Source organism: Aeromonas sp. FDAARGOS 1403, from assembly GCF_019047325.1.
GTDB classification, from domain to species: Bacteria; Pseudomonadota; Gammaproteobacteria; order Enterobacterales; family Aeromonadaceae; genus Aeromonas; species Aeromonas dhakensis.
Genome location: NZ_CP077249.1, coordinates 920,001 through 976,115 on the forward strand (window position 1 = coordinate 920,001; position 56,115 = coordinate 976,115).

At 61.7% G+C, this 56,115-nt stretch carries 51 protein-coding genes, 1 tRNA gene and 2 rRNA genes (1 of these 54 cut by a window edge); 33 read left to right on the forward strand and 21 right to left on the reverse strand.

The genetic code is table 11. From position 1 onward, the window contains the following. The 3 genes from I6L33_RS04440 to I6L33_RS04450 all read left to right on the forward strand — a co-directional run. A 23S ribosomal RNA gene (locus I6L33_RS04440) occupies nucleotides 1-2,515 on the forward strand (it extends 374 nt beyond the left edge of the window). Between the two features lie 83 nt (nucleotides 2,516-2,598). Next, a 5S ribosomal RNA gene (gene rrf, locus I6L33_RS04445) occupies nucleotides 2,599-2,713 on the forward strand. A gap of 47 nt (nucleotides 2,714-2,760) precedes the next feature. Beyond that, a tRNA-Thr gene (locus I6L33_RS04450) sits at nucleotides 2,761-2,836 on the forward strand. 49 nt (nucleotides 2,837-2,885) lie between these two features. Here I6L33_RS04450 and I6L33_RS04455 read toward each other — a convergent pair. Next, on the reverse strand, nucleotides 2,886-3,140 hold the full coding sequence (locus I6L33_RS04455; protein ID WP_017784648.1) for a hypothetical protein: 255 nt from the start codon (nucleotides 3,138-3,140) through the stop codon (nucleotides 2,886-2,888). Between the two features lie 92 nt (nucleotides 3,141-3,232). Between I6L33_RS04455 and I6L33_RS04460 the strand changes: the two genes are divergently transcribed. From I6L33_RS04460 to I6L33_RS04515, 12 genes are all read left to right on the forward strand, one after another. After that, the gene (locus tag I6L33_RS04460) at nucleotides 3,233-4,498 is read left to right on the forward strand and encodes a cytosine deaminase (protein WP_216973620.1); all 1,266 of its coding nucleotides are present in this window, start codon (nucleotides 3,233-3,235) and stop codon (nucleotides 4,496-4,498) included. Nucleotides 4,499-4,583: 85 nt separating this feature from the next. Then, entirely contained in the window at nucleotides 4,584-4,961 is a 378-nt protein-coding gene (gene crcB, locus I6L33_RS04465) for a fluoride efflux transporter CrcB (protein WP_005307266.1), read from the forward strand. A 65-nt stretch (nucleotides 4,962-5,026) separates the two neighbouring features. Further along, complete coding sequence (gene ubiE / locus I6L33_RS04470) at nucleotides 5,027-5,779, forward strand: bifunctional demethylmenaquinone methyltransferase/2-methoxy-6-polyprenyl-1,4-benzoquinol methylase UbiE (RefSeq protein WP_010635575.1); 753 nt, start codon at nucleotides 5,027-5,029, stop codon at nucleotides 5,777-5,779. 8 nt (nucleotides 5,780-5,787) lie between these two features. Next, on the forward strand, nucleotides 5,788-6,396 hold the full coding sequence (locus tag I6L33_RS04475) for an SCP2 domain-containing protein (protein WP_005307271.1): 609 nt from the start codon (nucleotides 5,788-5,790) through the stop codon (nucleotides 6,394-6,396). After that, a complete protein-coding gene (gene ubiB / locus I6L33_RS04480) occupies nucleotides 6,396-8,036 on the forward strand; it encodes a ubiquinone biosynthesis regulatory protein kinase UbiB (RefSeq protein ID WP_005307274.1) in 1,641 nt (546 codons plus the stop codon). Before I6L33_RS04475 ends, ubiB begins: the two co-directional genes overlap by 1 nt. 41 nt (nucleotides 8,037-8,077) lie before the next feature. After that, the gene (gene tatA, locus I6L33_RS04485; protein WP_005307275.1) at nucleotides 8,078-8,329 is read left to right on the forward strand and encodes a Sec-independent protein translocase subunit TatA; all 252 of its coding nucleotides are present in this window, start codon (nucleotides 8,078-8,080) and stop codon (nucleotides 8,327-8,329) included. 3 nt (nucleotides 8,330-8,332) lie between these two features. Continuing rightward, entirely contained in the window at nucleotides 8,333-8,782 is a 450-nt protein-coding gene (gene tatB, locus I6L33_RS04490) for a Sec-independent protein translocase protein TatB (protein WP_139432696.1), read from the forward strand. After that, on the forward strand, nucleotides 8,779-9,534 hold the full coding sequence (gene tatC, locus I6L33_RS04495; protein WP_017788473.1) for a twin-arginine translocase subunit TatC: 756 nt from the start codon (nucleotides 8,779-8,781) through the stop codon (nucleotides 9,532-9,534). The genes tatB and tatC overlap by 4 nt, the downstream gene beginning before the upstream one ends. A gap of 111 nt (nucleotides 9,535-9,645) precedes the next feature. Continuing rightward, nucleotides 9,646-10,431, forward strand: coding sequence for a TatD family hydrolase (locus tag I6L33_RS04500; protein ID WP_065017810.1), 786 nt, complete (start codon nucleotides 9,646-9,648; stop codon nucleotides 10,429-10,431). Nucleotides 10,432-10,434: 3 nt separating this feature from the next. Beyond that, nucleotides 10,435-11,454 carry a porphobilinogen synthase gene (gene hemB / locus I6L33_RS04505; protein ID WP_042052090.1) on the forward strand — a complete coding sequence of 340 codons (1,020 nt, stop codon included), beginning with the start codon at nucleotides 10,435-10,437 and terminating at the stop codon, nucleotides 11,452-11,454. A 227-nt stretch (nucleotides 11,455-11,681) separates the two neighbouring features. Continuing rightward, nucleotides 11,682-13,724, forward strand: coding sequence for an oligopeptidase A (prlC, locus tag I6L33_RS04510; protein WP_042052092.1), 2,043 nt, complete (start codon nucleotides 11,682-11,684; stop codon nucleotides 13,722-13,724). Nucleotides 13,725-13,928: 204 nt separating this feature from the next. Then, a complete protein-coding gene (locus tag I6L33_RS04515) occupies nucleotides 13,929-16,472 on the forward strand; it encodes a bifunctional diguanylate cyclase/phosphodiesterase (RefSeq protein ID WP_017766324.1) in 2,544 nt (847 codons plus the stop codon). Nucleotides 16,473-16,475: 3 nt separating this feature from the next. Here I6L33_RS04515 and I6L33_RS04520 read toward each other — a convergent pair whose 3' ends face one another. Then, nucleotides 16,476-17,216, reverse strand: a complete 741-nt coding sequence (locus I6L33_RS04520; protein WP_216973621.1) for an ABC transporter substrate-binding protein — start codon at nucleotides 17,214-17,216, stop codon at nucleotides 16,476-16,478. Between the two features lie 76 nt (nucleotides 17,217-17,292). Here I6L33_RS04520 and I6L33_RS04525 point away from each other — a divergent pair, with 76 nt between their 5' ends. After that, nucleotides 17,293-18,039 carry a class I SAM-dependent methyltransferase gene (locus I6L33_RS04525; protein WP_017766326.1) on the forward strand — a complete coding sequence of 249 codons (747 nt, stop codon included), beginning with the start codon at nucleotides 17,293-17,295 and terminating at the stop codon, nucleotides 18,037-18,039. A 69-nt stretch (nucleotides 18,040-18,108) separates the two neighbouring features. Here I6L33_RS04525 and I6L33_RS04530 read toward each other — a convergent pair whose 3' ends face one another. The 4 genes from I6L33_RS04530 to rhlB all read right to left on the reverse strand — a co-directional run bounded on the left by I6L33_RS04530 (nucleotide 18,109) and on the right by rhlB (nucleotide 22,369). Then, complete coding sequence (locus I6L33_RS04530; RefSeq protein WP_017766327.1) at nucleotides 18,109-18,372, reverse strand: Rho-binding antiterminator; 264 nt, start codon at nucleotides 18,370-18,372, stop codon at nucleotides 18,109-18,111. A 26-nt stretch (nucleotides 18,373-18,398) separates the two neighbouring features. After that, the gene (locus tag I6L33_RS04535) at nucleotides 18,399-19,379 is read right to left on the reverse strand and encodes a DUF4382 domain-containing protein (protein WP_216973622.1); all 981 of its coding nucleotides are present in this window, start codon (nucleotides 19,377-19,379) and stop codon (nucleotides 18,399-18,401) included. A 196-nt stretch (nucleotides 19,380-19,575) separates the two neighbouring features. After that, nucleotides 19,576-21,066, reverse strand: a complete 1,491-nt coding sequence (gene gppA / locus I6L33_RS04540; protein WP_216973623.1) for a guanosine-5'-triphosphate,3'-diphosphate diphosphatase — start codon at nucleotides 21,064-21,066, stop codon at nucleotides 19,576-19,578. A 13-nt stretch (nucleotides 21,067-21,079) separates the two neighbouring features. Beyond that, a complete protein-coding gene (gene rhlB / locus I6L33_RS04545) occupies nucleotides 21,080-22,369 on the reverse strand; it encodes an ATP-dependent RNA helicase RhlB (RefSeq protein ID WP_216973624.1) in 1,290 nt (429 codons plus the stop codon). A 113-nt stretch (nucleotides 22,370-22,482) separates the two neighbouring features. Between rhlB and trxA the strand changes: the two genes are divergently transcribed. The 5 genes from trxA to fre all read left to right on the forward strand — a co-directional run bounded on the left by trxA (nucleotide 22,483) and on the right by fre (nucleotide 27,776). Continuing rightward, nucleotides 22,483-22,809 (forward strand): thioredoxin TrxA, encoded by a 327-nt coding sequence (gene trxA / locus I6L33_RS04550; RefSeq protein WP_005307306.1) that lies wholly within the window; start codon nucleotides 22,483-22,485, stop codon nucleotides 22,807-22,809. 207 nt (nucleotides 22,810-23,016) lie between these two features. After that, nucleotides 23,017-24,282: a transcription termination factor Rho gene (rho, locus tag I6L33_RS04555; RefSeq protein ID WP_005307308.1), complete on the forward strand. Its 1,266-nt coding sequence runs from the start codon at nucleotides 23,017-23,019 to the stop codon at nucleotides 24,280-24,282. A 107-nt stretch (nucleotides 24,283-24,389) separates the two neighbouring features. Beyond that, nucleotides 24,390-25,409, forward strand: a complete 1,020-nt coding sequence (locus I6L33_RS04560) for a hypothetical protein (protein ID WP_216973625.1) — start codon at nucleotides 24,390-24,392, stop codon at nucleotides 25,407-25,409. A 30-nt stretch (nucleotides 25,410-25,439) separates the two neighbouring features. Continuing rightward, entirely contained in the window at nucleotides 25,440-26,909 is a 1,470-nt protein-coding gene (ubiD, locus tag I6L33_RS04565) for a 4-hydroxy-3-polyprenylbenzoate decarboxylase (protein WP_017788481.1), read from the forward strand. Between the two features lie 168 nt (nucleotides 26,910-27,077). Continuing rightward, nucleotides 27,078-27,776 (forward strand): NAD(P)H-flavin reductase, encoded by a 699-nt coding sequence (gene fre / locus I6L33_RS04570; RefSeq protein ID WP_017780576.1) that lies wholly within the window; start codon nucleotides 27,078-27,080, stop codon nucleotides 27,774-27,776. 125 nt (nucleotides 27,777-27,901) lie between these two features. Here the strand turns inward: fre and I6L33_RS04575 are convergent, their stop codons facing one another. After that, the gene (locus I6L33_RS04575; protein ID WP_005307315.1) at nucleotides 27,902-28,159 is read right to left on the reverse strand and encodes an accessory factor UbiK family protein; all 258 of its coding nucleotides are present in this window, start codon (nucleotides 28,157-28,159) and stop codon (nucleotides 27,902-27,904) included. 301 nt (nucleotides 28,160-28,460) lie between these two features. Between I6L33_RS04575 and I6L33_RS04580 the strand changes: the two genes are divergently transcribed. Beyond that, a complete protein-coding gene (locus I6L33_RS04580; RefSeq protein WP_216973626.1) occupies nucleotides 28,461-30,878 on the forward strand; it encodes a VolA/Pla-1 family phospholipase in 2,418 nt (805 codons plus the stop codon). Nucleotides 30,879-31,016: 138 nt separating this feature from the next. On the opposite strand, the gene glpG is transcribed toward I6L33_RS04580, so the two are convergent. Next, nucleotides 31,017-31,850: a rhomboid family intramembrane serine protease GlpG gene (gene glpG / locus I6L33_RS04585; RefSeq protein ID WP_005307318.1), complete on the reverse strand. Its 834-nt coding sequence runs from the start codon at nucleotides 31,848-31,850 to the stop codon at nucleotides 31,017-31,019. After that, nucleotides 31,847-32,170 carry a thiosulfate sulfurtransferase GlpE gene (gene glpE / locus I6L33_RS04590; RefSeq protein WP_005307320.1) on the reverse strand — a complete coding sequence of 108 codons (324 nt, stop codon included), beginning with the start codon at nucleotides 32,168-32,170 and terminating at the stop codon, nucleotides 31,847-31,849. The genes glpG and glpE overlap by 4 nt, the downstream gene beginning before the upstream one ends. Before the next feature lie 163 nt (nucleotides 32,171-32,333). On the opposite strand from glpE, the gene I6L33_RS04595 reads away from it, so the two are divergent. After that, the gene (locus I6L33_RS04595) at nucleotides 32,334-32,927 is read left to right on the forward strand and encodes a LysE family translocator (protein ID WP_010672378.1); all 594 of its coding nucleotides are present in this window, start codon (nucleotides 32,334-32,336) and stop codon (nucleotides 32,925-32,927) included. Here the strand turns inward: I6L33_RS04595 and I6L33_RS04600 are convergent. The 6 genes from I6L33_RS04600 to I6L33_RS04625 form a co-directional block, all read right to left on the reverse strand. Next, complete coding sequence (locus I6L33_RS04600; protein ID WP_216973627.1) at nucleotides 32,906-33,751, reverse strand: AraC family transcriptional regulator; 846 nt, start codon at nucleotides 33,749-33,751, stop codon at nucleotides 32,906-32,908. The two genes, I6L33_RS04595 and I6L33_RS04600, sit on opposite strands and share 22 nt — an antisense overlap. An 82-nt stretch (nucleotides 33,752-33,833) precedes the next feature. Beyond that, complete coding sequence (locus I6L33_RS04605; RefSeq protein ID WP_005307325.1) at nucleotides 33,834-34,535, reverse strand: ABC transporter ATP-binding protein; 702 nt, start codon at nucleotides 34,533-34,535, stop codon at nucleotides 33,834-33,836. Nucleotides 34,536-34,545: 10 nt separating this feature from the next. Continuing rightward, nucleotides 34,546-35,319 carry a high-affinity branched-chain amino acid ABC transporter ATP-binding protein LivG gene (livG, locus tag I6L33_RS04610; RefSeq protein WP_005307326.1) on the reverse strand — a complete coding sequence of 258 codons (774 nt, stop codon included), beginning with the start codon at nucleotides 35,317-35,319 and terminating at the stop codon, nucleotides 34,546-34,548. 100 nt (nucleotides 35,320-35,419) lie between these two features. Then, a complete protein-coding gene (locus I6L33_RS04615; RefSeq protein ID WP_019841062.1) occupies nucleotides 35,420-36,688 on the reverse strand; it encodes a high-affinity branched-chain amino acid ABC transporter permease LivM in 1,269 nt (422 codons plus the stop codon). Further along, on the reverse strand, nucleotides 36,688-37,614 hold the full coding sequence (gene livH, locus I6L33_RS04620) for a high-affinity branched-chain amino acid ABC transporter permease LivH (protein ID WP_005307331.1): 927 nt from the start codon (nucleotides 37,612-37,614) through the stop codon (nucleotides 36,688-36,690). The genes I6L33_RS04615 and livH overlap by 1 nt, the downstream gene beginning before the upstream one ends. A 64-nt stretch (nucleotides 37,615-37,678) precedes the next feature. Next, nucleotides 37,679-38,800 (reverse strand): branched-chain amino acid ABC transporter substrate-binding protein, encoded by a 1,122-nt coding sequence (locus I6L33_RS04625; protein ID WP_005307334.1) that lies wholly within the window; start codon nucleotides 38,798-38,800, stop codon nucleotides 37,679-37,681. A 435-nt stretch (nucleotides 38,801-39,235) separates the two neighbouring features. On the opposite strand from I6L33_RS04625, the gene I6L33_RS04630 reads away from it, so the two are divergent. Next, nucleotides 39,236-40,240 carry a substrate-binding domain-containing protein gene (locus I6L33_RS04630; protein WP_216973628.1) on the forward strand — a complete coding sequence of 335 codons (1,005 nt, stop codon included), beginning with the start codon at nucleotides 39,236-39,238 and terminating at the stop codon, nucleotides 40,238-40,240. A 69-nt stretch (nucleotides 40,241-40,309) separates the two neighbouring features. Here the strand turns inward: I6L33_RS04630 and I6L33_RS04635 are convergent, their stop codons facing one another. Further along, nucleotides 40,310-41,629 (reverse strand): 6-phospho-alpha-glucosidase, encoded by a 1,320-nt coding sequence (locus tag I6L33_RS04635; protein WP_302054592.1) that lies wholly within the window; start codon nucleotides 41,627-41,629, stop codon nucleotides 40,310-40,312. 2 nt (nucleotides 41,630-41,631) lie between these two features. Continuing rightward, nucleotides 41,632-43,218 carry an alpha-glucoside-specific PTS transporter subunit IIBC gene (locus tag I6L33_RS04640; protein WP_208201391.1) on the reverse strand — a complete coding sequence of 529 codons (1,587 nt, stop codon included), beginning with the start codon at nucleotides 43,216-43,218 and terminating at the stop codon, nucleotides 41,632-41,634. Between the two features lie 284 nt (nucleotides 43,219-43,502). On the opposite strand from I6L33_RS04640, the gene I6L33_RS04645 reads away from it, so the two are divergent. Continuing rightward, nucleotides 43,503-44,210, forward strand: coding sequence for a GntR family transcriptional regulator (locus I6L33_RS04645; RefSeq protein ID WP_216973630.1), 708 nt, complete (start codon nucleotides 43,503-43,505; stop codon nucleotides 44,208-44,210). 78 nt (nucleotides 44,211-44,288) lie between these two features. On the opposite strand, the gene norR is transcribed toward I6L33_RS04645, so the two are convergent. Next, nucleotides 44,289-45,815, reverse strand: coding sequence for a nitric oxide reductase transcriptional regulator NorR (gene norR / locus I6L33_RS04650; RefSeq protein ID WP_254204957.1), 1,527 nt, complete (start codon nucleotides 45,813-45,815; stop codon nucleotides 44,289-44,291). A gap of 170 nt (nucleotides 45,816-45,985) precedes the next feature. On the opposite strand from norR, the gene norV reads away from it, so the two are divergent. The 6 genes from norV (at nucleotide 45,986) to I6L33_RS04680 (ending at nucleotide 52,350) form a co-directional block, all read left to right on the forward strand. Further along, on the forward strand, nucleotides 45,986-47,470 hold the full coding sequence (norV, locus tag I6L33_RS04655; protein WP_010635554.1) for an anaerobic nitric oxide reductase flavorubredoxin: 1,485 nt from the start codon (nucleotides 45,986-45,988) through the stop codon (nucleotides 47,468-47,470). Beyond that, nucleotides 47,467-48,633 carry an NADH:flavorubredoxin reductase NorW gene (gene norW / locus I6L33_RS04660; RefSeq protein WP_216973631.1) on the forward strand — a complete coding sequence of 389 codons (1,167 nt, stop codon included), beginning with the start codon at nucleotides 47,467-47,469 and terminating at the stop codon, nucleotides 48,631-48,633. Before norV ends, norW begins: the two co-directional genes overlap by 4 nt. A gap of 51 nt (nucleotides 48,634-48,684) precedes the next feature. Next, nucleotides 48,685-49,026 (forward strand): DUF1971 domain-containing protein, encoded by a 342-nt coding sequence (locus I6L33_RS04665; RefSeq protein WP_025202443.1) that lies wholly within the window; start codon nucleotides 48,685-48,687, stop codon nucleotides 49,024-49,026. Nucleotides 49,027-49,147: 121 nt separating this feature from the next. Continuing rightward, nucleotides 49,148-50,365, forward strand: coding sequence for a 4Fe-4S binding protein (locus tag I6L33_RS04670; protein WP_216973632.1), 1,218 nt, complete (start codon nucleotides 49,148-49,150; stop codon nucleotides 50,363-50,365). A gap of 287 nt (nucleotides 50,366-50,652) precedes the next feature. Continuing rightward, complete coding sequence (locus tag I6L33_RS04675; RefSeq protein ID WP_005307366.1) at nucleotides 50,653-51,873, forward strand: aromatic amino acid transporter; 1,221 nt, start codon at nucleotides 50,653-50,655, stop codon at nucleotides 51,871-51,873. A gap of 177 nt (nucleotides 51,874-52,050) precedes the next feature. Continuing rightward, nucleotides 52,051-52,350, forward strand: a complete 300-nt coding sequence (locus tag I6L33_RS04680; protein WP_005307369.1) for a hypothetical protein — start codon at nucleotides 52,051-52,053, stop codon at nucleotides 52,348-52,350. Nucleotides 52,351-52,421: 71 nt separating this feature from the next. Here I6L33_RS04680 and I6L33_RS04685 read toward each other — a convergent pair whose 3' ends face one another. The 3 genes from I6L33_RS04685 to I6L33_RS04695 form a co-directional block, all read right to left on the reverse strand. After that, on the reverse strand, nucleotides 52,422-52,898 hold the full coding sequence (locus I6L33_RS04685) for a DM13 domain-containing protein (RefSeq protein ID WP_201900380.1): 477 nt from the start codon (nucleotides 52,896-52,898) through the stop codon (nucleotides 52,422-52,424). A 112-nt stretch (nucleotides 52,899-53,010) separates the two neighbouring features. Beyond that, the gene (locus I6L33_RS04690) at nucleotides 53,011-53,418 is read right to left on the reverse strand and encodes a g-type lysozyme inhibitor (RefSeq protein WP_201900378.1); all 408 of its coding nucleotides are present in this window, start codon (nucleotides 53,416-53,418) and stop codon (nucleotides 53,011-53,013) included. Between the two features lie 272 nt (nucleotides 53,419-53,690). Beyond that, nucleotides 53,691-54,071, reverse strand: a complete 381-nt coding sequence (locus tag I6L33_RS04695; protein WP_201900376.1) for a hypothetical protein — start codon at nucleotides 54,069-54,071, stop codon at nucleotides 53,691-53,693. Nucleotides 54,072-54,636: 565 nt separating this feature from the next. On the opposite strand from I6L33_RS04695, the gene I6L33_RS04700 reads away from it, so the two are divergent. Together I6L33_RS04700 and I6L33_RS04705 are read left to right on the forward strand one after the other, a co-directional pair. After that, nucleotides 54,637-55,143 (forward strand): AAA family ATPase, encoded by a 507-nt coding sequence (locus I6L33_RS04700; protein ID WP_201900374.1) that lies wholly within the window; start codon nucleotides 54,637-54,639, stop codon nucleotides 55,141-55,143. Between the two features lie 206 nt (nucleotides 55,144-55,349). After that, nucleotides 55,350-56,033, forward strand: coding sequence for a hypothetical protein (locus tag I6L33_RS04705; protein ID WP_201900372.1), 684 nt, complete (start codon nucleotides 55,350-55,352; stop codon nucleotides 56,031-56,033). Nucleotides 56,034-56,115 lie beyond the last annotated feature (82 nt).

A 56,115-nucleotide genomic window follows, 5' to 3' on the forward strand; every position in this document is an offset into this window, starting at 1 on the left:
ACACGTGACATCCTGTCTGAATATGGGGGGACCATCCTCCAAGGCTAAATACTCCTGACTGACCGATAGTGAACCAGTACCGTGAGGGAAAGGCGAAAAGAACCCCTGTGAGGGGAGTGAAATAGAACCTGAAACCGTGTACGTACAAGCAGTGGGAGCCCTTCGGGGTGACTGCGTACCTTTTGTATAATGGGTCAGCGACTTACATTTTGTAGCGAGGTTAACCGTATAGGGGAGCCGTAGGGAAACCGAGTCTTAACTGGGCGTCTAGTTGCAAGGTGTAGACCCGAAACCGGGTGATCTAGCCATGGGCAGGTTGAAGGTTGAGTAACATCAACTGGAGGACCGAACCCACTAACGTTGCAAAGTTAGGGGATGACCTGTGGCTGGGGGTGAAAGGCCAATCAAACTCGGAGATAGCTGGTTCTCCCCGAAAGCTATTTAGGTAGCGCCTCGGACGAATACTACTGGGGGTAGAGCACTGTTTGGGCTAGGGGGTCATCCCGACTTACCAACCCCATGCAAACTCCGAATACCAGTAAGTAATATCCGGGAGACACACGGCGGGTGCTAACGTCCGTCGTGAAGAGGGAAACAACCCAGACCGCCGGCTAAGGTCCCAAAGTTCTGGTTAAGTGGGAAACGATGTGGGAAGGCTCAGACAGCTAGGATGTTGGCTTAGAAGCAGCCATCATTTAAAGAAAGCGTAATAGCTCACTAGTCGAGTCGGCCTGCGCGGAAGATGTAACGGGGCTCAAACCAGGCACCGAAGCCGCGGATTCACGCTAAGCGTGAGTGGTAGGGGAGCGTTCTGTAAGTCTGCGAAGGTGTGTCGAGAGGCATGCTGGAGATATCAGAAGTGCGAATGCTGACGTAAGTAACGATAAAGGGGGTGAAAAGCCTCCTCGCCGGAAGACCAAGGGTTCCTGTCCAACGTTAATCGGGGCAGGGTGAGTCGACCCCTAAGGTGAGGCCGAAAGGCGTAATCGATGGGAAGCAGGTTAATATTCCTGCACGACTTGTAATTGCGATGGGGGGACGGAGAAGGCTAGGTGGGCCAGGCGACGGTTGTCCTGGTGAAAGTGCGTGGGTGGTGTTTCTAGGCAAATCCGGAGACACAACACTGAGACACGAGACGAACGCACTACGGTGCGGAAGCCATTGATGCCCTGCTTCCAGGAAAAGCCTCTAAGCTTCAGATTACAAGTCATCGTACCCCAAACCGACACAGGTGGTCGGGTAGAGAATACCAAGGCGCTTGAGAGAACTCGGGTGAAGGAACTAGGCAAAATAGTACCGTAACTTCGGGAGAAGGTACGCTCTTGTTGGTGAAGTCCCTTGCGGATGGAGCTGACGGGAGTCGCAGTGACCAGATGGCTGGGACTGTTTATCAAAAACACAGCACTCTGCAAACACGAAAGTGGACGTATAGGGTGTGACACCTGCCCGGTGCCGGAAGGTTAATTGATGGGGTTAGCGCAAGCGAAGCTCTTGATCGAAGCCCCGGTAAACGGCGGCCGTAACTATAACGGTCCTAAGGTAGCGAAATTCCTTGTCGGGTAAGTTCCGACCTGCACGAATGGTGTAACCATGGCCATGCTGTCTCCACCCGAGACTCAGTGAAATCGAATTCGCCGTGAAGATGCGGTGTACCCGCGGCTAGACGGAAAGACCCCGTGAACCTTTACTACAGCTTGGCACTGAACATTGAACCTACATGTGTAGGATAGGTGGGAGGCTTTGAAGGCGTGACGCCAGTTGCGCTGGAGCCGTCCTTGAAATACCACCCTTGTATGTTTGATGTTCTAACGCAGGGCCCTGAATCGGGCTCGCGGACAGTGCCTGGTGGGTAGTTTGACTGGGGCGGTCTCCTCCCAAAGAGTAACGGAGGAGCACGAAGGTTGGCTAATCCTGGTCGGACATCAGGAGGTTAGTGCAATGGCATAAGCCAGCTTAACTGCGAGACGGACAGGTCGAGCAGGTACGAAAGTAGGTCATAGTGATCCGGTGGTTCTGAATGGAAGGGCCATCGCTCAACGGATAAAAGGTACTCCGGGGATAACAGGCTGATACCGCCCAAGAGTTCATATCGACGGCGGTGTTTGGCACCTCGATGTCGGCTCATCACATCCTGGGGCTGAAGTCGGTCCCAAGGGTATGGCTGTTCGCCATTTAAAGTGGTACGCGAGCTGGGTTCAGAACGTCGTGAGACAGTTCGGTCCCTATCTGCCGTGGGCGTTGGATGATTGAAGGGAGTTGCTCCTAGTACGAGAGGACCGGAGTGAACGAACCTCTGGTGTTCGGGTTGTCACGCCAGTGGCACTGCCCGGTAGCTAAGTTCGGAATCGATAACCGCTGAAAGCATCTAAGCGGGAAGCGAGCCCTGAGATGAGTCATCCCTGACCCCTTGAGGGTCCTAAAGGGCCGTTGGAGACCACAACGTTGATAGGTGGGGTGTGTAAGCGCGGCGACGTGTTGAGCTAACCCATACTAATTACCCGTGAGGCTTAACCATACAACACCCAAGAAGTGTTCGAAGACTTGTAGCAGATACCGAGAACGAATAACTAAATCAGCTTTTTCAGATTGAAGAATTTGCCTGGCGGCAATAGCGCAGTGGAACCACCTGACCCCATGCCGAACTCAGAAGTGAAACGCTGTAGCGCCGATGGTAGTGTGGCATTCGCCATGCGAGAGTAGGACACTGCCAGGCACCCAATTTTAGATTACGCGGTGAGCGTGGTCTTTACCGGTTAGTGTGCTGATATGGCTCAGTCGGTAGAGCGCATCCTTGGTAAGGATGAGGTCCCCAGTTCGATTCTGGGTATCAGCACCATTAAATATTAAAGCCTCCCAATCGGGAGGCTTTTTTGTTTCTGCCTTTTTCAATTCATCGATATCTGCCTGGCATCGAGATAGAAACGGGGCTGCCCCGACGCTTCTATCTGGATGGCAGCCACCAGTCGTTCATCGCGCTTGTATTCCCACTGCTTCTCTATCGAGGTCAACGGTGGCTTGCTGATGCCCAACGTCTGCAGATACTCGTGAAACAAGCCTGCGCTGCCGATCTCGGTCAATCCTGCTTTCATCCCAATCAACTCCCTTTTATTGTTGCTGTTTATCAATAGTAACAGTCTCATATGTATTCAATATGAACGCTTTTCTATCAAATTGATCCAAGCTAAGTTGTGGCTTGAAAAAGCAATTGGCGGCTGAAAAAAGGAAGAAAAACATGCTGATAAAGAACCTGCGCCTGGCCGGCAGGGAGGGGACCTGGCAGATCCTCTGCCAGGATGGCCTGATCCGTACCATCGAGCCCATGAGCACTCATCTGCTCTCCACTCATGAGCTGGATGGGGAGGAGGGGCTCGCCATTGCCCCCTTTATCGAACCGCACATCCATCTCGATACCACCCAGACGGCGGGCGAGCCGAGCTGGAACCTCTCCGGCACCCTGTTCGAGGGGATAGAACGCTGGGCCGAGCGCAAGGCAATGCTGACCCACGAGGATGTGAAACGGCGCGCCATCCAGACGCTGAAGTGGCAGATCGCCAACGGTATCCAGTTCGTCCGTACCCATGTCGATGTCTCCGATCCCAATCTGGTCGCTCTCAAGGCGATGCTGGAGGTGAGGGAAGAGATGCAGGAGTGGGTGGAGCTGCAGATCGTCGCCTTCCCGCAGGAGGGGATCCTCTCCTACCCGAACGGCAAGGCGTTGCTGGAAGAGGCCCTCAAGCTGGGTGCCGACGTGATCGGTGCCATCCCCCATTTCGAGTTTACCCGGGAATACGGGGTCGAAAGTCTGCACTATGTGTTCGATCTTGCCGAGAAGTATCAGGTTCTGGTGGATGTGCACTGTGACGAGATCGATGATGAGCAGTCCCGCTTCATCGAGACGCTGGCGACCCTGGCCTACGAGCGCGGCATGGGCCAGCGGGTGACCGCCAGCCACACCACCGCCATGCACTCCTACAACGGGGCTTATGCGTCGCGCCTGTTCCGGCTGTTGAAGCTGGCGGACCTCAACTTCGTCGCCAATCCGCTGGTGAATATCCACCTGCAGGGGCGGTTCGACAGCTATCCCAAGCGCCGCGGCATCACCCGGGTGAAGGAGATGCTGGCGGCGAACATCAACGTCTGCTTCGGTCACGACGACGTGTTCGACCCCTGGTATCCCATGGGGACGGCCAACATGCTGCAGGTGCTGCACATGGGGCTGCATGTCTGCCAGATCATGGGGTACGAAGAGATCAACGACAGCCTCAAGCTGATCGGCAGTCACAGCGCCCGCACCCTGAACGTGCAGGATCGTTATGGCATCGAGCTGGGCAAACCGGCCAATCTGCTGATCCTGCCTGCCGAAAACGGCTTCGATGCGGTGCGCCGCCAGGTGCCGGTGCGCTACTCCATTCGCCATGGCAAACTGATTGCCGACACCAGGCCGGCCCACACCACGCTGCACCTGGCACAGAGTGAACCGGTCGATTTTCGCCGTTGAGCCGAGGGCGTCGATTAATTGCCCTGCTGTCCCCCCGGGTCGACATTTTGCATAATGTCGACCTGATACTGTGGAGTCTGCTTCCATGCAAACCTGGTTATTTGTTGCCGCCGGTGGGGCCATCGGTGCCTGCCTGCGTTTTGGCATCGCCGAGCTGATGGCGCTGCTGCTGGGGCGCCACTTCCCCTACGGCACCCTGATGGTCAATCTGATCGGCTCCTTCATCATGGGGGTAGCCTACGCCCTCATCCTGCACGGCCACATAGCCGAACACCCGATGAAGCCGCTGTTGATGGTGGGGATCCTCGGTGCCCTCACCACCTTCTCCTCTTTTGCGCTGGACACGGTAGCGCTGGCCCAGCACGGCGCTTATCTCAAGGCGCTGCTCAACATCGGCCTCAACCTGTTTCTCTGTCTGGCCATGGTGGTGCTGGGGATGCAGTTGGTCGCCAGCCGGGTTTAAGGTGTCCGCACGCCATTGGCTCTGGTAAACTGGCGGCCATTCTTTGCTCTATGGGTGTTTAAGGGATGTCAGAACAGACTACGACAACGCATTTTGGCTTTAAAACCGTGGCCGCGACCGAGAAGGAAACCCTGGTCGCCGGCGTCTTCCATTCGGTGGCAGCCAAGTATGATCTGATGAACGATCTGATGTCGTTCGGCATCCACCGCCTGTGGAAGCGCTTCACCATCGACTGCTCCGGTGTGCGCAAGGGCCAGAAGGTGCTGGATCTGGCCGGTGGTACCGGCGATCTGACCGCCAAGTTCTCCCGCATCGTCGGTGAAACCGGTCAGGTGGTACTGGCCGACATCAACGACTCCATGCTCAAGGTGGGTCGCGACAAGCTGCGCAACCTGGGGGTGGCCAACAACGTCTCCTACGTTCAGGCCAACGCCGAGGCGCTCCCCTTCCCGGACAACCATTTCGACGTCATCACCATTGGCTTCGGCCTGCGCAACGTTACCGACAAGGACAAGGCGCTCGCCTCCATGTTCCGGGTACTGAAGCCGGGCGGCCGTCTGCTGGTGCTGGAGTTCTCCAAGCCGGTGAGCGAAGTGATCGCCAAGCTCTATGACCTCTACTCCTTCAAATTGCTGCCGAAAATGGGCGAAATCGTCGCGAACGACAGCGAAAGCTACAAATACCTGGCGGAATCCATCCGCATGCACCCGGATCAGCAGACCCTGGCCGGCATGATGGAAAATGTCGGTTTCGAACAGGTGGAGTTCTACAACCTGACCCAGGGCGTGGTCGCCCTGCACCGTGGTTACAAGTTTTAAGGTCGCCTATGCCGATGGATGCCATGGTCACCGCGGTGATCGAAACCAGTCTCAACCGGCTGCTGGAACTGGACAAGCAGAGCCCCGAGCGGCTGCGCAAGCTGGCGGGCAAGGTACTCAAACTGGAGCTGCGCGAGCTCAAGCCGCTCTGGTTTGTCTTCTCCGGGCGCCGGCTGGATGTGCTGGCCAAGTTTGAAGGGGAGGCCGATGCGGTGCTGAGCCTCTCCCTGACCGCTCTCGGCCTGCTCAAGGATCCCTCCTCTCTGACGCGTTACATCCGCGAGGAGAAGCTGGATCTGAGCGGCGACCCCCAGCTGGTGCAGGCGTTCAGCGTGCTGCTGGGTGAGCTCGACATTGACTGGGAAGAGGAGCTGTCCCGCTACACCGGCGACGTGTTGGCCCACACCCTGCTGCGTGGTGCTCGTCAGGCGCGTCGCTTGCTGGGCCGTGAACTGTGCCGCAGCCAGCGTCAGCTGGCCGAGTATCTGACCGAAGAGATCCGGCTTGCGCCGGGTCCGCTGGAAGTGGCCAGCTTCAACGACGATGTCGAGTTGCTGGCGCAACAGATGAAAGCGGTCGAGCTGCGGCTGGCCCGCTTCGAACAGCGGGTAGCCTGATGACACCGAAGGAGTTCAAGCGCCTCTATCGCATCATCAGCATCCTGCTGGAGCAGGGCATCGACGAGCTGGTGCCCGCCCGTTATCAGCCCTGGCCCGGCCGGCTGGCCCGCCGCAGCCTGTTCTGGCTCAAGAACAAACACCAGGAGCTGAGCCGTGGTGCCCGTATCCGGCTCGCCTTCGAGGCGCTCGGCCCCATCTTCATCAAGTTCGGCCAGATGCTCTCGACCCGGCGCGATCTGCTGCCGCCGGATATCGCCGAAGAGCTGGCTTTGCTGCAGGACAGGGTGCCCCCCTTCTGCGGTCAGGCCGCCCGTCGCCAGATCGAGGCGAGCCTGGGCTGCACCATCGAGACCCTGTTCGACGACTTCGACGAGACGCCGCTGGCGTCCGCCTCCATCGCCCAGGTGCACACCGCTCGACTGAAGGAAAACGGCCGCGAGATCGTCATCAAGGTGATCCGCCCCGATATCGAACCGGTCATCGAGGCCGACCTGCGGCTGATGCAGGCGCTGGCCCGTCTGGTGGCCCGTTTCGTGCCCCAGAGCGGACGACTGCGCCCCATCGAGGTGGTGGAGGAGTATCGCAAGACCATCCTCGACGAGCTCAACCTGATGCGGGAGGCGGCCAACGCCATCCAGCTGCGCCGCAACTTCACCGGCTCAGAGGCGCTCTACGTGCCCGAGGTGTTCACCGAGCACTGCCGCGAGCAGGTGCTGGTGATGGAGCGGATCTACGGCATTCCGGTCTCCGACATCGCAGCGCTGGAGGCCAACGGCACCAACATGAAGCTGCTGGCCGAGCGCGGGGTGGAGGTGTTCTTCACCCAGGTGTTCCGCGACAGCTTCTTCCACGCCGACATGCACCCGGGCAACATCTTCGTCTCCTATGAGCACCCCGAGAATCCGCTCTGGATCGGCATCGACTGCGGCATCGTCGGCACCCTCAACCGGGAAGACAAGCGCTACCTGGCGGAGAACTTCCTCGCCTTCTTCAACCGCGACTACCGCCGGGTGGCCGAGCTGCACGTGGAGTCCGGCTGGGTGCCGCCCGATACCAAGGTGGACGAGTTCGAGTTCGCCATCCGCACCGTGCTCGAGCCCATCTTCGAGAAGCCGCTCTCCGAGATCTCGTTCGGCCACGTGCTGCTCAACCTGTTCAACACCGCCCGTCGCTTCAACATGCAGGTGCAGCCGCAGCTGGTGCTGCTGCAGAAAACCCTGCTCTATGTGGAAGGGCTGGGTCGTCAACTCTATCCCCAGCTGGATCTGTGGCAGACCGCCAAACCCTATCTGGAAAACTGGATGTACCAGCAGGTGGGGCCCAAGGCGGTGTGGACTGCCATCAAGGAGAAGGCGCCATTCTGGGCGGAGAAGCTGCCGGAACTGCCGGAGCTGGTCTACGAGACCCTGCGCCAGACCCGCCATCAACAGCACCATTTCGACCAGATGTTCGCCGAGTTCCGCCGTCACAGTCGTCGGCAGGGACAGGCTCGCTACCTCTTAGGGGTTGGAGCCAGCCTGCTATTGGCCGGTGTATTCTTGCTGACCCAAAAACAACACATTGAGTGGGGACAAATCAGCCTCGCCGGCGCCGGGTTATGCTGGCTGCTGGGTTGGTTGCGGACCCGTTCTCATTAAATAAACCGCGCCAGCGGGCGCCTGTCCTGGAGATAAAAATCATGGGTGGTATCAGTATTTGGCAATTGTTGATCATCGCAGTCATCGTCGTGCTGCTGTTTGGTACCAAGAAGCTGCGTGGCATCGGTGGTGATCTGGGCGCCGCGGTCAAGGGTTTCAAGAAGGCACTCTCCGACGAGCCGAGCGATGCCAAGTCCGAGCAGAAGGATGCCGAGTTTCCGCCGAAGCAGCTGAACGAAGCGGCCGGCCAGCCTAGCGATGCCGCCAAGCAGAAAGATAAAGATCAGGCCTAAGCCATGTTCGATATCGGTTTCTGGGAGCTGGTTGTCATTGGTGTCGTCGCCCTGGTGGTGCTCGGTCCCGAGCGGCTGCCCGTGGCGATCCGTACCGCCAGCCACTGGATCAGACTGATCCGCAGCACCGCCAACTCGGTCAAGGCCGAGCTGGAGCAGGAGCTCAAGTTGCAGGATCTGCACAACGACCTGAAGAAGGCCGAACAGCTGCAGATGAACAACCTGAGCCCCGAGCTGCAGGAGTCTATCGAGCAGCTGAAAGCGGCCGCACAATCGGTGACCCGTCCATACGAACAGCAAAACACCATCCATCCTGCACCGGCATCGGCCGAGGTGAAGGAGGAATCTGTGCCGCCAGCCGCCGCGGCGGCCGTGCCGGAACAGACTGCGATCGTGGATGAGCGCTCCGGTGCCCAGCCACATACCGAACAAGGGGAGGTGAAGCAGCCATGAGTCAGGCCGAACAACCCCTGATCAGCCACCTGGTGGAGCTGAGAACGCGCCTGCTGCGTTCCATCACCGCCATCCTGCTGGTGTTCATCGCGCTGATCTACTTCTCCAACAACATCTACGACTTCGTGGCCCAGCCGCTGCTCAGCCAGCTGCCGGAAGGGACCAGCATGATAGCGACGGACGTGGCGACGCCCTTCCTGACGCCGATCAAGCTGACCCTGGTGGTCTCCTTCTTCGTGGCGATCCCCTATCTGCTCTACCAGGCCTGGGCCTTCATCGCCCCCGGTCTGTACCAGCATGAACGGCGTCTCATCATGCCGCTGGTCGCCTCCAGTGCCGTGTTGTTCTACGCCGGCATGGCGTTCGCCTACTACGTGGTGTTCCCGCTGGTGTTCGGTTTCTTCACCAGCACCGCGCCCGCCGGGGTAACGGTGGCGACCGACATCGCCAGCTATCTGGACTTCGTGCTGACCCTGTTCTTCGCGTTCGGGGTGGCGTTCGAAATTCCGGTAGCCACCATACTGCTGTGCTGGACCGGGGTGACCACCCCCAAGAGCCTGAAGGAGAAACGTCCCTACGTCATCGTCGGGGTGTTCGTGGTCGGCATGCTGTTGACGCCGCCCGATGTCTTTTCCCAGACCTTGCTCGCGATCCCCATGTGGGCTTTGTGGGAGATAGGTCTGTTCTTCGCCCGCTTCTACGTGAAGAAAGAAGACGAAGAGCAACAGGAATCAACGGAAGAGGGGAGCTGAGGCTCCCTTCCTCTTTTCATGCTCCCGTTCGAGGCGTATGGTAAGGCCCCATCGAGTAGATGGTTTTCAAATACCTGATATGTCTTCCTTTTGTTCGGACCCGCTGACCCCATGATCGACATAGGTGTAAACCTGACCAGCAGCCAGTTCGCCGATGAACAGGCCGATCTGGTGGCCCGCGCCCGCGCCGCCGGGGTGGAGGCGCTGATCCTGACCGGCACTGATCTGGTCGGCAGCCGCGAGAGCGCCACCCTGGCCGCCCGCTGGCCTGGCTACTGTTTCTCCACCGCCGGGGTCCATCCCCACGACGCCAAAAGCGTCGATGAGGCGACCCTGCCCGCCCTGCGCGAGCTGGCGGCGCTGCCGCAGGTGGTGGCCATCGGCGAGTGCGGTCTCGACTACAATCGCGACTTCTCGCCCCGTCCGGTGCAGGACGCGGTGTTCGACGCCCAGCTGGCGCTGGCCGTCGAGCTCGGGATGCCGGTGTTTCTCCATTGCCGCGATGCCCACGCCCGTTTCATCGAGATCCTGCGCCCCTGGCTGCCCAAACTGCCGGGTGCCGTGCTGCACTGCTTCACCGGCTCCGATGAGGAGCTGGACCAGTGTCTGGCGCTGGGGCTGCATATCGGGGTGACCGGCTGGCTCTGCGACGAGCGCCGCGGTCAGCAGCTGCGTGAACAGGTGGCCCGCATTCCGGCCGGCCGGCTGATGATAGAGACGGACGCCCCCTACCTGGTGCCGCGGGATCTGAAACCCAGACCCAAACGCAACGAACCCGCTTTTTTGCCGCACATCGCCCAGGTGGTGGCGGCCTGCCGTGGTGAAGCGCCCGAGGCCTTGCTGGCCCATACCCGGGCCACCTCCGCCGCGTTTTTCCAACTTCCTCTTTTGGAGTGACTCATGGCTACAACTCTTCCAGGCGCCTTTCCGGGCCGCCGCCTGCGCCGGGTGCGCAAACATGATTTCAGCCGTCGTCTGGTACGCGAGAACGTACTGACCGCCAATGATCTCATCTACCCCGTGTTCGTGCTGGAGGGGGAAAACCGCCGTGAAGCCGTCCCCTCCATGCCTGGGGTGGAGCGTCTCTCCATCGATCTGTTGCTGGAGGAGGCCGCCGAACTGGTGGCACTTGGCGTGCCGGCCATCGCCCTGTTCCCGGTCACTCCACTCGAGCAGAAGAGCCTGCTGGCGGAAGAGGCCTACAACCCGGACGGGCTGGCCCAGCGCACCGTGCGTGCCTTGAAGGCCCGCTTCCCGGAGCTGGGGGTCATCACCGACGTGGCGCTCGACCCGTTTACCACCCACGGTCAGGACGGCATCATCGATGATGAAGGCTATGTGCTGAACGACATCACCACCGAAATCCTGGTGAAACAGGCGCTCTCCCACGCCGCCGCCGGGGTCGATATCGTGGCGCCGTCAGACATGATGGATGGCCGTATCGGGGCCATTCGCGCGGCGCTGGAAGAGAACGGCTTCATCAACACCCAGATCATGGCCTACTCAGCCAAGTACGCTTCCTGCTACTACGGCCCGTTCCGCGACGCGGTCGGCTCGGCCGGCAACCTCGGCAAGAGCAACAAGGCCACCTATCAGATGGATCCGGCCAACAGCAACGAAGCCCTGCACGAGGTGGCGCTGGATATCCAGGAAGGGGCCGACAGCGTGATGGTCAAGCCGGGCATGCCCTATCTGGACGTGATCCGCCAGGTGAAGGATCAGTTCGGCGTGCCGACCTTTGCCTACCAGGTGAGCGGCGAGTACGCCATGCACATGGCGGCGATCCAGAACGGCTGGTTGAAGGAGAAGGAGAGCATCATGGAGTCCCTGCTCTGCTTCAAGCGAGCCGGGGCCGACGGCATCCTCACCTACTTCGCCAAGCGCGTGGCGCAGTGGCTGAAGGAAGATGCCCGGACCTGATGGCAGGACGCCTTCTATGTAATGCAGACAATGCCGGCCCCGGGGCCGGCATTGTCGTCTCTGGGGGGGTATCTGGTCGTTTTGTGCACACCTTTTGACCAAATGTGGGCCGCGGCCCTCGCTCTCGATGGCAAAGGCTTGATTAATGGGGTTTCTGCCTACATCTTAGGTAGTCCAAGCAAGCTTCTGGACGGCAGGGGCTGTAGAGAATTTAGAGGTATTGCCGGATGACTAACCCTTTGCTGACAATGGACTCGCTGCCCCCGTTCAGCCAGATCCAGCCCGACCAGGTACAGCCTGCCGTGACGCAGGCCATTGCCGATTGCAAACAGAAGATCAGCGATGTGCTGGCCCAGCGCGAGCCCCATACCTGGGACAGCCTGATCGCCCCGCTGGAAGAGGTAAATGACCGTCTGTCCCGGATCTGGTCGCCGGTCAGCCACCTCAACTCCGTGCTCAACAGCGAGGCGCTGCGCGAGGCCCACGACGCCTGCCTGCCGCTGCTGTCCGAATTCCAGACCTATGTCGGCCAGCACGAAGGGCTCTATCAAGCCTACCTGGCTCTCTCCGAGAGCGACGATTTCCCCCTGCTGAGTGCCGCCCAGCGCAAGGAGATCCAGAATACCCTGCGCGATTTTCGCCTGTCCGGCATCGGCCTGCCCGCCGAGGCACAGCAGCGCTACGGCGAGATCCAGGCCCGCCTCTCCGAGCTGGCCTCCCGTTTCAGCAACAACGTGCTGGACGCGACCCAGGGTTGGAGCAAGCTGGTGACCGACGAGGCCGAGCTGGCCGGGCTGCCTGCGAGTGCACAGGCCGCCGCTCGCCAGCTGGCCGAGCTGAAGGGCAAGGAAGGCTGGCTGTTCACTCTGGACATCCCCTCCTACCTGCCGGTGATGATGTATGCCGACAACCGCGCCCTGCGCGCCGAGCTGTACGAGGCCTTCACCACCCGCGCCTCCGACCAGGGCCCCAATGCCGGCAAGTGGGACAACTCCGCCATCATGACCGAGCTGCTCACCCTGCGCCGCGAGCTGGCCCAGCTGCTCGGCTTTGCCAACTACGCCGAGCTCTCCCTTGCCACCAAGATGGCGGACAAGCCGGAGCAGGTGGTGAACTTCCTCACCGATCTGGCGCGCCGCTCCCTGTCGCAGGGCAAGGCCGAGCTCGAAGAGATCCGCGCCTTCGCCAGCGAACAGCACGGCCAGAGCGAGCTGGCGGCCTGGGATATCCCCTATTACGCCGAGAAGCTCAAGCAGCACAAGTTCTCCATCTCCGACGAGCAGCTGCGCCCCTACTTCCCCGCCGGCAAGGTGGTGAAAGGGCTGTTCGAGGTGGTCAAGCGGGTGTTCGGCATGAAGGTGCGCGAGCGCCTCGGCATCGACACCTGGCACCCGGACGTGCGCTTCTACGACATCTTCGACGCCGAGGACGAGCTGCGCGGCAGCTTCTACCTCGACCTCTATGCCCGTGAGCACAAGCAGGGCGGCGCCTGGATGGATGTCTGCCTGGGTCGTCGCTACCGTCAGGACGGCTCGCTGCAAAAGCCGGTGGCCTACCTGACCTGCAACTTCAACGGCCCGGTGGATGGCAAACCGGCCCTGTTCACCCACAACGAAGTGGTCACCCTGTTCCACGAGTTCGGTCACGGCATTCACCACATGCTGACCCGGATCGACGTGGCCGGCGTGGCCGGCATCAACGGCGTGGCCTGGGACGCGGTAGAGCTGCCGAGTCAGTTCCTCGAGAACTGGTGCTGGGAGTCCGAGGCACTGGCCTTCATCTCCGGCCATCACGAGACCGGCGAGCCGCTGCCAGCCGATCTGCTGGAGAAGATGCTGACCGCCCGCAACTTCCAGGCGGCCATGCAGATGCTGCGCCAGCTGGAGTTCGCCCTGTTCGACTTCCGTCTGCACCAGGAGTTTGACCCGACCAATGCGGATCAGATCCCGGCGCTGCTGGACGAGGTGCGTCGCGAGGTGGCGGTGATGACGCCACCGGCGTTCAACCGCTTCCAGCACAGCTTCTCCCACATCTTCGCCGGCGGTTATGCGGCGGGCTACTACAGCTACAAGTGGGCGGAAGTGCTCTCCGCCGACGCCTTCTCCCGCTTCGAGGAGGAGGGGATCTTCAACCCGGTGACCGGCCACTCCTTCCTGAAGAACATCCTGGAGAAGGGCGGTTCCAAGGAGCCGATGGAGCTGTTCCGCGCCTTCCGTGGTCGTGAGCCTCAGGTGGATGCCTTGCTGCGCCACAGCGGGATTGCCGCATGAGGCTGCAGGCCCCGCCAGGCGTGAGCTTCAAGCAGGTACACCTCTGCCACAGAGTGCGATCACCGCGTGATTTTTGAGATAAAAAGGGACCTTTTGGTCCCTTTTCTCAAGGCATTTTAATATCTTGCGGATAGCATGTTTGCACTGTTCCCGCCTCTTCAGTAGAGTCGGGGTCTACCTTCCAAGGAGAGAAAGAACCTTGCCATGAGGCGAGCACTCGAGTCTGTCTATCAAATCATCTCAAGTCTGTCTCATTCGAGTGGTCAGGGATATTTCGATACCTTTGTGAGTGAAATCGCAGCAGCGGTCGGGGCCGACTTCGTCCTGATTTCGGGTAGGGATCAAGCGGGGCTCTCCTGCAAGGTGCATGCAACCTATCCTGCCTCTCTCGATACGACCCGCTTCAGTTTTCCGGTCAGCGCCACCCTGGGGGAGATCACCCTGCAGGAGGGCGAGGCCTGGTTCAGCGATCGGGTACAGCAGCTGTTCCCCCACGCCGCCGTGTTGCAGGCCTGGCAGATCCAGGCCTATGCCGGCATCGCCCTCAAGAGTGCGCAGGGGGAGACAGTGGGCATCTGCAGCCTGCTGTTCAAGCGGCCGCTCACCAACATGGACAAGGTGATGGGCCTGCTGCGCCTGCTGGCTCCGCTGGCCGGACGCGAACTGGCGCTGATGCTGCAGCAGCCGGCGCCGCCCCAGCCTGAGTACCACGATTTTCTGCACACCATGATGTCCCACGCCCCGGTGGGGATCGGCAAGCTCGATCTGGACGGCAAGATCCTCTGGACCAATCCGGCCATCGAAAAGATGCTGGGCTACAGCCAGGAGGAGCTGGTTCATCGCAACGCCGCCGAACTCAATCATCCGGAAGACTGGCTGCGCAGCGTCGCCTGCTATGAAGAGCTCAGGCGTGGCGAGCGTACCGCCTTCACCCAGGAGAAGCGTTATCTGCACCGTGACGGCCAGCTGCTGTGGGGGCGGGTTACCGTGACCCTGGTGCGGGACGACCAATTGCAGCCCGACTACCTGATGGTGGTGCTGGAGAACATAGACCCCCTCAAACGTCACGCCGAGCAGCTCAAGCTCTCCCACCGGGTCTATGACAACTTGTCAGAGGCGATCCTGGTGTGCGACGCCGACAGTCGCATCATCTCGGTCAACCCGGCGTTCGAACAGATCACCGGCTACAGCGAGGAGGAGGTGTGCGGCCAGCGCCCCAGCCTGCTCAAGTCCGGCTTGCACGATCAGGCCTTCTACGCCGACATGTACCACGCGCTGGAGCGGGTGGGGGTGTGGCGCGGCGAGGTGTGGAACAAGCGCAAGAACGGCAAGCTCTACCCCCAGCAGCTGATGATCAGCACCCTGCGGGAAGGGGGGCGGATCAGCCAGTACATCGCCATCTTCAGCGATCTCTCCCAGACCAAGCTGGCGGAGCAGAAGATCGCCGCCCAGGCCAACTACGACAATCTCACCGGGCTGCCCAACCGCTGGCTGTTCGGCCGCTGCCTCAGCCGCTTCTGCGAGCGGGGCGAGCGCTTCGCGCTGATGGTGCTCGACCTCAACAACTTCAAGGCGGTCAACAACAGCATGGATCACCATGCCGGTGACGCCCTGCTGCGGGAGGTGTCGGATCGGCTGGTGAGCCGAGTGCGCACCGAAGATCTGGTGGCCCGCATCGGCGGCGACGAGTTCGCCTTCCTGGTGCCCGGCATCGTCAACCGCCGCCAGGCCGAGGTGTTTGCCAAGCAGGTGGTCGGCGGCTTCGCCCGCCCCTTCATGCTGGCCAACCAGCACCTCTACGTGACGGCTACCATCGGCATCACCCTCTGCCCGGGCGATGGGCTGGAGAGCGACGAGCTGCTGCGCAACGCCGAGCAGGCGCTGTTTGCCGCCAAGCGGCAGGGACGGCTGCTCGGCAGCTACTGCGCCTCCATGCGCGAAGAGGTGCGCCAGCGTCACCAGATGCAGCAGGATCTGGCGGAGGCGATCAAGCTCGAGCAGCTGACCATGGCCTACCAGCCGATCTGGGACAACCGCAGCGGCCGGGTCGCCAAGCTGGAGGCGCTGGTACGCTGGTATCACCCGCACTGGGGTCAGGTGTCGCCGGCGGACTTCATCCCGCTGGCGGAGGAGGCCGGGCTCATCCAGGGGCTGGGGGCGCTGGTGCTGTGGCAGTCGTGCCGGGATCTGGCGCGGCTGCAGCAATCCGGCTTCCCGGATCTGCAGATGTCCATCAACCGCTCCACCCTGGAGTTCCAGACCATAGATCCGGAGGCGAGCGAGTGGCTCAAGGTGATCCACCACTTCGGACTGGACCCGGCGGACATCGTCATCGAGATCACCGAATCCCTGCTGATGGAGACCAGCGATCAGCACAGGGTGCGGATCGATGCCCTGCGCGAGGCGGGCTGCAAGCTGGCCATCGACGACTTTGGCACCGGCTACTCGGCGCTCAACTATCTGCGCAACTTCCCGGTGGACCTGGTGAAGATCGACCGGGCCTTCGTGCGCCACATCCCGTTCAACGAGCAGGACCGGCTGCTGCTGGACGGCATCATCAACATAGTGCACAACCTCGGCATGCAGGTGGTGATCGAGGGGGTGGAGACCCGCGAGCAGCTCAACTTCCTCTGCCAGAAGGGGTGCGCCTTCACCCAGGGTTATCTGCTGAGCCGGCCGCTCGCCTACGACGACCTCACCGAGTATTTGCAGCTCAACGACAAGAGCATGTTCCTGCAGACCAGCTGACCCTTACTGCGCCGCTTTCATCCTCTCCTGTTTCTCCTTCAGTGTCCGGTAATCCTCCCCGAGGTAGCGCAGATAGATGCGATCCAGCACGCCTTCGTCCAGCATCTGTTGCAGTGCCTTGTTGTAGGCAGGCAGCAGCCCGGCTCTCTGCTTGCCAAAGCAGAGATAGAGCGGGGTCGAGTCGATGAAGGGGGTAAGGGCACGGATCTTGACGTCCTGCTCTCTGGAGAGAATGGGGGCCGAGAAGTAATCCAGCACTATCAGGTCGACCTGGCTCTTCTCCAGCATCAGCAGCAGCTGCTTGTCGGAGTGGGCCTTGATGGGCACCCAGCCGGTGAAGTGCTTGATCCTGTCGGTGTAGTCATAGCCCCTGACCATCCCCACTTTCAGCCCCTTGGCCATCTCCCACGAGAAGGTTTGCAGCGGACTGTCGCTGCGCACATAGGCGGCCAGCGGGTAGAAGGCGGTGGCAAGATCGGAGTGGTAGCAGCCGGGGAGGGGCGCGTTGTCGAGAATGCCGTCCGCCAGCTCGGTGTTGACGTACTGTTCACAGCGTCCCCACGGCAGTTCGAGCAGGGTGAGCTGCATGCCGAGGCGGTGTGCCACCTCCTGATGGATCTCGACCGATATGCCCTCCATCAGCTTGCCCTGTTCGGCGTAGGAGAAGGGGGGCCAGTCAACGCCACAGACCTTGAGCTGGCCGCCGCTCTGGGCGGCAAGCAGCAGGGTGATAAGCAGGTGCATGGGGTTTCCTCCCTACAGCGACGCAAAGGGGCTGTGATACACTCGGTTCACTGAACTTAGAATGCATCCAGAGCCCATGCAAATCCTCCTCGAAGACCCCGCCAAGGCGGCCCAGGCAGAAGCCCTGAGCAGCCAGCTTGACCAGATCGACCTGCCCCAGTTTGCCCTGGTGTTCACCCCGGAGCGGCTGGAGCTGCGCAAGCTGGACGAACCCAAGCTGGGCGCCGTCTACGTGGATTTCGTCGAAGGGGCGGTGGCTCATCGCCGCAAGTTCGGCGGTGGCCGTGGCCAGTCCATCGCCAAGGCGGTGGGGCTCAAGGCGGGCGCCATGCCGACCGTGGTGGATGCCACCGCCGGGCTGGGACGCGATGCCTTCGTGCTCGCCTCCCTCGGCTGCAAGGTGACCATGATTGAGCGCAGCCCCGTGGTGGCCGCTCTGTTGCAGGACGGGCTGGCGCGCGCCGCGCAGGATCCCGAGATCGGCCCCTGGGTGCGCGAGCGGATGCAACTGCTGCACGGCCCTGCGGTGGAGACCCTGCTGGGATTGGCCGAGCGGCCCGACGTCATCTACCTCGACCCCATGTTCCCCCACAAGCAGAAGTCGGCGCTGGTGAAAAAAGAGATGCGGGTGTTCCAGTCGCTGGTGGGGGCGGACCTCGACGCCGATGCCCTGCTGCCGGCTGCGCTCACCATGGCGGACCGGCGGGTGGTGGTGAAGCGGCCGGACTACGCTGGCTGGCTCAACGAGCAGAAGCCGAGCATGGCCATCGAGACCAAAAGCAACCGCTTCGATGTCTACGTGATGGCGGCGCTGGCGGGGTAACGGCCACGACGATGCCTGCCGAGCAATCAAAGAAGAGGGCCAACCTGATGGGGTTGGCCCTCTTGCCATCTACTGGCTGTCGGCTGGCGGGGCAAAGCGGACCAGCTTCTCCTCCCCCTGCCAGTTGAGCGCCATGGTCGCCAGCTCCGCCAGGCTGAGGCGTTCGCCACCGTGCAGCAGCAGGTACTCGACCCCTTCTCTGGCCTCTATGGTGCGGATCTTGTCCGCCCACTGGCGGCCATCCTTACAGGTGAGGGTGACCGGCAGCTGCCAGCTGGCGGCGATCTCCAGCCAGTCGTAGAGATCGCAACTGATGGGTTGGTATCTGCTCATGCGGTCGTCGTCCCCCTTGTCGCCCGTTACTGGAAGTTGATGCTGGTGGTGGGCGCCACCACCGTCTGGGCTTTCTGTATCTGCACCAGCTGTAGCGGATCGTCGGCCACTGCCGGATCATCCTCGTCGCCGTTGCAGACCAGCACCAGATCGTAGCTGCCGAGATTAACAAATCCCAGCTCGTAGCCAAAGCCGCCTCCGGTCTGCGGCAGCACGGGGGCGCTGGCGTAGAAGCCGTTGTCGCTGTCCGCCATGTCGGGGTAGTTGTCGTCGCTTCTGGGCTGGTAGAAGTAGACGAAGGCCTTGTCGGTCAGCTGGCCACCGCACAGCCCGGCTGCCACCGTACCCTTGACGGTGGCGACCTGAGTGTTGTTCACCAGCCGTACGCCTCTCGGCTTGAGCTTGTAGTACTGCTCGTGGCCTGGCAGCACCATGGACTGGCGCAGATCGAATTCGGTGGTGAAGGCACTGAGGCCGTTGGCGGCGATGGTGAAGGCGTCCAGCTTGAGCTCACTGCTGGGCACCTCGAGCGGCTTGATCACCCCATCATCCTGCTTGACGTAGGAGTAGGGGGTGCCGTCCAGAAACTGGTTGGCGACCTCCCGCCCGTCCAGCACCCGCAGCCGCATCTGGCTGTAGTTGCCGGGCACCACGCTCTGGCTGGCCAGCAGGGGGCGACTGGCGGAACCCTGATAACTCAGCAGATCGATGTAGGTAAACAGCGGCCTCCCTGCGCTGTCGAGCGGAATGGTCTCGCCGCTCGGGGTACAGCCATCGTCCTGGGTCGAGGTGAGGAAGCTGGCGGTGGTCCAGCTCTGCTCGGTGCCGGCGACGGGGTGGATGCTGATGTTGGAGACGGCGATGCAGACCTTGCTGACGGCATCTACCGGGGCGTCGGAGAAGGCCAGCGAGAGCTGGGCCTGTGGTGGCTGGCTGCTGTTGTCGCCGCCCCCGCCGCCGCAGGCGGTGAGCAGGGCGGTCAGTCCGATCAGGGTCAAAGGTTTCATGGCGTCCATTCCGGTTGGTTGTGAAGACAACCCTACTCTAGTCGAACGTAGGCCATGAGGGGGGAGGCAGAGCCCAGACGCAAGGGCGGGATCTGCCCGTCAGCCCAATAAAATCAAGGGGCAGGCCTGAGTGGCGCCAGTGCTGGCTGCGAAAGAGATTGTCGGAACCTTGGGGCACTGATTGGGCTGGGCCCAATCAGGCTTCCAGCAGCCGGGTGGGCCAGCCCATCTTCTGCTGGCGCTCCACCTCGAGGCGCAGCTCGCTGGCGCGCAGGTAGTGCTCGTCCAGCCACCCCTTGGGCAGGGTCAGCGTCAGAGCCTCGTCATCCGCTTGCAGGGTAAAGATCGGCACCGTGCCCTGGGTGCGGCGCATGCAGAGGATCAGCGCGATGCGCAGGATGCGGGCCAGCCGGATCGCCTGGCGAGCCGTGACGGCACCCTGCTTCTCCAGCGGTTCCAGCTTGAATTCGTCCCGCTGGTTGAACAGCAGGGCCGACAGCAGCTTCTTCTGCGCGGGGGTGAAACCCGGCATGTCGATGTTGTCGATGATGTAGGCGGCGTGTTGTGGCGCCTTCTTGTACTCGATGCACAGACCGATCTCGTGCAGCAGGGCCGCGTAACGCAGGATCGGGCGACCGTAGCGCTTGGAGAGACGCCAGGCCGGCTGCAGCTGGGTGAACGCCTCGATGGCGGTGTCACGTACCCGCTCGGCGTGCTCCTTGTCCAGCTGGTAGCGGCTGATCAGGCTGTCGGCGGTACGATCGCGGGCATCACAGTCGTGATTGTTGCCGAGCAGGCCGTAGATTAAGCCTTCGCGCAGGGCGCCGCCGGCTAGCGTCATGCTCTCGATGCCGAGGGTTTCGAAGATGGCGATCAGGATGGCGAGGCCGGAGGGGAACACGGTCAGCCGCTCGGCGGCCAGCCCTTCCAGTTGCAGCTGGTCGAGCTTGCCACAGGCGATGGCCTGACCCATCAGCTCCTGCAGCTTCGGCAGGGTGACCCGCTCGCTCTTGCCCTGCGCCAGCATGATCTCCTGCAGCGCCTGCACCGTGCCGGAGGCGCCGACGCAGGTGCGCCAGCCGAGCACGCGATAATCGTCCGCCACCTTCTCCAGCACCGTTTTGGCGGCGGCAATGGCCTGGTTGAAGCGCGCTTCGCTCAGCTCGCCGTCACCGAAGTGGTTGTTGAGCCAGGTGACGCAGCCCATGTGCAGGCTGTTGAGCAGCTTGGCCTCGCTCTGTTCGCCGATCACCAGCTCTGTGCTGGCGCCGCCGATGTCGATCACCAGCCGGTTGCCTTCCCCCGCCGAGGTCCAGGAGACCCCTTCATAGATGGTCTTGGCCTCTTCCTCACCCGAGATGATCTCGATGTTGTGGTTGAGCACCCGTTCCGCTTCACGCAGAAACTCGTCGACGTTGGTGGCCAGGCGCAGGGTTGCGGTGCCGACTACCCGGATGTTGTCGGCCGGAATGTCCTGCAGCTGCTCGGAGAAGAGGCGCAGACAGTCCCAGCCCCGCTCCATGGCGGCATGGCTGAGACGAAAATCGGCATCCAGACCGGCGGCGAGGCGCACCTTGCGCTTGACCTTGGTGACGGTGCGCAGGGCACCGGCGACCTCGCGCACCACCAGCATGTGAAAGCTGTTGGAGCCGAGGTCGATGGCGGCATAGAGAGGCGAGTTGTGCAACTGGGCCTATCCTTCAGCTTTTGCGGGGAGGACGACGACGGTTGTTGCTGTTGCCACCGCCCTGGCGATCGCGCATGTTGCGGTTCACCGGCTGACGGTTGCGGAACACCCGTTTCGGCGCGGTCACGTCATCCAGCAGCGCCTCGCGGTCATACTTGCTGACCGGGATCGGGTGGTGGATGTACTCCTCGATGGCCGGCAGGTTGAAGGCATAGTCTTCACAGGCCAGGCTGATGGAGTGACCGCTCTTGCCGGCACGACCGGTACGACCGATGCGGTGTACGTAGTCCTCGGCGTCGTCGGGCAGGTCGTAGTTGAAGACGTGGGTCACGTCAGGGATGTGCAGACCACGGGCGGCCACGTCGGTGGCAACCAGAATGTCTACCGTACCCTTGGTGAAGTCCTCCAGGATCTTCATCCGCTTCTTCTGTGGCACGTCGCCGGTCAGCAGACCGACCCGGTGGCCGTCATTCTCCAGCCAGGCGTGAACGTCTTCACAGACGTGCTTGGTGTTGGCGAAGACGATGGCTTTCTCCGGCCACTCCTCTTCCATCAGGGAGAGCAGCAGCAACATCTTGTCTTCGTTGGAAGGGTAGAAGAGCTCTTCTTTGATTCGTACGCCGGTCATCTGCTCCGGCTCGACCTGCACATGCTCCGGGTGGTTCATGTGTTCGTAGGCCAGCTCCTGCACCCGCAGGGAGAGGGTGGCGGAGAACAGCATGCTCAGGCGCTCGGTAGCGGGCGGCATGCGGCGGAACAGGAAACGGATGTCCTTGATGAAGCCGAGATCGAACATGCGATCCGCTTCGTCCAGCACCACGACCTGGATGTTGCTCAGATCGATGACCTTGGACTTGAAGTAGTCGATGATGCGGCCTGTGGTGCCGATCAGGATGTCGACACCCTGCTCCAGCACGGCCAGCTGCTTGTCGTACCCTTCACCGCCGTAGGCGAGGCCGAGCTTGAGGCCGGTCGAGGCGGCCATGCTGTCGGCATCGTTGTAAATCTGTACTGCCAGTTCCCGGGTCGGGGCCATGATGATGGCGCGCGGCTGATTGATGAGGCGCGGCTTGGTCAGCGGGTGGGTCAGCAGATAGTTGAAGGTGGCAGCCAGGAAGGCGATGGTTTTGCCGGTACCCGTCTGGGCTTGGCCGGCGAGGTCATGGCCTTCTACCAGCAGCGGCAGAGAGAGTGCCTGGATGGGGGTGCAATAGTGAAATCCCTTTGATTCCAGACCAGCCAGAACTTCGGGTTCGAGGCCCATTTGGGCGAATTTGTCGGTCGTTAAGTGTGTTTTGCTCATGGCGGTAGGTTATCAGGTTAGGCTTGCAATAATAAACAGGATCATTTCAAATAGGGCAACTATTGCCTTTGTTGATACGTCAATAAAGCCTTAATTACTGACTGGAGTTGGAGATGAGTGACAAGATTGTTCAGCTGAGCGATGCCAGCTTCGAGGCAGATGTAATCAAAGCCGATGGCGCCGTTCTGGTCGACTTCTGGGCCGAATGGTGTGGTCCGTGCAAGATGATTGCCCCGATCCTGAACGAAGTCGCCCAAGAGTATGCCGGTCGCGTGACCGTGGCGAAATTGAACATCGACCATAACGCCGACACTCCGCCCAAATATGGCATTCGTGGTATTCCGACCCTCTTGCTGTTCAAGAATGGCGAAGTGGCAGCGACCAAGGTCGGTGCCCTGTCCAAGACTCAGCTGAAAGAGTTCCTGGACGGCAACCTGTAATAATCATCGAGGAGCGCATTGCAATAATGCGCTCCTTCTGTTTTATCACCTAGACGCTCACCCCGATTGGTGCTAATTTATCGCTCGTTTGCTAACCTTTTTGCCTGACTCTTTGCTCACACATCAGCCTGGCAAATCAAATCCGATCAGCATCAATCCAGCAGACTGTCTCCTCATTTCAATCCTTGCTTACAGACTTTCACCACTATGAATCTGACTGAATTAAAGAACACTCCTGTGTCCGAGCTGGTACAGCTTGGCGAATCCATGGGGTTGGAAAATCTGGCTCGGGCGCACAAGAAAGACATTATTTTCGCGATCCTCAAGGCGCACGCCAAGGGTGGCGAGGATATCTTCGGCGACGGTGTGCTGGAAATCCTGACCGATGGTTTCGGCTTCCTGCGTAGTGCAGACGGCTCCTACCTGGCCGGCCCGGACGACATCTACGTCTCCCCGAGCCAGATCCGCCGCTTCAACCTGCGCACCGGCGATACCATCTCCGGCAAGATCCGGCCGCCGAAAGAGGGCGAACGCTACTTCGCGCTGCTCAAGGTCAACGAGGTCAACTACGACCGTCCGGAAAACTCCCGCAACAAGATCCTGTTTGAAAACCTCACTCCGCTGCACGCCAACGAGCGTCTGCGCATGGAGCGTGGCAACGGTTCCACCGAAGACATCACCGCCCGCGTACTGGATCTGGCATCCCCGATCGGTAAAGGCCAGCGCGGCCTCATCGTCGCACCGCCCAAGGCCGGTAAGACCATGCTGCTGCAGAACATCGCCCAGAGCATCGCCTACAACCACCCCGACTGCGAACTGATCGTCCTGCTGATCGACGAGCGTCCGGAAGAGGTGACCGAGATGCAGCGGATGGTGAAGGGCGAAGTGATCGCCTCCACCTTCGACGAGCCGGCTTCCCGTCACGTCCAGGTCGCCGAAATGGTGATCGAGAAGGCCAAGCGTCTGGTCGAGCACAAGAAGGACGTGGTGATCCTGCTGGACTCCATCACCCGTCTGGCCCGTGCCTACAACACCGTCATCCCGTCATCCGGCAAGGTACTGACCGGTGGTGTGGACGCCAACGCACTGCACCGTCCGAAGCGCTTCTTCGGTGCCGCGCGCAATGTTGAAGAGGGCGGCAGCCTGACCATCATCGCCACCGCGCTGATCGATACCGGCTCCAAGATGGATGAAGTCATCTACGAAGAGTTCAAGGGCACCGGCAACATGGAACTGCACCTCTCGCGCAAGATCGCCGAGAAGCGCGTCTACCCGGCCATCGACATCACCCGTTCCGGTACCCGCAAGGAAGAGCTGCTGACCACCGGCGACGAGCTGCAGAAAATGTGGATCCTGCGCAAGATTGTCCACCCGATGGGCGAGATCGACGGCATCGAGTTCCTCATCGACAAGCTGGCGATGACCAAGACCAACGACGAGTTCTTCGACGCCATGCGGCGCCAGCAGAAGTAACCGACTCGAAAAATGATGAAACCGCGGCCCAGGTCGCGGTTTTTGTTTATCTATTTTGCGGTCGCCTGAGTAGTATGAAACCTCGATGTCACAAGGATAGGGACGTCATGAAGCATGTACTCCTGATAATGCTGAGCTGGCTGCTGGTGCCGCCAGCTTTGGCGGGCCAGACTCCGTCCACCGGGACGGCGCCCCGCGTCGCGCTGGTGGCCGACGAGGGACTGCAGGGCCACCTCGACTACCTGACCGGCCGCTTGCAACAGGGACAGTTTGCCGCCATCGATTCCCTGCTGGACTCCCTGGCCGTGGGGCAGCGGGAGTATCTGCTGTGCCAGCTGCTCGCCACCCTCGATAGTCAGCCCAGGGCTGACAGCCCGCAACTGCTGGCCTGGGTGCGCGCCCAGTCGTTCAAGGCCCCCAGCTGGCTGGTGGAAAAAGAGGTGGACGGCTTTCTGGTGCAGCAACCCGCCTACGACTTTGCCGCCGCGGCGCGGCAGGTGCTGAGCCGCTGGCAACTGCAGGCCTGGCAGGACAACTACCGCCAGCTGCTGGAGGCGAACCGCTTCGAGTTCAAGCAGATTTACAACAGCCGCAACCCGGATCTGGCCCAGCAACAGCAGGCGCTGCTGAAGGTACTCGCCGGGCAGCCTGTCACTGTGCTGCAGCGCGAGGCACACAAGCTGGCCGGCCTGAACATCTTCCTGCCCGACAACCGCTTGCTGCGGCTGCTGGCCGAGCGTACCGGCGACAGCGCCCTCTATCAGAAGCTGTGGCGTCAACCGGCGGATCACGACAGCGTGGCGGCCCTGGCCAGCGTGGGGCGCTTTCATCAGGGTCAGGCGGCGAGCGATCTGCTGATCGCCGCCAGCCGCAACGCCTCCCTCAAACAGACCGCCCTGCACCAGCTCAGTCAGCTTTCGCCGCTGCCCGACACGGCCCAGCAGTTCCTGCTGGCTGAGCTGGGCAACCGCCAGTACAGCGGTCAGGTGGCCAGCCTGCTGTTGCAGGTGGACGAGCCGAGGCTGCTGGCCCAGCTTGCCGATCGGCTGACCCGGCAGGAAAAGCGTCATGCAAGTCCGATGGTGCAACCCGAACCGGGTACACCCGCCGGCTCCCCGGAGTTATAATGCGGCATCGCCTGCACACAGGGTACCTGCATGAAATACAAGGATTTGCGTGATTTCATCGCGCAGCTGGAACAAAGCGGACAGCTCAAGCGCATCACGCGCGAGATAGACCCCTATCTGGAGATGACCGAGATCAGCGACCGCACCCTGCGTGCGGGTGGGCCGGCCCTGCTGTTCGAAAATCCCAAGGGTTACACCATGCCGGTGCTGACCAACCTGTTCGGCACGCCGGACCGGGTCGCCATGGGCATGGGCCAGCCCAACGTGGCCGCCCTGCGCCAGGTGGGGACCTGGCTCTCCTACCTGAAGGAGCCTGAGCCGCCCCGTGGCTTCAAGGAGCTGATGGAGAAGCTGCCGATCTTCAAGCAGGTACTCAACATGCCGACCAAGCGTCTCTCGTCCGCCCCCTGCCAGCAGCGGGTGCTGGAGGGAGAGGCGGTCGATCTGGACCAGATCCCCATTCAGCACTGCTGGCCGGGCGACGTGGCGCCGCTGGTCACCTGGGGTCTCACCATCACCCGCGGCCCCTACAAGAAGCGGCAGAACCTCGGCATCTATCGCCAGCAGAAGATCGGCAAGAACAAGCTGATCATGCGCTGGCTGGATCACCGCGGCGGTGCCATCGATTTTCGCGAGTGGCAGGAGGCCCACCCGGGTGAGCGTTTCCCGGTGGCGGTGGCGCTGGGCGCCGATCCGGCGACCATCCTCGGCGCGGTGACGCCGGTGCCGGATACCCTCTCCGAATACGCCTTCGCCGGTTTGCTGCGGGGCAGCCGCACCGAGGTGGTGAAGGCCATCAGCTGCGATCTGGAGGTGCCCGCCAGCGCCGAGATCGTGCTGGAAGGCTATCTGGAGCCGGGCGAGCTGGCCCCCGAAGGGCCTTATGGCGATCACACCGGTTACTACAACGAGGTGGACGAGTTCCCGGTCTTTACCATCACCCACATGACGATGCGCAAGGATGCCATCTACCACAGCACCTACACCGGCCGTCCGCCCGATGAGCCGGCGGTGCTCGGGGTGGCGCTCAACGAGGTGTTCGTGCCGCTGTTGCAGAAGCAGTTCCCCGAGATCGTGGACTTCTACCTGCCGCCGGAGGGGTGCTCCTACCGGATGGCGGTGGTGACCATCAAGAAGCGTTACCCTGGCCACGCCAAGCGGGTGATGCTGGGGGTCTGGTCCTTCCTGCGCCAGTTCATGTACACCAAGTTCGTGATCGTCTGCGACGACGACATCAACGCCCGCGACTGGAAGGACGTGATCTGGGCCATCACCACCCGGATGGACCCGGCTCGCGATACGACCCTGATCGAGCACACCCCGATCGACTACCTGGACTTCGCCTCGCCGGTCTCCGGCCTCGGCTCCAAGATGGGGCTGGACGCCACCAACAAGTGGCCGGGAGAGACCAACCGCGAGTGGGGCCAGCCCATCGTCCAGGACGAGGCGGTGAAGCAGAAGATCGATGCCCTCTGGGACGAGCTGAACATTCTCGGTTGATGAGCGGCGGCCGGCCAGACGGGCCGTGCCGCCTGGCCGGGATGCAAAAGATTGATGCCATTTGAGCTGAATTGGGTATGCTCGACTGACCTGACCATTTTGCTGGTCGCCAGTCCACAGTGAATCAAGAGCGAAAGCGGGCCGAACGAGCCCGTCACAAGGATAAGAATGCAACGTATCAAGTGCCGCGTAGAGGAACTGCGCGAATATGTCGACACCATCTGGCACGTGGCCCTGACGCCGCTGCAAGAGGTCAGCTTCAAGCCGGGCCAGTATCTGCTGGTGGTGATGAGTGATTCGGACAAGCGTCCCTTCTCCATCGCCAACTCGCCGACCCGTCCTGGCGTGCTGGAGCTGCAGATCGGCGCCACCCCGGAGAACGCCTATGCCGGCCAGGTGCTGGCCCGCATGCGCGAGCAGGGGGAGATCGAGATTGAGCTGGCGGCGGGCAAGGCCTTCCTGCGGGAAGAGTCACCCCGGCCGCTGATCCTGATGGCAGGCGGCACCGGTTTCTCCTACGCCCGCGCCATTCTGGAATACCTGATCGACAGCGGCAGCAAGCGCCCGGTGTTCTTCTACTGGGGCGTGCGCCAAGCGCACTGGCTCTACGAGCAGGAGCAGATGCAGCAGTGGGAGCGCGACTACGCCCCGCTCACCTACATCCCTGTGGTGCAGGAGCCGGAGAGCGACTGGACCGGCAAGACCGGGCTGGTGCACAAGGCCATCATGGATGACTTCGTCAGCCTGCACGACTACGACATCTATGTCGCCGGTCGCTTCGAGATGGCGGGTGCGGCGCGGGAGGAGTTCAAGATTCTGGGGGCCGAGCCAGAGCGCATCTTCGGCGACGCCTACGAATTCATCTGAGTTCGGCATGAGGCCGGTCACGTAACCGGGAAGGCCTCGCTAGATCTGCCTGCCGCAGCTTGCTTTGCGGCAGGCCAGAAACAACAAACCCCAGCCTGGCTGGGGTTTGCTTTATGGGGGCGGTGTTATTCGCCCTTGGCGCCGAGCTGCTGCTCGAGCTGGGCCAGCTTGGCCTCGAGGGCGGTCAGCTTCTCGCGGGTGCGCAGCAGCACCTTGGTCTGCACGTCAAACTCTTCGCGACTGACCAGATCCAGCTTGCCGAGCTGGGACTGCAGCACCTGACGGATCTTCTTCTCCACCTCTTCACCCATGCTGCGAATGCCGGGCGGCAGGGAGTTGTGCACCTGTTTGGCGATCTCTTCCAGTTTCTTCGGGTCGATCATGTGGTTCTCCTTAAGCAATGCGCCATTCTACCGGCAATTGATCCGCTTTGCCGAGATCGGGGGTCGCTTTTTGCCATCTGGCGTACAAGTGACCGCTGGTCGGGTCTGGTATCCGGGATGAAGCTGTTAACCTATCGAGTCCCGTTTCTATTCCAATTCCTTGATGCTGTACACAAAAAAAGCAGATCAGATGACCGACCAGCTACTTAATAATTGTTGCGTTGCTGTTAAGATGTACCGGTCGGGTTTTTACCCAACGCCGTCAGCATTTCATGGATAACAACTAAAAAGAGATAAGGATATGAAAAAGAAGCTAATTTATGCCGCAGTCGTCAGTGCTATGCTGGCCGGCTGTGGTGGCAGTGACGATAACAAAGGCGACACCTCCAGCTATCTCGACTATCTGTTGACCGGTTCCAACGCAGTGCGCCCCAGTGCCCTGGCGGCCCGGGCCAGCGATGGCACCCTGAAATTCTCCACCGAAACGGCGGATCTCTCCAACCCGGTGTCGGCCATGTCGACCCTGGATGGCTGGTCCACGACCCAGGCCATCCAGATCGTGCCCGTCACCTCGTCCGGCATCACTGTCCAGGCACCGGCTGCCGCCGAGTTTGCCGCCTCGGTGGCCCCGCTCTACCTGCTGGAGCTGAGCTTTGACAGCACAGCCCTGCGCCCGAGCGGCGTAAAGAAGGTGCTGACCTACGGGGTGGACTTCGTGGTGGCCGCCTCGGCTGGCAAGCTGAACCTGGTACCGCTCAAGCCGCTGAACCCCTCCTCCTACTACATGATCGTGGCCACCGACTCCCTCAAGGACAGCAACGGCAACGCGGTCAAGGCCGGCAGCGACTACGGCAACTACAAGAACAACGTCGGCAGCAATGCCCAGGAGCAGACCATCAACGGTCTGATCGCCCTGCAGGAGGGCCTGTTCAAGGCCGCCACCGGCGTCTCCACCGATCACGTCATCTTCTCCGACTGGTTCGGTACCCAGTCCGGTGCCGATGTGCTGGTCGCGGTGAAAGGGGCTGCGGCATCCGTGCTGAAGAGCCCGACCCTGGACGCGGCCGCCCTGTGGAAGCAGGATGCCAAGGGCAACACCAGCCTGCCCGGCACCTACACCTTGGCCGTGACCGGCAGCAACCCCTTCCTGACCCAGCTGGACGCCGAGGTGTTCCTGCCGCAGGAGCAGAAAGATGCGCTGGCCACCGCCTTCGGCCCTGGCGCCCCGCTCAACGGGCTGGCCCAGCTGACCACTGTCTATACCGGTACCGTCAAGCTGCCTTACTTCCTCTCCTCGCCGGCCACCGCCGGCTCCTGGGACAAGGCCAAGACCCAGTCCTGGCACGGCGCCATCCCCAGCCTGTACGCCATCGCCAATGCCCTGAAAGCCTCTGACAGCGAAGTGATCGCCGGGCTGGTGGGCGCGGGCGTGGACCCGGCCCTGCTGGCGACGCTGATTGCCGATCCGACCCGTCAGGCCGAACTGCTGGCCGAGGCGAGCAAGCTGATCGGGGTGACCCTCACCTCCGGCGGCAAGCCGCTGGATGCCGAGCAGAACATCGGTCGCTTCAACCCGCTGCCCAAGCTGGAAGAGGTGCAGTCGGTGCCGATGCGCGTCTTCGCCAAGGATGCCCTCAACACCATCACCGACGTGATCATCTATCAGCACGGCGTCACCTCGGTGAAAGAGAATGCCTATGCGCTGGCGCTGGGTCAGATCTATGCCGGCATGCAGGCAGGCAAGAAGGTGGCGCTGGTGGTGATCGATCACCCGCTGCACGGTGAGCGCGGCTTCGCCCTGAGCGGCAGCATGGACACAGTCACCACCTCCGACAATCCGACCCCCTACCTGAACCTGAGCTACCTGACCGTGGCCCGCGACAACCTGAAACAGAGCGTGGCGGATCTGCTGGGCCTGCGTCTGGCGGTCGGTCTGGCCAATGCCAAGGGTGCCATCGGCAGCGCCGGCAGCCTCAAGGTGCACTTCCTGGGCCACTCCCTGGGCGCCATCTCCGGCACCAACCTGCTGGCAGTCGCCAACCAGTCCATCGGCAATGCCCAGGCGGATGCCCTGTTCAAGTTCGATACCGGTGGCCTGGCCATGCCGGGTGGCGGCATAGCGCCGCTGTTGCTGAACTCGCCGACCTTCGGTCCGACCATCAAGATGGGCGTGCTGACCAGCGGCAGTGCCGAGCTGAAAGCGGGCTTTACTGCCTACGCCCCCAGCTGCAAGACCGAGGTGCCGACCTGCTTCGTCAACGAGTTCCTGCCGAGCCTGAGCGCCACCCAGCAGGCCGCTGCGGCCAGCACGCTGCAGAGCTACAGCTTCGCGGCCCAGTCGGTACTGGATTCGGCTGACCCGATCAACCTCGGCAGCGGTATCAAGAGCGACTTCCCGCTGTTCGCCACCGAGATCGTTGGCGATGGCGCGCTGAGCCTGTCGGATCAGGTGATCCCGAACAGCATCGCCTCCGCCCCGCTGGGCGGCACCGAGCCGTTGTTCAAGGTGCTGGCGCTGCAACCGCTGACCGCCACCGGTGCGGCCAGCCACAACGCGGCCCGCTTCGTGGCTGGTGGCCACAGCTCGCTGCTGGCACCGGACGAGAACTTCGATCCGAGCGGCGACGTGACCACCGAGATGCAGTCCGAGTTCGCCAGCTTCTTCATGAGCGGCGGCACTGCGGTCAAGGTGACCGATCCCACCCTGCTCAAGCAGTAAGCCAGTCGGCCAATAAAAACGCCGCCCCGAGGGGCGGCGTTTTTTTTCGTGTATAGCACTTGTCGCCGGTTCAGACTGGCCTGGTTGGTGGCCGCTATGGCTGGCAAGCTGATTGCTCACCTCGATGACCACTCCCACTCAGGCAGGCTGGTGGTGTCTGTCCAGCCAGCCCTGCAGCAGGCCGACCAGCAGGCCGGCCAGGTGGGCCATGTTGGCGGTACGGGTGCCGAGCAGATCGAAGAAACCGAGTGCCAGCCAGAACAGCATGAAGCCCATCAGTGCTGGCGGCAGGGTGAGGCCGCAGGCCGGCTGCAACTTGCTGCGCAGCCAGCAGTAGCCGAGCAGGGCATAGACCACCCCGGAGAGGCCGCCAAACAGCGGGCCGCTGGCGAAAAACTCGGCCAGGTTGGGCAGGGCGGCGCCTACCAGCAGCAGGATCAGCAGCTTGCCGCTGCCGAGTCGCTGTTCGATCTGGCCCCCCAGATACCACCACCACAGCAGGTTGAATACCAGGTGCAGCACCGAGAAGTGGATGAAGGCCGGGGTGAAGTAGCGCCACGCCTGCCAGTCGGTGAACTGGGCCAGGGTCGGGTGAAAGGCCAGCTCGTCGAAGATCGGCAGGCCGATGGCGTCGAGTCCGTAGATGGCCAGACAGGCGATGATCACCACTAGGGTCAGCGGCCCCGCCTGATGGAGGAAGTCGGTGACCGGGTCGCTCATCCCCTTGCTGTAGTCGATGCGGGCATCGGCCCGGCCGGACTGCCAGGAGGCCTCCATGTAGCGGGGGTGGCTCGGCTCGGCCAGGAAGCGCTTCACCTCCTGCTGGGCCTGGGCGAGGCGCTGCTCGTCCGCCAGCCAGATGGTGACCCCCAACTCCGACTGGGTCAGCTCGCACGAGATGCCGAGGGTGGAGAGGTAGTCCACCAGTGCCTGGGCCATGCGGGCGTTGTCGAGCACCAGCAGCTGGATCATGCGTCGCCCGCCTGGATCGGGAACTCCCTGCGCCACGCCTCGAAGCCGCCGTCCAGGCTGTAGACCTCATCGTACCCCTGTTGCAGCAGGTACTGGGCGGCGCCCTGGCTGCTGTTGCCGTGGTAGCACATCACGATCACCGGGGTGTCGAAGTCCACCTCGTTCATGAAACGCACCAGAGTGCCGTTGGTGAGGTGGAAGGCGCCGACCGCGTGGGCCGTCTCGAAGGATTGGGGATCGCGAATGTCCACGAGACGGGCTTCGCCTGCGCTCAGCTTCTGGTGGGCATCATGGGCGCTGATATGGGCAAACTGGTCCATTGAGATGTCCTGAAAATGGAGGGTTGAAGGGCAGTTTACCGCAAGCGGCGGTTTGCGCTAAGTGTGCAATGGGGGCGGCATCCAGGGGATCGCAATTTTCTTCAATATCGGGCCGCCCGGGCCGGGTAGGCTCGGACTTCCCTCAATTGAACGAGCATCATCCATGGAATTCAGTCTGCTGTTATCCATGGCCGGGTTTGCCCTGGCCATGTCCATCTCCCCGGGGCCGGTCAATCTGGTCGCCCTTGGCACCGGCGCCCGGTACGGTTTCACGGCCAGCCTGCGCCACGTGGTGGGGGCCACCCTCGGCTTCATCCTGCTGCTCCTGCTGATGGGGTTGGGTCTTGGCGGCGCCCTGTCCCGCTGGCCTGTGGCGCTGGGGGCCATTCACTGGGGCGGCGTGCTCTTTCTCGGCTGGATGGCCTGGCAGTTGCTGGTGGACAGCGGCGAGGTGGAGGAAGTGGAGGGCGTACCCCCCGCCTTCTGGTACGGGGCCCTGATGCAGTGGCTCAATCCCAAGGCCTGGCTTGCCGCCAGCATGGGGATGGGAGCCTATGGGATCGCGGGCGGCATGAGCCAGATCGCCCTCTTTACCGGCATTTATCTGGTGATTTGCCTCGGCTCCATCGCCTGCTGGGCCTATGCGGGCAGCCGATTGCAGGGGTGGCTGGTCTCTCCTCGCCGATTGCGCTGGTTCAATCGGGCCATGGCGCTCTTGCTGCTGCTCAGCGCCGCCTATCTGGTGCGCTCGTCCTGAGGGGCGAGCTGCGCTCTGTACTGGCCCGGGGTGGCGGCCACCCGGCGTTTGAACTGGCGCTGGAAGTGGGCCTGATCGGCAAAACCGCTGGCAAGGGCCACTTCCGCCAGGGGCTGCCCCTGGCGCAGCAGGGTGCGGGCGTGGCGAATGCGCTGATCGAGCAGGTAGGCGTGGGGCGTCATGCCGTAGTGGCGGCTGAAGGCGCGCACGAAGTGGGAAGGGGTGAGCCCGGCCACCGCGCTCAGCTGTGCCAGGGTGAGGGCGCAGGCACTGTCGTCCTGCATCAGCTCGGCGGCTCGCTGCAGGTGCTGGGGAGGGCGGTCATCCCACTTGGCCGGGGTGAGCCTGGCCAGAAGCTGGCGGCTGAAGAGGTGGCAGGCCACTTCGCGAGCCAGGGGATCCGGCTCCGCCACCAGTTGCCGATGAAGCCGGCAGAGCCCCTGGTAGAGCAGGGGATCCCGGCTTGCGGTCATGTCGAAGGGGCGAAACGCGTTGCCGAGCCCGGCCTCCTCCTGCTGGCGCTGCAACCAGAGGTTGTCGATGTAGAACATCAGATAGGACCAGGGCTGGTCCGCGACGGGATTGCAGGCGTGCACCTCTTCCGGGTTCATCAGCACCAGGCTGCCGCGGCCGACCTCTTGCAGGCTGCGCTGGTTGAGGTAGTGGCTGTGGCCGCCGGTGATGGCGCCGATGGAGAAGTGGGGGTGGCTGTGCTTGTCGTAGCAGACGCGCCGGCCATCCTGCACCGCCCGCGCCTCGATGAAGGGCAGGGCGGGATCATGCCAGAAGTGGTGCTGATCCTGCGTCGCCCGCGCACGGCTCACGATGTGCTCCTCGGCGGGGGGCTGTTCCCCTGCCGGGCTCGGGGAGCGCGGCAGGGGAAGGGTGACGATGGTTGCTGCATCCTCAGCCGCCGAGATAGGCCTGGCGGACGGCCGGGTTGGCCAACAGGGCCGCCCCCGTGTCCTGCAGCACCACGTGGCCGTTCTCCAGCACATAGCCGCGATCGGCCAGCTTGAGCGCCTGGTTGGCGTTCTGCTCCACCAGGAAGATGGTCATGCCGTCGCGGCGCAGCTGCTCTATGGTGTCGAAGATCTGCTGGATGACGATGGGGGCCAGCCCCAGCGAGGGTTCATCCAGCAGCAGCAGGCGCGGCTTGCTCATCAGGGCCCGGCCGATGGCCAGCATCTGCTGCTCACCGCCGGACATGGTGCCGGCCCGCTGCTCCAGTCGCTCATGCAGCCGCGGGAACAGGGTGAAAATCTGATCCAGCAGGCCGCGCTGCTCAGCCTTGTCGACGAAGAAGGCCCCCATCAGCAGGTTCTCCTCCACCGTCAGGCGGGCGAAGATGCGGCGCCCTTCCGGCACCACGGCGATGTCCTTGCGCATGATGCGGGCGGTGGAGAGAGAGTCTATCTGCTCCCCCTCGAACCAGATGGAGCCGCTGCTGGGCTTGGGCTCGCCGCACAGGGTCATCAGCAGGGTGGTCTTGCCGGCACCGTTGGCGCCGATCAGGGTGACGATTTCCCCCTCTTTTACCTCGACGCTGACGTCGTGCAGCGCCTGAATTTTGCCGTAGTGGGTCGATACGTTGCGAAGTTCTAACATCTTGTTTTCCTTACGACTCGCCCAGATAGGCCTTGATCACTGCCGGATTGCTGCGGATTTCATCCGGCTTGCCGTGGGCCAGCGGGGTACCCTGGTTGACCACGAAGATGCGGTTGGAGATCTCCATCACCAGCTTCATGTCGTGCTCGATCAGCAGCACCGAGACCCCGAACTCGTCCCGCAGGTTGGAGATAAGCTCGTTCAGCTCGTCGGTCTCGTGGGGGTTGAGGCCGGCGGCCGGCTCGTCCAGCATCAGCAGCTCGGGTCGGGTCGCCATGCAGCGGGCGATCTCGAGCCGGCGCTGCTGACCATAGGCCAGGTTGCCGGCGGCGCGGTTGGCGAGATCCTTGAGCCCCACCTTCTCCAGCCAGAAGGCGGACTGCTCCAGCCCCTCCCGCTCGGCGCGGCGAAAGGCCGGGGTCTTGAACAGCCCGGCCAGAAAACCGGTGTTGAGGTGTCTGTGCTGGGCCACCAGCAGGTTTTCCACCGCCGTCATGTCCTTGAACAGCCGCACGTGCTGAAAGGTGCGCACGATTCCCTTGCGGGCGATGAGGTGGCCGGGCAGCCCCTGGATCTCCTCGCCCTTGTAGCGAATGATGCCGCCGCTCGGGCGGTAGAAGCCGGTAAGGCAGTTGAAGATGGTGGTTTTGCCGGCCCCGTTGGGACCTATGATGGAGATCACCTCCCCCTTTTCCACGTCCAGCTTGACCCCGTTGACCGCCAGCAGGCCGCCAAAACGCATCGACAGATCAGAGACTTCCATTAACTTCTGATGAGTACTCATTTTTTCAGCTCCCAGTCCAGGGTGGAGCAAGTCACCGCCAGCAATCCAGCCAGATAGCGCATCGACAGCTCAGAGACGTCCAACAACTTCTGATGCGTACTCATTTCTTCAACTCCAGATGCGGGCGGGTCATCGGCAGCAATCCTTGTGGCCGCCAGATCATCATGAACACCATCAAGAGGCCGAACATCAGCATGCGGTACTCGTTGAACTCGCGCGCCAGCTCCGGCAGCACCGTCATCACGATGGCGGCCAGCACCACCCCGATCTGGGAGCCCATGCCGCCCAGCACCACGATGGCGAGCACGATGGCCGACTCGATGAAGACGAAGGACTCCGGGCTGATGAAGCCCTGGCGCGAGGCGAAGAAGCTGCCGGCAAACCCCGCGAAGCAGGCGCCTATGGTGAAGGCGGTCAGCTTGATGATGGTGGGGTTGAGCCCCAGCGACTTGCAGGCGATCTCGTCTTCCCGCAGCGCCTCCCAGGCGCGGCCGAGCGGCATGCGCAGCAAGCGGTTGATGACGAACAGGGTCGCCACCACCAGCACCAGCGCCATCAGGTAGAGGAAGATCACCTTGTGGTTGGCGTTGTAGGCGATGCCGAAGAATTCGTGGAAGGTTTCGAAGCCGCCATCCTTGACGGTGCGGTTGAACTCCAGCCCCCCCAGGGTCGGTTTGGGAATGCCGGAGATGCCGTTCGGGCCGCCGGTCAGGCTGGTCATGTTGTTGAGCAGGATGCGGATGATCTCGCCAAAGCCCAGGGTGACGATGGCCAGGTAATCCCCCCGCAGCCGCAGTACCGGGAAGCCGAGCAGGAAGCCGAAGGTGGCCGCCATCAGGCCGGCGATGGGCAGGCACTCCCAGAAGCTGAGGCCGAAGTAGCTGTTGAGCAGGGCATAGCTGTAGGCGCCGACCGCGTAAAAGCCGACGTAGCCGAGATCGAGCAGACCGGCGAGGCCCACCACCACGTTCAGGCCCAGCCCCAGCATGATGTAAATCAGGGTGAGGGTGGCGAGATCGATGGCGCCGCGGGAGGCCATGAAGGGCCAGCTCACCGCAAACAGCAGCACCAGCACGGCGGTCAGGTTATAGAGCTTGGGCGCCTCTTCCGGGCTTGGCAGCACCAGCTTGGTGAAGCCGACCGAGAAGCCGCTGATGGAGGCCTGGAACAGGCGGCTTATCTGGCCGCGCAGCATCTGGAACCAGAACACCAGGGTGGCACCGCCCAGCAGCCAGGCCAGCGACACGTCGAGCCGGCTCACCACCAGCAGGCGGGTGCCGTCGGTCTCCAGCTTGAAGCCGAGCAGCCAGAAGGAGAGCACCAGCAGCACCAGGCTGGCGATGCAGGCATGAATGAATTGGCGTTTCATCATACTTTCTCCACTTCCGGGCGGCCCAGGATGCCAGTGGGCATAAAGAGCAGTACGAAGATGAGCAGGGCGAACGCCATCACATCCTTGTACTCGGTGCTGAGGTAGCCGGCGGTGAGCGCCTCCACCACGCCGAGCAGCAGGCCGCCCAGCACGGCGCCGGGAATGCTGCCGATGCCGCCAAGCACCGCCGCCGTAAAGGCCTTCAAGCCGGCCATAAAGCCGAGATAGGGGTTGATGACACCGTAATACATGCCGAGCAGCACGCCGGCGACGGCGGCCAGGGTGGCCCCCAGCACGAAGGTGATGGAGATGACCACGTGGGTGTCTATCCCCAACAGGTTGGCCATCTTGATGTCTTCCGAACAGGCGCGACAGGCGCGGCCCATGCGGGAGCGGCCGATGAACTGGGTCAGCGCCAGCATGGTGATGAAGGTCACCACGAAGATGATGAGCTGCATCCAGGAGAGGCTGGCCTGGAAGCCGTCGGCCTCACCCAGAGTCCAGCCGCCGGAGATCAGGGTGGGCATGGCGATGTCGCGCGAGCCCTGGGCCATCCGCATCATGTTCTGCAGGAAGATCGACATGCCGATGGCGGAGATGAGGGGGATCAGCCGGTTGCCGCCCCGTAGCGGGCGATAGGCGACCCGCTCTATGGTCCAGCCATAGCTGCCGGTGATGATGATGCTGACCAGGAAGGCGCCCCCCAGCAGCAGAAAGGTGCTGTCGATGCCCATCATCATGAGCCCCGCCATCACCATGAAAGCGACATAGGAGCCGATCATGTAGACCTCGCCGTGGGCGAAGTTGATCATGCCGATGATGCCATAGACCATGGTGTAGCCGATGGCGATCAACGCATAGGTGCTGCCTATGGTTAACCCGTTCAGCAACTGCTGAACCAGGTAAAGGAAGTGTTCGGACATACTGCGTTCCCTGTACTTGCCCGCAAAGAAAGGAGGGGTGACTCACGTCACCCCGACCGGCAGATTACTTGAGTTGGGTAGAGGTACCGTCGGCGTGCCACTGGAACACACCGAATTCAAACCCTTTCAGGTCGCCGTTGGGAGCCCAGCTGAGGGGGCCCATCACGGTATCGACCGGCGCGGCCTTGATGGCAGCGGCAACGGCAGCCGGGTCATCCTCACCCGCCTTGGCGATACCGGCAGCCAGGGTTTGCACCGCGGCATAGGTGGTCCACACGAACGGACCGGAAGAGTCCTGACCCTTGGCCTTGAACGCGGCAACCAGCGGGGCGTTGGCCGGCACCAGGTCGTACTTGTTCGGCAGGGTGACCAGCAGGCCTTCGGAAGCCGGGCCGCCGATGGCGGAGATGTCCTTGTTACCCACCCCTTCCGGCCCCATGAACTTGGCCTTGAGGCCCTTCTCGCCGGCCTGACGCAGGATCAGACCCAGCTCCGGGTGGTAGCCGCCGTAGTAGACGAAATCGACGTTCTCTTTCTGCAGCTTGGCGATCAGGGCGGAGAAGTCCTTGTCACCGGCGGTGATGCCTTCAAACGCCACCACCTTGACGCCGGCCTTGTCCAGCGCCGCTTTCACGCTGGAGGCGATGCCTTCACCGTACTGTTTCTTGTCGTGGATGACGGCCACGCGCTGGGGTTTGACCTGCTCGATGATGTATTTGGCGGCAGTCGGACCCTGGTCGCTGTCCAGGCCGATGGTACGCAGTACCAGCTGATAGCCGCGCTCGGTGATCTTGGGGTTGGTGGAGGCCGGGGTCACCATCAGCACGCCTTCATCTTCATAGATGTCGGAGGCGGGCAGGGTGTTATCGGAGCAGAGATGGCCGACCACGAACTTGACGCCGTCGTTGATCACCTTGTTGGCGACCGCCACGGCCTGTTTCGGATCGCAGGCATCGTCATAGATGACGGCTTCGATCTGCTTGCCCTTGATGCCGCCGGCCTTGTTGATCTGCTCGACCGCCATCTTGCCGCCGGTGAACTGCATGTCGCCGTACTGGGCGACCGGGCCAGTGACCGGGCCGGCGATGCCGATCTTGATGGTATCCGCCGCGTGGACCAGTGAGACCGATCCGAACAGGGCCATAGAAACCGCTGCCCTGACTGCCATTTTGCTCAACTTATTCATCGATTCGTCCCTTAATCAGTGGATTGTTTCATTTTCCGTGTGCCATTCCGAACCGTGATCCCGCCAGTCCGGCAATAGGTATGGTTCTATCATTCCTCGCTGGGCAATAACAAGCTGTTAAAGATACTAACCAGAGAGGGGGTAATAGTGCTTTTTTGAAACAAATATCTAATTACAGTTATCTATTTAGAAGTTGATGCTGATGATGGCAATTAACATCTTCTCAACAAGGTGCACTTTCGATAAATGATAGATGAAAAAACTGACGATATTTTACTCTGACGCTGCTCCCATTTTGACCAAAATCCGTTTGCGCAAATAGAAATGACCGCCTAGATTAGCCAGCATTGACAATTCATTGGCAGCACTCGTTAAAACCAAGCCTTTATTCGGGAAATCTGCTAATGTTCCGCCTTTGATCTTCAGGAGACAGAGATGGCCACTATCAAGGATGTCGCCTCCCGCGCAGGCGTATCCATCTCCACCGTCTCACATGTACTCAATCACACCCGTCGGGTCAGCGAAGACGCAACCCAAAAAGTGCTTGAGGCGGTGGCAGAACTCAACTACGCGCCCAACTCGGTAGCGCGCAGCCTCAAGATAAACTCGACCAAGACCATCGGCATGCTGGTGACCACCAGTGCCAACCCCTTCTTTGCGGAAGTGGTGCAGGGGGTGGAGGCGTACTGCTTCGAGCAGGGCTACAGCCTGATCCTCTGCAACACCGAGAACCAGCCGCCCCGTCAGCAGCACTACCTGCGCATGCTGATGGAGAAGCGGGTCGACGGTCTGCTGGTGTTGGGAACCGACATCGATACCCCGCTGCGCGACATGCTGCGCATCCACAAGAACGTGCCGCAAGTGGTGCTGGACTGGGGTACCGAGTGCGATTTTGCCAACGTCATCAATGACAACGCCCGCATCGGGGCACGCCTGGCGGTGCGCCACCTGCTGGAGCAGGGTCACCGCGACATCGTCTGCATTACCGGTCAGCTGGCCAAGCCGACCACCCAGCAGCGACTGGACGGGGTGCGCGATGCCCTGGCCGAACAGGGGTTGACCCTGAAAGAGGAGCAGATCTTCGAAGGGGATTACGAGAGCCAGAGCGGATTCGATGCCATGCAGCGGATCCTGGCCCTCAAGCCGCGGCCGACCGCGGTGTTTGCCTTCGACGATCCCATGGCGATCGGCGCCATCTGCGCCGCCTGGGAAGCCGGGGTCAAGGTACCGGATGACATCTCCATGATCGGCTATGACGACGTGGAGATGGCGCGCTTCTCCAGCCCGCCGCTCACCACCATTCGCCACCCCAAGGCCGAACTCGGCCTGCTGGCGGTGCAGCAGCTGGTGAGCCGGATCCGCAACAAGGAGCTGGAGGTCGAGTCGATGACGGTGCAGCCCGAGCTCATCGTCCGCCGCTCGGTCAAGTCCCTGCGCTGATCGCGCCACGGCAGTGCCAGCAACAAGAAAACCCCCTCGCCAGCGAGGGGGTTTTTGTTTGGCCCGCGTTTATTGCAAGGGCGGCCAGTACTCCTGGTTGGCGGCGATCAGGTCGTCCAGGATGGCTTTGGCCACCGAGGCGCTCGGCACCGTCTTGGAGAGGGTGATCGCCTGCCACAGCTTCTGATAAGAGCGTTCGATCCATGCCTCCACCACCAGCTTCTCGACGGCCACCTGCTGACCCATCATGCCCTGCTGGAACAGCGGGATGTTGCCCACCTGCAGCGGTTCGGGGCCGCTGCTGCCCACCAGGCAGGGGATCTCGACCATGGCCTCCGGGTCGAAGTTGGGGATGGCGCCCCGGTTCGGCACGATCAGCAGCATCCGCTCCTGGGTGTTGAAGGCGATGGCGGTGGCCAGATCCACTATGTAGGAGGCGTGCTCGTCGATCTCCAGCTCGCCGGCCGCGGCGTTGCCGGCCGCCACTATGGCGCGGCAGGCGCTGAACACCTGCTTCTCGCGGTGCTCCATCACCTCGTTGGCGCGGGTGTGTTCCGGATTGGAGTGGGACACCACATAGTCCGGGTAGAGGTAGTACTTCAGATAGGTGTTGGGCAGGGTGTCCGGATCAAGGGCCCAGACGTCCCTGGCCTTGGCGAAGGTGTCGTTCCAGCTGGCCTCGGCGTGGCTGGCCTGCTTGGGCACATAGCCGTGTTTGGCCACGTGGGCCTTGATGGCCGGCATCAGGTCGTTGCCCGCCAGATCCTCGATGCGGGTCCACCAGCCGAAGTGGTTGAGGCCGTAGTAGCGCACCCGCATCTCCTTGCGTGACGGCAGGCCGGCGATCTGGGCCATCCGTCCCTCGATGCCGATGGGCATGTCGCAGATGTTGAGGATCCTGGCGTGGGGACGCAGGCGACGGGTCGCCTCGGCCACGATGGCGGCCGGGTTGGAGTAGTTCAGCATCCAGGCATCCGGCGAGTACTGTTCCATGTAGTCGACCAGCTCCAGCACGCCGCCGATGGAGCGCATGCCGTAGGCGATGCCGCCCGGGCCGCAGGTCTCCTGGCCGACCACGCCATGGCGCAAGGGGATCTTCTCGTCCAGCTCGCGCATGGGGTACTTGCCGACCCGGATGTGGGCCATCACGAAGTCCACCCCGCTGAAGGCCGCCTTGGGGTCGGTGCCATAGCTGAAGGCAATGTCCGGGGCTCTCTCTTTGAGCAGGACGCGGCAGGCCTCGGCGATCACCTCCTGGCGGGCACCATCGTTGTCGTAGAACTTGATCTCGTGCAGCGGGAAGCGGTGCTGGTTCTCCAGCAGCATGAGAACGATGCCCGGGGTAAAGGTGCTGCCACCGCCGGCAATGACGACAGAGAATTTTTTCATGATCATGACTCCGTTACGAAAGAAGAGGAGGAGGGGTTGTTCATCAGGCTCTCCATGTTTTCCCTCAGCTGGGGGACATGCAGACCGATAATGATCTGGATGCTGTCACCGTGGCGGACCACGCCGTGGGCACCCAATTGTTTGAAAGCATCATCTGGTGCCACCAGGCCTGCATCACGCAGCGATATGCGCAGCCGGGTGGCACAGTTGTTCAGGCTGTTGATATTTCCAGAGCCACCGAGTGCCGCCAGAATATGGCCGGCAATATCATGGCCACGCTGTTTTTTGGCGGCCTGATAATCGGCCTTGGAATAAAGTCTTATTTCGCTTTCATCCCGCCCAGGGGTTTTCAAATTGAATTTCAGAATGAGCGTGCGGAATATCAGGAACCAGATCCCGGTAAAGGTCAGCCCGATGGCAATCTGGGTAAACATCATGCCGGCGTGATTGTGGAACATGGGGATCCAGTTCTGCGGCAGGAACTGGTCGAGCAGACCACCGCCCATGTTGCCGACGACCCCGAACAGGTACATCACGGTCGCCATGGTGGCCGCCAGCAGGGCATGGATGGCGAACAGCAGGGGCGAGATGAAGAGGAAGGTGAACTCGAGCGGCTCGGTGATCCCCACCAGCATGGCGGTCAGGGTGGCCGGGATCAGCAGGCCGGCCACCTTGGCCTTGTTCTCCCTGGCGGCGGTGGCGTAGATGGCGAGTGCAATCCCCATGGCCCCGAAGATCTTGGAGTTGCCGTGCAGGGCGAAGCCGCCCTGGGGGAACAGCTCGATCAGCGGCCGGGTGCTCTGGCTGAACTCCAGCATGTGCTGGGCCCAGTAGAGCTGGATGCCGCCTTCCACCGCGGCCGGGCCGAAGATGAAGGGGCCGTAGATGAAGTGGTGCAGGCCGGTCGGGATCAGGATCCGCTCAAGGAAGGTGTAAACCCAGACGCCGAGCGGGCCGGAGACCAGCATGAACTCCTGCAGGGAGGCGATGCCCATCTGCACCTTGGGCCAGCCCAGCAGGGTCAGCCAGGCGCAGGGGATCATCACGAAGAAGGCGACTATGGTGACGAACGAGCTGCCCTGGAAGATGCCGAGAAAGACCGGCAGCTGCCGGTCGAACAGTCGATTGTGCAGGGCGGTGACGATGCCGGAGATGGCGATGGCACCTATGATGCTGGTGTCCAGGGTCTTGATGCCGGCCACCATGGCCAGCCCGCTCTCGCCACCCACCGCCTGGTTGAAGTCGACCCCGAAATAGTCGCCCCAGGTCATCCCCATGGCATTGATGAAGTAGTTCCAGGTCATGAAGCTGACCAGCACGGAGAGGCAGGCGCGGGCCTGAGCCTTGTTTGCCAGCCCGATTGGCAGGCCGATGGCAAATATCAGCGGCATATTTCGAAATACCGTCCAGCCACCCTCTTCAATAATATGAACTATTTGAAAAAACAGTCCCTGAGGATTGGCCAGCATCTCTCCCACGAACATGGGATTTTTCAGCATGATTGCAATGCCTACCACCATACCTGCGAATGGAAACAGTAATACAGGCGTAAACATTGCCCCGCCAAAACGTTGAATTTGACTGAGCATATAGCGTCCCTTTTTATTAGAGAATTGTCTGACTTCTGTTGTCGTGTTGCTGAATTGAACCTAACAACAAGCGATCAGGCCCTCATGAAATATGTGGTGGTTATGTGATCCGGCGCATGCTCTTATTTAGACAAAGAGATCTAAATTTTGCGATATTGTTGTACGTCTTGTTTTTGTGACGTTTTTATCGGGTTATTTGAATTTAAAATTGTTTATTTTCAGCTGGTTGAAATAAAGGCGAGCAAATGGGTCGCCACCCCGGCTGGGTAAAGAGAGGTCTAGCAGTGATCTACAAATCGGTGGCGGATCGGTTGCGTATCCGGGTCAACGGGGCGGATTGCCGGGTGGGGGATGTCCTGCCGAGCGAGAAAACCCTGGCGAGTCAGTTCGGGGTATCGCGGATGACGGTGCGCAAGGCGGTGGACATGCTGATCGAGTGGGGGCTGGTGGAGCGGCGCCACGGCAGCGGCACCTACGTGACCAAGAAGGATGTGCAGCACGAGACCAAGGGGCTGAGCGGTTTCACCGAGCTGATGCGTGAACAGGGCCGCAGCCTGACCAGCGAGGTGCTGGAGTTTCGCACCATGCCGGCCCCACCCGCCATCGCCAGCCAGCTCAGGATCAAGGTGAACGAGCCGGTCTACTTCTCCAACCGGGTGCGCTCGGTCGACGGCCGGGCCCTGCTGGTGGAGGAGAGCTACATGCCGGTGCGGCTGTTTCGCACCCTCTCGGTGGCCCATCTGGAGGGCTCCAAGTTCGCCTACATCGAGAACGAGTGCCAGCTCCCCATCGCCGGCAACTACGAGAGCTTCAGAGCCGTGCTGGCCGACCGGCGCATGGCCGAGCTGCTGCACATCGAGCAGGGGGCGCCCATCCTGCGGCTCACCTCGCTCTCATACGGTGAGAACGGCGAGTTTCTCAACTACTCCATCATGTTCCGCAATGCCAACGACTATCACGTCGACTACCACCTGCGCCGCGCCCGCGGCTAGCCTGACCCGCATCTTGCTGCGTATGCAAACCCCCTCGCCAGCGAGGGGGTTTTTGTTTGATGGCCCTGAATGGGCGCTTCAGGCCTTGAGGCCGAGCCGCTTGGCGAGCCGGTGCAGGTTGCCACCGTCGAGCTCCAGCGTGCGGGCGGTGGCGGCCCAGTTACCGTCATGGGCGGCCAGGGTCTGCTCGATCAGCGCGAGCTGGAAGGCGTCGGTGGCGGCCCGCAGGCCAAGGCCGCCGGGCAAGGGGGTCATTGGCGCCATGGCGGGGTTGGTGGAGGGGGGCAGGGGGCCGGCCGCCAGGTTGAAGTGATGGCTGGCTAGGGTCGGGGCCTGGCTGCCCTGTTCGGCCCGCGCCAGTACGGCGGCGCGGTGGATGGCGTGCTCCAGCTCGCGCACGTTGCCGGGCCAGTCGTGGCGCTCGAGCAGTTGCAGCGCTTGTGGCTGGATGCGCAGCCGCTCCAGCCCCAGGCTGAGCCGGCAGCGCTCACAAAAATAACCGGCCAGCAGGGGGATGTCGCCGGGGCGCTCGCGCAGCGCCGGGGCGTGGATCGGGAACACGCTCAGCCGGTGGTAGAGGTCGGCCCGGAACTGCCCCTCGACCACCGCCTGCTTCAGATCCCGGTTGGTGGCCGCCAGGATGCGCACGTTCACCTTGAGCGGGGTGTCGTCACCGATCCGCTGCAGATCGCCGTATTGCAGCACCCGCAGCAGCTTGGCCTGCAGCGGCAGGGAGAGCTCGCCGATCTCGTCGAGGAGCAGGGTGCCCTGATCCGCCAGCTCGAACTTGCCGGCCCGATTGTGGATGGCGCCGGTGAAGGCCCCCTTCACGTGGCCGAACAGCTCGCTTTCGGCCACGGATTCGGGCAGGGCGGCGCAGTTGAGGTAGACCAGCGGGGCCTTGGCACGCTGGGAACCGCGATGCACCGCCTTGGCGATCAGCTCCTTGCCGACCCCGGTCTCCCCCAGGATCAGCACGTTCAGCTCCGAGCTGGCGACCACCTCGATCTCGTGGCGCAGCCGGGCCATGGCGGGGGACTGGCCGATCATCTCCGGCTGCTCAGGGCCGGGCCGTGTGCCGGGGACCAGCGGCTCGCTGCTCTGGCGGGCGAGCCGCTCCAGCAGCAGGGCATTGTTGAGGGCGGCGGCGGCCAGGGCGCCCACCAGCCGCAGCTCCTCGTCGCTGATGGCGTCGAACTGGGTCGGGTTCATGCCGTCTATGGTCAGCGCGCCGATGAGTGCCTGATCCGAGAACAGCGGCAGGCCGACGCAGGCGTGCACCTTGAAGTCGTCGTGATCCGGCAGCAGGCCGTCATAGGGGTCGGGCAGGCTGCTGTCGGCGGGGAAGCGCACCACGTCGCCGGCGCGGGCGATGGCCTCCATGCGCGGGTGATCCTTGAGGGCGAAGCGGCGCCCCAGCACGTCCTGCATCAGGCCGTCGATGGCCAGCGGGATGAACTGGCCCCCCTCGTAGCGCAACAGGGCCGAGGCATCCGAGTTCAGCAGGCTGCGCACGCTCTGGATCAGGCGGTGAAAGCGGTCCTGATGGGAGATGCCGAGTTGCAGGTCGAGGGCGATGCGCGCCAGGCTGTCGGTCGAGATCACGATAATTGTCCAAATGACAGTGTGTTTGTGATTTTGACTATAAAGAGAGGCTGTCTAAATGACAATGATAGATATATGTATCCATTAAAAACAACAAGTTACATATTGGCACGTCCGCTGCAATAGCTGGTTCAGTCGAACATACACTATTGCATTCGAGGAACTGCCTGATGAGCATTCACGTCAAGAACAACATCCACTGGGTCGGCCAACGGGACTGGGAGGTACGCGACTTCCACGGTACCGAGTACAAGACCCACAAGGGCACCAGCTACAACAGCTATCTCATCCGCGAAGGGAAGAACGTGCTGATCGATACCGTCGATCACAAGTTCAGCCGCGAGTTCGTGCAGAACCTGGCGGCCGAGATCGATCTCGCCGCCATCGACTATGTGGTGATCAACCACGCCGAGGAGGATCACGCCGGCGCCCTGACCGAGCTGATGGCCCGCATCCCCGGCACCCCCATCTACTGTACCCACAACGCCATCGACTCCATCACTGGCCATCATCACCACCCGGAGTGGAACTTCCACCCGGTCAAGACAGGGGACAGCCTGGACATCGGCAACGGCAAGCAGCTGGTATTTATCGAGACCCCCATGCTGCACTGGCCCGACAGCATGATGACCTACATGACAGAGGATGCGGTGCTGTTCTCCAACGACGCCTTCGGCCAGCACTACTGCGACGAGCACCTGTTCAACGACGAAGTGGATCAGACCGAGCTGATGGAGCAGTGCCAGCGCTATTACGCCAACATCCTCACCCCCTTCAGCCCGCTGGTGACCGCCAAGATCAAGGAAGTGCTGGGCTTCAACCTGCCGGTGAGCATGGTGGCCACCTCCCACGGCATCGTCTGGCGCGAGGACCCCACCCAGATCATCCTGAAATACCTGGAGTGGGCCGACCACTATCAGGAAGATCGTATCACCCTCTTCTACGACTCCATGTCCAACAACACCCGCATGATGGCCGACGCCATCGCCCAGGGCATCCACGAGGTGGATCCGGGCGTGGCGGTGAAGATCTACAACGTGGCGCGCCACGACAAGAACGAGATCCTGACCCAGGTGTTCCGCTCCAAAGGGATACTGGTGGGCTCCTCCACCATGAACAACGTCATGATGCCCAAGGTGGCGGGCATGCTCGAAGAGATCACCGGCCTGCGTTTTCGCAACAAGCGTGCCTCGGCCTTCGGCAGCTACGGCTGGACAGGTGGTGCGGTGGATCGGATCCAGACCCGGCTGATGGATGCGGGCTTTGACATCAGCATCTCCCTCAAGGCCAAGTGGCGCCCGGATGGTTCCGCCTTGGCGGAATGCCGCGAGCACGGCCGCCAGCTCGCCCGTCAGTGGGCGCTGCATCCGCTGGACGCGCCCCGCCCGATCACCCCCACTCAGGCGGCGGTGACACCTGCCCCCCTGATGCCCGCTGCTGAGCCGAAAGCCGCAGCGGCTGTCGCCGAGTGGGATGACGACCAGGCCATGCTCTGCACCGTCTGCCAGTGGGTCTACGACCCGGCCCAGGGCGAGCCGGATCAGCTGGTTGCGCCGGGCACCCCCTGGGCCCAGGTGCCGGACAGCTTCCTCTGCCCGGGTTGCGGCATCGGCAAGGAGGTATTTGAACCCTGTGCCGTGGAGGCCTGTGTATGAACGCAGCAACGCAGAGTGACGTCGGCATCAGCCGGGAAATAGTGGTGATCGGCAGCGGTTTCGCCGCCCAGCAGCTGGTCAAGAGCCTGCGCAAGCTGGACACCGAGCAGCCCATCCGCCTCATCACCGCCGACAGCGGCGACGAGTACAACAAGCCGGACTTGAGCCACGTGGTGAGCCGGGGCTGCGCCGCCGCGGCCATGACCCGGCAGAGTGGCAGCGACTTTGCCGAGCAGCAGCGCATCGCGCTGCTGCCCCACTGCCCGGTGCTCGGTATCGACCCAGCCCGGCGGTTGGTACTGACCGAGCAGGGGGAATTCCCCTATGGCCAGCTGGTGCTGGCCACCGGTGCCAGTGCGGTACGCCCCGAGCTGCCGGGCAGCGAGCATCTGGTCACCCTCAACAGCCAGCAGGAGTATGCCGCCGCCGAGGGGGCAATCCAGCAGGCCCGCCGCATTCTGGTGCTGGGAGCCGGCCTCATCGGCTGCGAGTTGGCGATGGACATGGCGAGCGATGGCCGCGAGGTCACCCTGCTGGACCTGGCCGACAGCCCCTTAAGCGCCCTGCTGCCCGCCACCCTGACTCAGCCACTGCAACAGGCGCTGCGCAGCCAGGGGGTCAGCCTGCAGTGCGGGACAGGTCTCGCCAGGATAGATTCCCAGCCGGGCGATGGCTGGCGCGTCACCCTGACAGACGGGGGCGTCAGCGAGCAGGATCTGGTGATCGCCGCGATCGGCCTGCGGCCGAATCTGGCCCTGGCCCGCGGGGCCGGGCTGGCAGTGGAGCGTGGCATCCGGGTCGACGATCGGCTGCAGACAAGCGACCCCCATATCTTCGCGCTGGGGGATTGCGTGCAATGGCAGGGTCAGCTGCTCCCCTTCCTGCAACCCATAGTGCTGGGGGCCAATGCGCTGGCCAAGACCCTGCTCGGCACGCCGACCGCGCTGTCTCTGCCCCCCATGCTGGTGAAGGTGAAGACGCCGCGCTACCCGCTGCAACTGGCGGGTCGTACCCGGGGTGAAGATCTTGTCTGGCAGTGCCGCTGGAACAGCCACGGCATGGTGGCCGAGGCGCGTGATGAAGCCGGCGAGCTGTGCGGCTTCGTGGTGGGGGGCGACCAGATGAGCGCCGCCTTCCCGCTGCTGCGTCAGCTGCCCCGTTAACCCCTTTCATTGCACCGGCCGAGTCGACCCGGCCACTCGAGGAGAACTGATATGGCCATGCAACTGATTCCGTCTCACTGGGTAGTGCGCCGCTCCACCCCCTTCTTCACCCGCCAGAATGTGCCCCAGGCCCTGCTCACCCACCACAACACCGCGGCCGGGGTGTTCGGCCAGCTCTGCGTGATGGAGGGCACCGTCACCTATCACGGCTTTGCCGACGAGCAGGCCGAAGAGCCTGAGCTGAGCCTGGTGATCCGGGCCGGGGAGTTTGCCATCAGCCCGCCCCAGTACTGGCACAGGGTCGAGCTGTCGGAGGATGCCCGCTTCAACATCCACTTCTGGGCCGAGCAGGCCGAATCCGACCAGCCGCTGTTCAACAGCCGCAAGGCATAAGGTTCAACCATGGGGAGGGGCATTGGGCGCAAATGTCCCTCTCTGCCCATGCAGATCAAAATGGTCAACTCAGATGTCCGTTATCCTTGCCGCCAGTGGTGGATAAGGCAGTGAGGGAAACATGAGCGTGATCGAAGCCGTGACCATGGCCGCCGGCCTGGCCTATCTGGTGTTGCTGGCGTGGCAGGCGCGATCGGGCTGGCCGTGGCGTCTTGCCCTCGGCCTGCTGCTCATGCTCTGGCTGCTGGCGGCGGACAGCCTGCTCTGGCTCGGCGTGGGGCTGGTGGCCGGCGCGCTTGCCTTCTGGCACTACCTGCGGCCGCTGCCCGCCCTCGAGGCGCTCGACGGTCAGCGGCTGCGAGCGCGCACGCGCCAGCTGCTGTTGCTCTGCTGGGGGCTGGTGACGCTGCAGTACGGCCTGCATGTCTGGCAGCTGGGGCAGGGGATGAGCCCCTGGCTGGTACGCCCAGACGTGGTGGACGGCTTCCTGCCCATCGCCGGCGGGCTCGGGCTGCGGGCCTGGCTTGGGCAGGGGCTGGTGGATCCGCACCATCCGGCGGCCACCGTGACAGTGCTGGTGCTCTCGCTGTCGGCTCTGCTGCTGGGGCGGGCGTTCTGTGCCTGGTTCTGCCCGCTCGGGCTGGTGGGGGAGTGGCTGCACGGCCTGCGCAGTCGCCTGTTGCCGGGGGAGTGGACCCCGCCGTGCTGGCTCGATGTCGTGTTGCGCAGCCAGAAGTTCATGGTGCTCGCTTTCCTGCTGTTCATCGTGCTGATCGCGGTGCCAGGCGCCGCCCTGCCCGGCTACTTCACCAGCCCCTACCATCAGGCGGCGGACATGAAGATGGGGGCCTTCTTCTTCAACCTGACTCTGATCTCGGGTCTGTGCCTTTGCTGGGTGCTGCTGCTCACCGCCACCTTCCGGCAAGGGTTCTGCCGCTACCTCTGCCCCTATGGCGCCTGGCTCGCCCTGCTCGGCCTGCTGACACCGCTGCGCATCCGCCGCGACCCGGCCCGCTGCCTGCGCAGTGCAGGCCACGACTGTGACAAGTGCAGCCGGGCCTGCCCGTCGCGCATCCAGGTACACCAGCTCATCGCGGTGCGCAGCCTCGAGTGCACCAGCTGCCTGAGCTGCGTGGCCGCCTGCCCCAAGCGGGCCGATGCGCTGCATCTTGGCACGCCACGGCGCAGGCTCAGTCCTCCACGCTTGCTGGGGCTGCTCTGCCTGTTGCTGCTGGTGTTGCCACTGCTTTGTTATGGCCTGCTGGGGATCTGGGTCAGCCAGACGCCGCTCGAGGTGCGGACCCAGCTGCTGCAACTGCTGCCGCAGTTGACCCATTGAATACCGACACGCCGGTCAAAGGCGGTCTGCCCAGGGGGGCCGGGCTGCCTGAAAATGCACCCGAATTTGATACCTGAGGGGGAGCAGGGTAAAGTCCCTTCCCCGACATGGCGGCTCTGCAGCCGTGCCGGACCGGCAGTCAGCCCTGAGCGCACCTCGCTTCCCCTTCGAAGCAGCCAGCGCCGGGCGCCGGCACCTAGATGAGCGCGATCTACCATGACAACCGGCGTAGCAAATGCAACGGTCCGCGGTCGCGATCAGATCCACAATCGTCTTTGGAGAAGTAAATGGGACAGAAACCATCGTTGGTGGGCGGGGCATGCATCATTGCCGGCGTCTGTGTCGGGGCTGGCATGCTGGGTTTGCCGAGTGCGGGGGCGGGTGCCTGGACCCTCTGGTCGGTACTGGCCATCACCCTGACCATGATAGTGATGACAGTCTCCGGCTGGATGCTGTTGGAGTCCTATCAGGGTTATCCGCTGCGCGTGTCGTTCGATACCGTCACCCGTGAGCTGCTGGGGGAGAAGGTCAACGCCTTCAACAACCTCACCGTCTATTTCGTCGGCGGCATCCTGCTCTACGCCTACATCACCTCGGCCGGCCTCATCATAGACGGCATGACCGGCATCGGCAGCCAGTGGGCTTCCATCCTGTTTACCCTGGGCTTCTCCGGCCTGGTGTGGCACTCCACCCGGGCGGTGGATCGCATCTCAGTAGTGCTGGTCATCGCCATGGGACTCAGCTTCGTGTTCGGCATCTCCGGGCTCTCCATCAACATCAAGCCGACCCTGCTGTTCGACACTCTGAGCCAGCACGCCAGCTATGCCCCCTATGCGCTGGCCATGTTGCCGGTGGCGCTCACCTCGTTCGGCTATCACCACTCGGTGTCGTCCATGCGCGCCTACTACGGTGAAGAGCGCCGTGCCCGCTACGCCATCCTCGGCGGCACCGCCATCGCGCTGCTGTTCTATCTCATCTGGCTGGTGAGCGTGTTCGGCAACCTGCCGCGCAGCGAGTTCGGGCCCGTGGTGGCGCAGGGCGGCAACGTCGACGTGCTGCTCAAGGCGCTGGCCTCGGTGATTGAATCCGAGGCGGTCGCCAGCGCCCTCAACGCCTTCTCCATGGCCGCCATCCTCTCCTCCTTCATCGGGGTGGGGCTGGGGGTGTTCGACTATCTGGCGGATCTGTTCAAGTTCGACAACAGCCGCCAGGGCCGCGCCAAGTCGTGGGCCGCCACCTTCCTGCCGCCGCTGCTGCTCTCCCTGCTGTTCCCGTTCGGCTTCCTGATGGCCATCGGCTACGCGGGCGCCGTGGCCACCCTGTGGACCTGCATCATCCCGGCCCTGCTGGCCTGGAAGGTGCGCGCCGGCAAGCAGGAGGGCAAGGACGAGGGTTTCCGCGCACCGGGCGGCATGCCGATGATCGTCGGCGTCTTCCTGTTCGGGGTGCTGACCGCTGCCTTCCACCTGCTCAACATGGCGGGCCTGCTGCCGGTCTATACCGGCTGAAGGGGCTGAATTTACCCGGTCTGCCGCGGCAGGCTGCGACAAAAAACGGCGCCTGATGGCGCCGTTTTACATGCCAGATTGTGACTCAGACAGACAGGTTGGGGTTGGGCGGGCTGGCCGGCTGGCGGGTGTGCACTATAGTTTGGTTCTTTTTGGAGCCAAAAATAGGAGCTGGCTATGGCATGGACTATCGATGATTCGCAACCTCGCATCCTCTACAACAAGGACAAGCACGTAGCCGTGACGGCGTCGGCCATGAGCAAGTACCACGAGTGGCGGCGGGAGATAGTACGAGGCACGGACCCCAAGAACGCCGCCGACAAGGTGGGCGACATGCACTACGAACAGCTGGGCGGGAAGCACAAGGGGATCTACACGATCCGCCTCAGTCAGGAGCACAGGGTCGCCTTTACCATCAACAGCACCCTGCAGCAGGTTAGCGTAATCAGCATTGGCGGCCATTTTCCGCCGGGCTGATGCAGCAGACAGAGACGAAATGGCGCCTTGCGGCGCCGTTTTTTTATGGGGGTCGGCAACCGACCGCATGGCTAGCGGTAGCGGGCGGCGGTGATGAACTGGCCGAAGGTCTCGCACCAGATGATCACGCTGTCGTAATCGGCAGGATTCACATCGGCAGGCAGGGGGACGATAAAGTTGTCGAAAGTCTTCACCGGCCCGATCTTCACCATCTTCTCCTTCAGGCGGGCAAAGTCGGCCTCGGTCTCGACGAAGGTGGGCGACAGGTAGAGCTGGTAGTCGGGGCCCGGCGCCAGCTTGCCCATCAGGCTGATGGCATCGGGCCCTATGCTGACCTGCCCCTCACCCCAGTGCAGCCGGTCGCTGTCTTGCAGATCCCGGCGAAAGGAGCCATGAAAGCTGGCCTGGGCCTGCCGGGCGGCAACCTGCTCGTTGGCGGGGGCGGGCGGGGCGATCAGGATCGGCAGGGCATAGATGCCGGCCGCAAAGCCGGCGGCGCCCACCAGCAGATGGCTGGCCAGCAGCAGGGCCAGGGTCTTGCGTTGCATAAAACCTCGGTCGTTGATTAATTGATGGCTCCACCCTACCAGCAGGCCGCCGTCATGCCCAGCCCGGGAGGGGGGCATAACGGTGGTTGCTCGGGCATCGCGTTGGTGGGGCTTACTGGATGCTGACCGCCAGGGTGTGGGGGACCTGCTCGCCACGGCGGGCGGAGGCGCGCATCTGATAGACCTGGATCAGGTACTTGCCGGAGGCGGGCAGGGCGCCTTGCCACTGGCCATCGCCATCGTTGCGGCCCAGAGCTTCGGCCTGACCGGGCTGGGCACCGGGGGCGAAGACGTTGAAGTTGGCGTTGCTGCTGCCGCCAATCTTGACCGTCATGGTCTGGCCCGCCTTGGCCACCAGGGTGTAATGGATGGTGTCGTAGCCCGCGAAGCTGCCCTTGAGCTGGGCGCTGTGGGCCCCCTTGGCAAACTGCACCGGGACCGTGGTGATCTTGTCGGCGGCCTGCGCACCGGCGGCGGCCATGGTGACGGCCAGCAGGGCGGCCTGGATTGCTCGTTTCATCGTTGCACCTCGTGAAGGGGCCCTGTCACCCTGGCAGAGCCGCCCTGACAAGATATGACTAAATCGGCGGACTGGCTATCCGGGTGGTGGTCGGGTCAGATGTGTCGATGGGGCAGATGTGACGCGAACGGGTGAGATACCTGGCGACCCTATCCTCGCATGTTGCAGCGCAAGGCAAGCGACGGTCGCGCGGGTTGTTTAAGCCGGGCGCAGCTGACTGGCCCGGCTTGGTGTTCACTCCATTTATCGCACGAATCAGTGCGCGGACAGGATTAGGGGTTGAAGCTACGGGTGATCTTCAGCTGATGGATCCCGCCGGAGCACTGGGCATCATTGCCCCAGGCGCTGACCGGCAGGCCGCGCTCCAGCGCCAGCAGGGCCATTTCGAACATGCCCCTGCCGGGGTAATCATTCAGGTTCTTGAAGACATGGAAGCTCGTGCTGCCCTGCTCATAATTCTTTTCCCATGAAATCACCACCGCATTGCCGGCGTCGGGGCCGCCACTGGCCGATTTGATATAGCCGGCATGCACATCGGTCAAGATGACCCGATCAAGACACTGCACGTCGACCCGGTAAGTGGCCAAGGCACTGGTAGATAACATCAGGGTGGACAAGGCGGCCAACATCACGAACTTCTGTTTCATTATCATTCTACACATCTCCATCTGTGTGTTTCAGGTGAATGGCGGAAATTAAAATGGAGAGATGGAAAAGGCCATGCCTATTTAATTCAGATAAGTCTGATATTGATGCTATATATCTTTTTTCAATTTAATTGTTTGGGTTGCTTATTTTGATTGGGTGATAACTTATTGATTTTCAATGGTTTGTTTTTGAATGTGGGTGTCACCATTTTTCATTGTCGCGATGGTGTTAAAGATGGCTGGATATACAAAACAATCCATTTTTAATGCTTTGTTATTTATATTTAGCCATGTTTTGGCAGAAATCACGGCTTGATTGATGAGGTACAATAACGAGAAATGGGGCGTACCAAATATCTTTGGTGGTTATTGCTATCCATCAGCCAGCCTGCATATGAATTTGGATGATCGGTAGAGAGGCAGGCTTATATTCGCGCATATTCGATGACGGCTGTCGAGCAAGAGAAGCCACTGGCGGGCATATCCCATGCAGCCCTGAACAAGATGCTGTGGGCGCGATGACAATCCGATACCCTATGGCTCGGGTCTTCTTTTATCACGGGAATGGAACATGCTGATCATCTTCAGTGGTTTGCCGGGCAGCGGAAAAAGTACTATCGCGCGAGCCCTAGCCCGGCGGTTGAGGGCCGTCTACCTGCGCATTGATACCATAGAGCAGGCCATTCGTGCCGCTGAGCAGGGGGATAACGAGATGGGGCCGGCCGGTTATTTCGTTGCCTATGGGCTGGCCAGAGAAAACCTGGCACTTGGCTCGATCGTCATCACGGATTCCGTTAACCCCATCCAGCTCACCCGGGATGCTTACCACGAGATCGCCCGCTCGGTCGGGGTGCCCTGTCTCGATGTCGAGGTGGTCTGCTCCAATCCGAAGCTGCACCGCGAGCGGGTCGAAAACCGGACGGTGGATATCGAGGGGCTGGCATTGCCGGATTGGCAGGCGGTGATCAACCGCGACTATCAACCCTGGGACAGTGAGCGCCTGATACTGGACAGCGCCACCCTGTCGGTAGCCCAGGGCGTGGAAAAGATTGTCGCTGCGTTGGCACAGGAATCGTAGGTTCGATTAGCGTAGCGTCATCGGACGAATGAGAGGCTTTGATGGCGGTTATGGCGGGAGAGCCCATTTACGCGAATGTCCGATTACACCTAGCGGCAAATCGAACCTAGGAGATAGGCATCTACCGATCAAATCATAAATTGGTATGGAGTTTGATAATAAAGTAATACAATAGAGGGATTTAATTCTAATCGAACGGGTTATATATGGAAAATACACGATATAGTAAAAAGGAATATATAGATAAATTTGAAGTAAATAATCCGCATTCACCTTTGCTTCAAGCAGCATTTCTTCAAGCGTCAGACATTAGAAAATTTGAAATAGAATTATATTGGAAAAGAGCAACATATTTTTGGGCTCTAATTGCTGTTGCATTTGCTGGGTATTTTGCTGTCTCGTCATCAAGTATTTCGGATGGAAAGGGGCTTTTCCTTACTATTATATCATCTGCTGGCTTTGTCTTTACTTTTGCATGGTTCTCAGCAAATAAAGGAAGTAAATATTGGCAGGAGAATTGGGAAAATCATCTTGATCTACTGGAAGACTCGGTAACTGGTCCATTGTATAAGTCTTATCTTCAGCGGCCAGATGAAAAACATTTCATCGATAGACATATAACTGGGCCAAGGCGATATTCAGTATCAAAGATAAATCAATGGGTGGCTGTTTTTACTCTTTTTATATGGTTTATATTGTGTTTCTTTTCTTTGAGCAATCAATCTGAAAGATTCGTAGAAATTTTTTTTCAGATGATTGTTTTTGTATTTGCGGCTGTTATATGTTGCTTTATGGTTTATAAAGGGAAAACTTACGATGGATTACATGGTCCGGAGTTCTATCTAAGGCAGGTTGAAATCAAAAATGCAACCATCATAAATAAAGAGTAAATAGTTAAGCTCAAAGCATTATAAAATGCAGCTAAATTATTTCTTGTTAGTTTGTATTTTATTATGCGTGATAGTTAATCAT

Bases quoted from the DNA above. Each gene is read 5' to 3' on its own strand.
- norV (WP_010635554.1), top strand. From the start codon at position 45,986: ATGAGCATTCACGTCAAGAACAACATCCACTGGGTCGGCCAACGGGAC.
- I6L33_RS04705 (WP_201900372.1), top strand. From the start codon at position 55,350: ATGGAAAATACACGATATAGTAAAAAGGAATATATAGATAAATTTGAA.
- glpG (WP_005307318.1), bottom strand. From the start codon at position 31,850: ATGATCCAGCTGCTGGTGCTCGACAACGCCCGCATGGCCCAGGCACTG.
- I6L33_RS04595 (WP_010672378.1), top strand. From the start codon at position 32,334: ATGGAATTCAGTCTGCTGTTATCCATGGCCGGGTTTGCCCTGGCCATG.
- I6L33_RS04685 (WP_201900380.1), bottom strand. From the start codon at position 52,898: ATGCAACGCAAGACCCTGGCCCTGCTGCTGGCCAGCCATCTGCTGGTG.
- I6L33_RS04535 (WP_216973622.1), bottom strand. From the start codon at position 19,379: ATGAAACCTTTGACCCTGATCGGACTGACCGCCCTGCTCACCGCCTGC.
- hemB (WP_042052090.1), top strand. From the start codon at position 10,435: ATGGCTACAACTCTTCCAGGCGCCTTTCCGGGCCGCCGCCTGCGCCGG.
- rho (WP_005307308.1), top strand. From the start codon at position 23,017: ATGAATCTGACTGAATTAAAGAACACTCCTGTGTCCGAGCTGGTACAG.
- livG (WP_005307326.1), bottom strand. From the start codon at position 35,319: ATGAGTACTCATCAGAAGTTAATGGAAGTCTCTGATCTGTCGATGCGT.
- I6L33_RS04580 (WP_216973626.1), top strand. From the start codon at position 28,461: ATGAAAAAGAAGCTAATTTATGCCGCAGTCGTCAGTGCTATGCTGGCC.
- I6L33_RS04460 (WP_216973620.1), top strand. From the start codon at position 3,233: ATGCTGATAAAGAACCTGCGCCTGGCCGGCAGGGAGGGGACCTGGCAG.
- I6L33_RS04560 (WP_216973625.1), top strand. From the start codon at position 24,390: ATGAAGCATGTACTCCTGATAATGCTGAGCTGGCTGCTGGTGCCGCCA.
- tatA (WP_005307275.1), top strand. From the start codon at position 8,078: ATGGGTGGTATCAGTATTTGGCAATTGTTGATCATCGCAGTCATCGTC.
- norW (WP_216973631.1), top strand. From the start codon at position 47,467: ATGAACGCAGCAACGCAGAGTGACGTCGGCATCAGCCGGGAAATAGTG.
- ubiB (WP_005307274.1), top strand. From the start codon at position 6,396: ATGACACCGAAGGAGTTCAAGCGCCTCTATCGCATCATCAGCATCCTG.
- I6L33_RS04700 (WP_201900374.1), top strand. From the start codon at position 54,637: ATGCTGATCATCTTCAGTGGTTTGCCGGGCAGCGGAAAAAGTACTATC.
- prlC (WP_042052092.1), top strand. From the start codon at position 11,682: ATGACTAACCCTTTGCTGACAATGGACTCGCTGCCCCCGTTCAGCCAG.
- I6L33_RS04515 (WP_017766324.1), top strand. From the start codon at position 13,929: ATGAGGCGAGCACTCGAGTCTGTCTATCAAATCATCTCAAGTCTGTCT.
- I6L33_RS04635 (WP_302054592.1), bottom strand. From the start codon at position 41,629: ATGAAAAAATTCTCTGTCGTCATTGCCGGCGGTGGCAGCACCTTTACC.
- I6L33_RS04625 (WP_005307334.1), bottom strand. From the start codon at position 38,800: ATGAATAAGTTGAGCAAAATGGCAGTCAGGGCAGCGGTTTCTATGGCC.
- I6L33_RS04615 (WP_019841062.1), bottom strand. From the start codon at position 36,688: ATGAAACGCCAATTCATTCATGCCTGCATCGCCAGCCTGGTGCTGCTG.
- I6L33_RS04530 (WP_017766327.1), bottom strand. From the start codon at position 18,372: ATGAGCAGATACCAACCCATCAGTTGCGATCTCTACGACTGGCTGGAG.
- tatB (WP_139432696.1), top strand. From the start codon at position 8,333: ATGTTCGATATCGGTTTCTGGGAGCTGGTTGTCATTGGTGTCGTCGCC.
- glpE (WP_005307320.1), bottom strand. From the start codon at position 32,170: ATGGACCAGTTTGCCCATATCAGCGCCCATGATGCCCACCAGAAGCTG.
- ubiD (WP_017788481.1), top strand. From the start codon at position 25,440: ATGAAATACAAGGATTTGCGTGATTTCATCGCGCAGCTGGAACAAAGC.
- I6L33_RS04575 (WP_005307315.1), bottom strand. From the start codon at position 28,159: ATGATCGACCCGAAGAAACTGGAAGAGATCGCCAAACAGGTGCACAAC.
- I6L33_RS04455 (WP_017784648.1), bottom strand. From the start codon at position 3,140: ATGAGACTGTTACTATTGATAAACAGCAACAATAAAAGGGAGTTGATT.
- I6L33_RS04475 (WP_005307271.1), top strand. From the start codon at position 5,788: ATGCCGATGGATGCCATGGTCACCGCGGTGATCGAAACCAGTCTCAAC.
- trxA (WP_005307306.1), top strand. From the start codon at position 22,483: ATGAGTGACAAGATTGTTCAGCTGAGCGATGCCAGCTTCGAGGCAGAT.
- I6L33_RS04630 (WP_216973628.1), top strand. From the start codon at position 39,236: ATGGCCACTATCAAGGATGTCGCCTCCCGCGCAGGCGTATCCATCTCC.
- crcB (WP_005307266.1), top strand. From the start codon at position 4,584: ATGCAAACCTGGTTATTTGTTGCCGCCGGTGGGGCCATCGGTGCCTGC.
- livH (WP_005307331.1), bottom strand. From the start codon at position 37,614: ATGTCCGAACACTTCCTTTACCTGGTTCAGCAGTTGCTGAACGGGTTA.
- tatC (WP_017788473.1), top strand. From the start codon at position 8,779: ATGAGTCAGGCCGAACAACCCCTGATCAGCCACCTGGTGGAGCTGAGA.
- I6L33_RS04690 (WP_201900378.1), bottom strand. From the start codon at position 53,418: ATGAAACGAGCAATCCAGGCCGCCCTGCTGGCCGTCACCATGGCCGCC.
- I6L33_RS04675 (WP_005307366.1), top strand. From the start codon at position 50,653: ATGGGACAGAAACCATCGTTGGTGGGCGGGGCATGCATCATTGCCGGC.
- I6L33_RS04520 (WP_216973621.1), bottom strand. From the start codon at position 17,216: ATGCACCTGCTTATCACCCTGCTGCTTGCCGCCCAGAGCGGCGGCCAG.
- I6L33_RS04680 (WP_005307369.1), top strand. From the start codon at position 52,051: ATGGCATGGACTATCGATGATTCGCAACCTCGCATCCTCTACAACAAG.
- ubiE (WP_010635575.1), top strand. From the start codon at position 5,027: ATGTCAGAACAGACTACGACAACGCATTTTGGCTTTAAAACCGTGGCC.
- I6L33_RS04695 (WP_201900376.1), bottom strand. From the start codon at position 54,071: ATGATAATGAAACAGAAGTTCGTGATGTTGGCCGCCTTGTCCACCCTG.
- I6L33_RS04665 (WP_025202443.1), top strand. From the start codon at position 48,685: ATGGCCATGCAACTGATTCCGTCTCACTGGGTAGTGCGCCGCTCCACC.
- fre (WP_017780576.1), top strand. From the start codon at position 27,078: ATGCAACGTATCAAGTGCCGCGTAGAGGAACTGCGCGAATATGTCGAC.
- I6L33_RS04500 (WP_065017810.1), top strand. From the start codon at position 9,646: ATGATCGACATAGGTGTAAACCTGACCAGCAGCCAGTTCGCCGATGAA.
- I6L33_RS04670 (WP_216973632.1), top strand. From the start codon at position 49,148: ATGAGCGTGATCGAAGCCGTGACCATGGCCGCCGGCCTGGCCTATCTG.
- I6L33_RS04525 (WP_017766326.1), top strand. From the start codon at position 17,293: ATGCAAATCCTCCTCGAAGACCCCGCCAAGGCGGCCCAGGCAGAAGCC.
- rhlB (WP_216973624.1), bottom strand. From the start codon at position 22,369: ATGAGCAAAACACACTTAACGACCGACAAATTCGCCCAAATGGGCCTC.
- I6L33_RS04605 (WP_005307325.1), bottom strand. From the start codon at position 34,535: ATGTTAGAACTTCGCAACGTATCGACCCACTACGGCAAAATTCAGGCG.
- I6L33_RS04640 (WP_208201391.1), bottom strand. From the start codon at position 43,218: ATGCTCAGTCAAATTCAACGTTTTGGCGGGGCAATGTTTACGCCTGTA.